Here is a 56,740-nt window from a genome sequence, read left to right as displayed (position 1 = left end):
CATGCCAGCGTGCGGTTGCGCGTCTCGACCAGCGCCTGCGCCAGGCCTTCGCGCGGCAGCCGCCGCGGATCGGACCAGGCCGCCTTGCCGCCGGTGAAATAGAGATCGGGAAGCATGGGAAAGCCGCTCATCGATAGGTCTGCGCAGGGGGATGGGGGTGGGAAGGCAATGGCCGCACTGGCGTGCAGCCTGCAGCGCACGCCAGTGCGGCCATTATGACACCACCTGCCGGCGGTGCCCGGCGGTGCCCGGACAGGGCCGGCCGGCCGGCAAGCTCAGCCGCGCGCGTGGAACACCGCGAACCAGCCTTGCGGATCGGTCCAGCAGACCGGGTCCTCAAACCCCGCAGCCTCGAGCAGCAGCGCGAAGTCGTCAAGCTTGTACTTGTACGAATCCTCGGTATGGATGCGCTCGCCCGCGCCGAATTCGCGCGCGCCGCCCTCCCACTGCACGCGCACCTCGCGGCATGCCTCCAGGTGCATCTGGATGCGCGACGCCTCACGGTCGAAGCTGGCCACATGGCGCCAGTCCGCCAGCACGAAGTCGGTGCCGACGATCCGGTTCACATTGCGCAGCATATTGCGGTTGAAGGCCGCCGTGACGCCCAACGCATCGTCGTAGGCCGACACCAGCGCGGCCTCGTCCTTGTGCAGGTCGACGCCGATCAGCACGCCATCGCCGCGCCCGGCCGCGCCGCGCAGCCGCTGCAACAGCGCCAGCGCTTCCATGGGGGAGAAATTGCCGATGCTCGAGCCCGGGTAGAAAAACAGCCGCCTGCCGCGCCTGACGTTGGGCGGCAGGTCGAACGGCGCGCACAGGTCGGCGCCCAGGCCCAGCATCGGGATTCCAGGATGTTGCTGCTGCAGCGACGACAGCGTGGTGCGCAGGAAATCGACCGAGATATCCAGGGCTACGTATTGCGCCGGCCGCAGGCTGCCGAACAGCCGCGCGGCCTTCTCGCAATTGCCGGCGCCCAGGTCCACCAGCACGCAGCCGCTGCCGGCGCGGGCCGCGATGGCGGGGGCGGCGCTGGCAAAGATAGCCGCCTCGGTGCGCGTCGGGTAGTACTCCGGCAAGTCGGTGATCGCCTCGAACAGGCGCGAGCCCAGCACGTCGTAGAAGAACTTGGGACTGATCGCTGCCGGCTCGGCGCACAGTCCCGCCAGCAGTTGCCGGCGCAGCGCGCCGCTGTCCTCGCAATACTGCTGCACGAACTCGGGCTGGGGAGGCGGGCGGTGCGCTTGGCCGTTGGCCAGTGCGACCAGCGCGGGCTGGGCGCCAGGCGCCGGCGCTATGGCATGGCCGTTGTGGTGGTGGTTGCGGAGAGTGGTCTGCGGGGTCTGCTGGGAAGAGGCGTTCGGCGGGTTCTGGACAGCCGGCATGACGTTTCCTTGTGTGGTCGCGAATGGTTACTGCTTCACTGCGTATTCCCCAAGGCCGCGCTGTGCATGTCGTGCGCGCCGGTCTCCGCAACCCGCCCCTGTGCGGTCCGGAGCGCATCGGGCGGAGCCGAACTTCAAGGATAGGTGCATCCGGCGGATTGCGCACCGTTGCATGCCGGAATGGGCGCGATGCGTCACTCTCCACAACTTGAGTCAGTATCTCCCCCAATGCGCCACACCAGCACCAGTTCGTTTATAATGCCGCCCAGCGCGGCCTCAGTGGCCCGCGACCCTCAAAGGGGAGTAGCTCCGGGGCCTGATGCCCTTAGCACAATCGTCATTCCGGGACCCAGTCCCCGGTTGTGCTGACCGCCGGTGCGCATACCGCGCCTGTGGTCGAGCAAGACCTTTGCAACCTGGACTTCATGGTTTGCAAAGGCGCCCCCATGCCCCCGTGCTCCGCGAATCCAGGCGAACCAACGTTAAGCGTGCGCATCTGCGCTGTTTTGTACCCTGAGGAGAGTTCATGGAGTGGTTTACCGATCTGTTCACGATGCAGTTCCTGACGGCCCTGCTGTCGATTGTCGTCATTGACCTGGTGCTGGCCGGCGACAATGCCATCGTGATCGCCCTGGCGGCGCGCAACCTGCCCCCGCACCTGCAAAAGAAGGCCATCATCTGGGGCACCATCGGTGCCGTGGTGGTGCGCTCGGCCATGACGATCGGCGTGGTCTGGCTGCTGAAGATCCCCGGGCTGCTGCTGGTCGGTGGCCTGGCGCTGGTGTGGATCGCCTACAAGCTGCTCTCCGACGAAAGCGGCGAAGAAGGGCACGGCTCAGGCGCCGCGACCCTGTGGGGCGCAATGAAGACCATCATCATCGCCGATGCGGTGATGGGCGTGGACAACGTGCTGGCCGTGGCCGGCGCCGCGCACGGCAGCTTCCTGCTGGTGGTGCTGGGCCTGCTGATCAGCATCCCCATCGTGGTGTGGGGCTCGAGCCTGGTGCTCAAGCTGATGGCGCGCTTCCCGGCCATCATCTACGTGGGTGCGGGCGTGCTGGCGTTCACGGCGGTGAAGATGATCGTGCACGAGCCGCTGGTCAAGGCCTTCTTCGAGGCCAACCCGGTGGTCAACTGGGGCCTGTACGTGCTGATCATCGGCGGCGTGCTGGGTGCCGGCTACCTGGTGCAGAAGCGCCGCGACCAGCAGGAACCGGCTGGGAGCCACTAAGGCTTGCCGCCGCGCCGGGGCAGCCGCCCCGGTCCGCTTAAGGAAGGGCCGCCCGGAAGGGTGGCCCTTCTTGCTTTAAAATGCCTGCTTTGCGGGTCCAGCGCCCGCGTCACATCCCCTGCCCCGCGCCGATGAAACAGTATCTCGACTTCATGCGCCATGTGTACGAGCATGGCACCGACAAGGCCGACCGCACCGGCACCGGCACGCGCTCGGTGTTCGGCTACCAGATGCGCTTCGACCTGCGCGAAGGTTTCCCGGTAGTGACCACCAAGAAGCTGCACCTGAAGTCCATTATCCTGGAACTGCTGTGGTTCCTGCAGGGCTCGACCAACGTGCGCTGGCTGCAGGAAAACGGCGTCAGCATCTGGGACGAGTGGGCCGACGAGAACGGCGAGCTGGGCCCGGTGTATGGCTCGCAGTGGCGCTCGTGGCCGGCGCCGGGCGGCCGCCATATCGACCAGATCACCGACCTGATGGCGCAGATCCGCGCCAACCCGGACTCGCGCCGGCTGATCGTGTCGGCCTGGAACGTGGCCGATATCCCCCGCATGAAGCTGCCGCCCTGCCACGCGTTCTTCCAGTTCTACGTGGCCGACGGCAAGCTGTCGTGCCAGCTGTACCAGCGCAGCGCCGACATCTTCCTCGGCGTGCCGTTCAATATCGCCAGCTATGCGCTGCTGACGCACATGATCGCGCAGCAGGCCGGGCTGGAAGTGGGCGACTTCATCTGGACCGGCGGCGACTGCCATATCTACAACAACCATTTCGAGCAGGTGCAGACCCAGCTGGCGCGCGAGCCGCTGCCGCTGCCGCGGCTGAAGATCCTGCGCAAGCCCGACAGCATCTTCGACTACCGCTACGAAGACTTCGAACTGGACGGCTACCAGTCGCATGCCGCCATCAAGGCACCGGTGGCCGTATGACGATCCTGACCCTGGTTGTCGCGAAGGCCCGCAACGGCACCATCGGCCGCGACAACACGCTGCCGTGGCGCCTGCCGGAAGACCTCGCGCATTTCAAGCGCACCACCATGGGCGCGCCCGTGATCATGGGCCGCAAGACCTGGGACTCGATCGGCCGCCCGCTGCCGGGCCGGCGCAATATCGTGGTCAGCCGCAACCCGGACCTGCGCATCGAAGGCGCCGAAGTGGCCACGTCACTCGAAGACGCGCAGCGCCTGTGCGTGGGCGTCGACCAGATCTTCCTGATCGGCGGCGCGCAGCTGTATGCCGAGGCGATGCCTTGCGCCGACCGGCTGGTCGTGACCGAAATCGATGCCGACGTGGAAGGCGACGCCTTCTTCCCGCCGATCGACCGCACGCAATGGCTGGAAACCGCGCGCGAGACGCACCATTCCGAGGCCAACGGCTTCGACTATGCGTTCGTCACCTACGATCGGCCGCCTTCGGAAGAGTCGTGAGCCGATACCGCCGGCATTGACAAATCCCGCCGCATCGCCCAAAGTCTGCCCCATGGACCGCCGTCACTTCCCCATCGCGCGAATTATTCGCACCATTCTCCGAATGGTGGGTTAGCGCGCGTCCAGAACCAGATTTCCGCAAAACACCCGCCCTGCAGGCGGGTGTTTTGTTTTCCGGCTCCAGGGCAATCGACAACGAACCCCGGAGCCTCCCCATGCACGCCACCACCGACGCCGCCACTGACGACGCCACCGAAGTCGCCACCCCCGCCGCGTCCGACGACCACACCTACCTCAAGCGCATCCTGACCGCGCGCGTCTACGATGTGGCGCGCGAGACCGAGCTGGACTTTGCCCGGCACCTGTCCGCCCGGCTGCACAACCAGGTCTACCTCAAGCGCGAAGACACCCAGCCGGTGTTCTCGTTCAAGCTGCGCGGCGCCTACAACAAGATGGCGCACCTGAGTCCCGAGGCCCTGCGGCGCGGCGTCATCACGGCCTCGGCGGGCAATCATGCGCAAGGCGTGGCGCTGTCCGCGGCGCGGCTCGGCGTGCGCGCGCTGATCGTGGTGCCGACCACGGCGCCGCAGGTCAAGGTGGACGCGGCGCGCGCGCACGGCGGGCCCACCGTCGAGGTGGTGCAGGCCGGCGACTCCTACACCGATGCGTACCGTCACGCGATGCGGCTGCAGGCCGAGCAGGGACTGACTTTCATCCCGGCATTCGATGACCCCGATGTCATCGCCGGCCAGGGAACGGTCGCGGCGGAAATCCTCAATGCGCACCGCGGCCCCATCCACGCGATCTTCGTGCCGATCGGCGGCGGCAGCCTCGCCGCGGGCGTGGCCACCTACGTCAAGGCGGTACGGCCGGAGATCAAGGTCATCGGCGTGCAGACCGAGGACTCGTGCGCGATGGCGCAGTCGGTCCGCGCGGGGCGGCGCGTCGAGCTGGAGGAAGTGGGACTGTTCTCGGACGGCACCGCGGTGAAGCTGGTCGGCGCAGAGACCTTCCGGCTGTGCCGCCGCTACCTGGACGAGATCGTCACCGTCGACACCGACGCGCTGTGCGCGGCGATCAAGGACGTGTTCGAGGACACCCGCAGTGTGCTGGAGCCAGCGGGGGCGCTGGCGGTGGCCGCGGCCAAGCAATATGCGGCGCGCGAGGGCCTGCGCAACCAGACGCTGGTGGCGGTCACCTCCGGCGCCAATATCAACTTCGAGCGCATGCGTTTCGTCGCCGACCGCGCCGAACTGGGCAACGCGCGCGAAGCCATGTTCGGCGTCACGCTGCCAGAGGCCTGCGGCGCGTTCCGCCGCCTGTGTGCCCGGGTGGGTGACCGGCAGATCAGCGAGTTCACTTACCGGATTGCCGATGCGCAGACCGCGCACGTTTTTGTCGGCATGCAGCTGCGCTCGCCCGGCGAGGCGGCAGAGATCCTCGACACGCTGCACGCCGACGGCTTCCCGGCGCTCGACCTGACCGCCGACGAGGTAGCCAAGGAGCACGTCCGCCATATGATCGGCGGCCGCTCGCCGCTGGCGCGCGGCGAGCGCCTGTTCCGCTTCGAATTTCCCGAAAAGCCGGGGGCATTGATGGCCTTCCTGTCGGCGCTGGCGCCTGACTGGAACATCAGCCTGTTCCACTACCGCAACCAGGGCGGCGATACGGGATCGGTGCTGGCCGGCATCCAGGTGAGCGACGGCCAGGTGCAGGCATTCCGCGAACGGCTGGCCACGCTGGGCTATCCCTGGCAGGAAGTCAGCGACAACCCGGCGTACCGCATGTTCCTCGCGTAAACGCGAGCGAGCCGCCCGCAGGCGGCTCGCCAGTCCATCCCGATCAGTCGCCGATCAGTTTCCGGCGATGGTCATCTGCTCGATCAGGATCGAGCCGGTTTCCTTGGTGCCGCGAATCAGCGAATCGGCGCCGATCGCGACGATCTGCTGGAACATCTCGGCCATATTGCCGGCAATGGTGATTTCCTCCACCGGATACTGGATCACGCCGTTCTCGACCCAGTAACCAGACGCACCGCGCGAATAGTCGCCGGTCACGTAGTTGACACCCTGCCCCATCAGCTCGGTCACCAGCAGGCCGGTACCGAGCTTGCGCAGCATCGCCGGGAAATCGTCGCCGGGCTCGGTCAGGTTGCTGTGCAGCGTCAGGTTATGCGAGCCGCCGGCGTTGCCGGTGGTCTTCATGCCGAGCTTGCGCGCCGAATAGGTCGACAGGAAATAGCCCTGCACCACGCCATCGAGGACCACGTCGCGCTCGCGCGTGCGCACGCCTTCTTCGTCGAACGGGGCGCTGCCCATCGCGCCCGGGGTGTGCGGCTGCTCGTGGATCTGCACGTGCGGCGCGAACACGGCCTTGCCCAGCGTATCGCACAGGAAGGTGGACTTGCGATACAACGCACCACCCGACACCGCCTGCACGAAGGCGCCCAGCAGGCCGGCGGCCAGCGGCGCCTCGAACAGCACCGGGCAGCGGCGCGTGGACAGCTTGCGCGCCTGCAGCCGCGCCAGCGCGCGTTCGGCGGCGTAGCGGCCGATGTCCTCCGGGTTGGCCAGTGCCAGCGGCGAGCGCTTGGACGAGTACCAGTCATCGCGCTGCATGCCGCCGCCGCTGCCGGCGATCGGCGCGCACGAGATGAAATGGCGCGAATACGGATAGCCGCCCGAGAAACCGCGCGTGGTCGCCAGCACGAACTGCGAGTGCTGCGCCGACACGCTGGCGCCGTCGCTGTTGCGGATGCGCGGCGACACGGCGAAGGCGGCGGCCTCGGCGCGGGTGGCGATGTCGATGGCGGCCTCGGCATCGATGGCCCAGGGATGGAACAGGTCCAGGTCCTGCGGCGCGCGCTCCAGCAGTTCTTCTTCGGCCAGGCCCGCGCACTCGTCTTCCGCGGTGAAGCGGGCGATGTTGTAGGCCGCCTCCGCGGTGGCGCGCAGCGCGGCCGGCGAGAAGTCCGAGGTGCTGGCATTGCCGCGGCGCTTGCCGATCATCACCGTGACGCCGACCACCTTGTCACGGTTCTGCTCGATCGTTTCCACCTGCCCCTTGCGCACCGATACGGACAGGCCGCTGCCTTCGGAGATCTCCGTGGCGGCGTCCGTCGCGCCCAGCTCGCGTGCCACACGCAGCACATCGGCGGCCATCTCGCTGAGCTGGGCCTGGGTGTAGGTGAAATGCGCGGTCTGTTCTGCGATCTGGTCCATGTGGGATCCGTGCCTGGGGTCATCAAAAGTCCAAGCGGCAATCATAGCAAGATAAAATGCCGGTCATGACGCGAAATTCCCGTAATTCCCAAGGCTCGCGCTTCCCCGGCGCATTCTCGCCGGAGCCCGAAGACGACGAACCGAAAAGCAAGTCGCAGCGCAAGCGCGACATGACCGCCCTGCAGGACCTTGGCGCCGAGCTCGAGGCGCTGCCCAAGGACCGGCTGGCGCGGGTGCCCATGCCCGAGTCGCTCGCCGACGCCATCCACGAGGCGCGCCGCACCACCAGCCATGAAGGCAAGCGCCGCCAGATGCAATTCGTGGGCAAGGTCATGCGCGGGCTGGACGACGATGAGGTCGAGGCGATCCGCGCCGCGCTGGAAGGCTTCAAGGGCACCAGCAAGGCCGAGACCGCCCGCATGCACCTGATCGAGCGCTGGCGCGAACTGCTGCTGGCCGACGACGCGGCGCTGACGCGGTTCCTCGGCGAGCACCCGGTCGCCGACGTGCAGTCGCTGCGCAACATCATCCGCAACGCACGCAAGGAGAAGGAGCAGGCCAAGCCGCCGCGCTACTTCCGCGAACTGTTCCAGGCCATCAAGGCAGCGCTCGACGCCAAGGACGGCGCTGCCTCCACCGACGCAGCCCCTTCCCCGGAGCCCGAGGCATGACCCAGACCACGCAGTCCACGCAGCCGGTATCCCGCAACCATCCCGACGAACTCGTCGTCGGCTTTGTCTCGGTCTCGGACCGTGCCTCGGCCGGCACCTACCAGGACGAAGGCATCCCGGCGCTGCGCGAGTGGTTCGGCCGCACGCTGACCTCGCCGTGGCAGGCGGTGGAGCGGCTGATTCCGGATGAGCAGGCGCAGATCTCGCGCACGCTGATCGAGCTGGTGGACGTGGCCGGCTGCGACCTGGTGCTGACCACCGGCGGCACCGGCCCGGCGCGGCGCGATGTCACGCCGGAGGCCACGCTGGCGGTGGCCACCAAGGAAATGCCGGGCTTCGGCGAGCAGATGCGGCAAGTGAGCCTGCACTTCGTGCCGACCGCCATCCTGTCGCGTCAGGTGGCGGTGATCCGCGAGACCGCCAGCCGCGCCGCGCTGATCATCAACCTGCCCGGCCAGCCGCGCGCCATCCGCGAGACGCTGGAAGGCCTGCGCGATGCCGACGGCAAGCCGGTGGTGCAAGGCATCTTCGCCGCGGTGCCGTACTGCATCGACCTGATCGGCGGGCCTTACATGGTAACCGACGAGGCCGTGGTCAAGGCCTGGCGGCCGAAGAATGCGGTGCGCGCCAAGCCTGCTGCGTAAGTCACGGAAGTCACGGAAGTCACGGAAGTCACGGAAGTCACGGAAGCCACGGAAACCTGGCCGCCGGCACTGTCGGCGGCAAACCCTCCCCACTCTCCCGCGCTCGTCAGCGCAATCCCAGGTACAACCCAACCGGCACGAACACCACCGCGGCAATATTGCCGAGCAGCACGATCGACGCGACCTGGTCTGGCTCTTGCCGGAAATGGTCGGCGATCAGGAAGTTCAGCACCGCCGGCGGTAGCGCCGCGAATACGAACAGCAGTCCGCGCTGCAGTTCCGTCAGCGGCACCCACTGCGCCAGCAGCAGCGCCACCGCGACGCCGGCCAGCGGGCACGCCACCGCGCCGACTACGCCCATGCCCCAGTTGCGCAGGCTCACGTCCTTCATGCGCACGCCCAGCGCGAACAGCATCAGCGGCACGGTGGCGTCGCCCAGCAGCTTGACCGACTGGTATACCGGGTCCGGCAACGTGAACCAGGGCCGCGCCAGCGACAGCCCGACGCCGGCCACCGTGGCCAGCACCATCGGGTTACGCACGATCTGCGCCATCGACGCATGCCGGTTGACGATCTTCAGGCCGAGGGTGAAGTGCATCAGGTTCGACGCCGCGAACAGCGCCACCGCCGGTGCCAGGCCGGCGTGGCCGAAGGCAAAGACCGACAGCGGCAAACCCATGTTGCCGCAGTTGTTGAACATCATCGGCGGCACGAAGGTGCGGGGATCGACCTTGAGCAGCCGCGCCACGGCCCACGCCAGCACGCCCGAACCCAGCACCACCGCCACCGCGCACACCAGCAACACCAGCTGGTCGGCCAGCACGAAGTCCTTGCCGACAAAGGCCGACACCACCAGCAGCGGCGCGATCACATCAAGCGTGGCGCGGTTGATCCCGGCCATGTCCGGATGGGCCTTGCGCCCGTACAGCCACCCGACCAGGATGATCAGGATGACCGGCGTGATGATGGATACGATGCGCTCGAACATGGCAGGCTCGACGGGAGGTGCCCGGGAGGGCTGCGCGCGCCCCGTCGGTGGTGGTTGGTTATTGTTGTCGTCGCAGGCCGGGAACCCGGCTTATTGCGCCGCGGTGTCGGCAGCAGGAGTGTCGGCAGGCGGAGTGGCCGCCGGCGCGCCCGGCGGCGTGTGACGGATAAAGTGTGTGCGGTAGTAGCGCAGTTCCTCCACCGACTCCAGGATGTCGGCCAGCGCCGTGTGCAGCTGGCGCTTGACGAAGCCCTTGTGGATAACCGGCTCCCAGCGCTTGCACAGCTCCTTGAGCGTGGACACGTCCAGGTTGCGGTAGTGGAAGAACGCCTCCAGCTTGGGCATATAGCGCGCCATGAAGCGGCGGTCCTGGCAGATCGAGTTGCCGCACATCGGCGACTTGCCGGCCGGCACCCAGCGCTTCAGGAAGGCCAGCAGCTCGGCCTCGGCCTGTTCCTCGGTCAGCGTGGAAGCCTTGACCTTGTCGATCAGGCCGGAGCGGCCGTGGGTGCCCTTGTTCCAGTTATCCATGCCGTCAAGCACGGCATCGCTCTGGTGGATCACCAGCACCGGCCCTTCAGCCAGGATATTGAGTTCGGAGTCGGTAATGACGACCGCCACCTCGATGATGCGGTCGGTATCCGGCTGCAAGCCGGTCATTTCCATGTCCAGCCAGATCAGGTTGTTTTCGCTTTTGACGGATTTGGCGGTGGCGTGGGTGGTCATCGGGACTGCTGAGAAAGGGATTTGGGGAAGCGGTCGCGGCGGAGCCGGACGCGAACAACTTATAATTCTCGCATATCCGTCCCAAGGCTCTTGCCTATGTTCACGATTGTCTTCCTCGCCGCGCTGGTGCTGATGGTGCTGACCAAGCTCTGGCTGGCCGCGCGCCAGGTGCGCCATGTGGCACAGCACCGCAACGCGGTGCCGGCGCGCTTTGCCGACACCATCACGCTCGCCTCGCACCAGAAGGCGGCCGACTACACCATCGCCCGCACCCGGCTGTCGATGCTTGAAGTGCTGGCCGGCGCCGCGGTGCTGATCGGCTTCACCATGCTGGGCGGGCTGCAGTTGCTCAACCAGTTCTGGCTGGAGACCTTCGGCCCGGGCTATGCGTATGGCGTAGCGCTGGTGGCCAGCGTGGCGGTGATCGGCGGGCTGGTGGACCTGCCCTTTTCGCTCTATGGCCAGTTCGGCATCGAGGAGCGCTTCGGCTTCAACAAGATGACCTTCGGCCTGTGGCTGGCCGACATGGTCAAGATGCTGGCGGTCGCCAGCGTGCTGGGCCTGCCGCTGCTGCTGGCGGTGCTGTGGCTGATGGAGGGCGCCGGCTCGCTGTGGTGGCTGTGGACGTGGCTGGTGTGGATGGGCTTCAACCTGTTCCTGCTGGTGGTGTTCCCGACCTTTATCGCGCCGCTGTTCAACAAGTTCGAGCCGCTGGCCGACGAATCGCTGCGCCAGCGCATCGAGGGCCTGATGCAGCGCTGCGGCTTTGCCAGCAAGGGCCTGTTCGTGATGGACGGCAGCAAGCGCAGCGCGCATGGCAACGCCTACTTCACCGGCTTCGGCGCGGCCAAGCGCATCGTCTTCTTCGATACGCTGCTGGCACGCCTGTCAGGCGACGAGATCGAGGCGGTGCTGGCTCACGAACTCGGCCACTTCAAGCGCCGCCATGTGGCCAAGCGCATCGCCGTCACCTTTGCACTGAGCCTGGTGTTCCTGGCGCTGCTGGGCTGGCTGGCGACGCGGACGTGGTTCTACACGGGCCTCGGCGTCGCGCCCAACCTGGGCGTGTCCAACCATGCTTTGGCACTGGTGCTGTTCTTCCTGACGCTGCCGGTGTTCACCTTCCTGCTCGGGCCGCTGTCGAGCCAGTCGTCGCGCCGCCATGAATTCGAGGCCGACGCCTTCGCCGCCGACCAGACCAATGCCGGCCACCTGGTGTCGGCACTGGTGAAGCTGTACAAGGACAACGCTTCGACCCTCACGCCCGATCCGCTCTACAGCGCCTTCTACTACTCGCATCCGCCCGCCGCGCAGCGGATCGACCGGTTGCTGGCGCACGCATGAGCCGCACCTCCCGACACCGCGGCGCCGGCGGCGCCAATGCCGGCACGAATGCAGGCAAGAGCGCCGAGCCCGCACTGATCATCGCCGCGCACGGGCGCCACTACGTGGTCGAGCTGGCCGACGGCACGCGCATGCATGCCTTCCCGCGCGGCAAGAAGAGCGACAGCGCCGTCGGCGACCATGTCAGCGTCGAGCGCGCCGCGGCCGACCAGTGCGTGATCACCAGGGTGCAGGCGCGCAAGAACTTGCTGCATCGCTCGGATCAGTTCAAGTCCAAGCTGCTGGCGGCCAATATCGACCAGGTCATCATCGTGCTGGCGACCGAGCCGGGCTTCTCCGAAGACCTGCTTGGGCGCGCGCTGGTATCGGCCGAGGCGCTGGAGATCCGCCCCCTGATCGTGCTCAACAAGACCGACCTGCCCGAGCGGCTGGACGAGGCGCGTCGGCGCCTGGCGCTGTATCGCGAGCTGGGCTACGACACGCTGGAACTGTCGGTGCGCGCCGACCCGGAACAGGCGCTGGCGGCGCTTCGGCCGCGGCTGGCGGGGGTGTCCAGCATCCTGATCGGCCAGTCGGGCATGGGCAAGTCATCGCTGCTGAACCTGCTGATCCCTGGGGTGGATGCGCAGACGCGCGAGATCTCGGCCAAGCTCGATTCCGGCAAGCACACCACCACGTTCACGCGGCTGTACCACCTGCCGGCGGACTGGGGCACGGTAGACGGACGCCAGGGTGCGCTGATCGATTCGCCCGGTTTCCAGGAATTCGGCCTGTACCACCTGAGCGAAGGCATGCTGGAACGTGCCTTCCCGGAGTTCCGGCCGCGGCTGACCGAGTGCCGCTTCTACAACTGCCACCACACCAACGAACCCGGCTGCGGTGTGCTGGCGGCGGTGGCGGCCGGCGCGATCGCCGAACGCCGCCACCAGCTCTACGCGCAGCTGCTGCACGAGTCCAGCCAGCAGAAGCCGTGGTAAGGTAAGCGCACCTGGGTAACCGGTGAGCTGCCATGAAACTGCTGCTGTACGCCACCTCGCTGGTCCACGCCGCCCATTGCCAGAACGTCCTGCAGGCCGCCGGCATCCGGGCGGAACTGCGCAACACCTGGCTGGGCGGCGCCACCGGCGAGATCCCGTTCCGGGAAAGCGCGCCGCAGGTCTGGCTGCTCGATGACGAGATGGAAGCGCAGGCGTGGGCAGCGCTCAATGCCGCCGCGAACCCGGTGCCAGGCCCAAGCTGGCAATGCCGTCACTGCCACGAATGGCATGAGGCGCAATTCGGCGCCTGCTGGCGCTGCGGGGCGGCGCGCGACTAGCGCCAGCGTTCGCATTCAGATACGCAGGATCAGCCCACCCACAGCGCCAGCGACAGCATGGCGAGCAGCAGCATCCACAATACCACTGCACGCCATACCAGCCCGACTGCCGACTGCAGCGTGCGCACGCCTGGCTCGGCGCCGAATTCCGGCGCCGACGGCTCGGGACCGTTGTCCTCTTCCATGCCGGGCGCATAGTCGACCGCCGGGCCGGCCACGCTGGTGCGCAGCACCACGGTGGAATCGTCCTCGGCCAGCGGCGTGCCCAGGCGTACGCCCAGCGCCCCGCCGCCGCTGGCGAGCAGGATGCCATTGACCGCATCGTTCCACTTGCGCGCGTGGTTACGCCACGCATACACCGCATCCTCGAAATTGCCGACGATGGCAAAGCCGATCGCGGTCAGGCGCGACGGGATCCAGTCAAGCAGGTAGAACGCGCGCGCGGCAAAGCGGCCCAGAGCGGGACTGCGTTCGGTCGACGGCTCGTTCCAGTGGCGCCCGAGGTATTCCGCGACGCGGTACAGCACCACGCCGCCGGGCCCGATCGGCACCAGGAACCAGAAGAACACGCCGAACACATGCCGGTGCACGGCAATGATGGCCGCCTCCAGCGTGTGCCGCACGATCTCGGTGACAGGCATGTCGACGGTGTCGATACCGGTCCACTCATGCAGCAGCGTGCGCGCGGTATGGACGTCGTCGCGGTTCAGCGCTTCATGGATATCGGTGAAGTAGTGGCTGAACTGGCGGAAGCCCAGCGTCATGTACAGCACCAGCACGTTCCAGGCGAGTGTCAGCGCCACGCTGATCGATGCGAGCAGGTAGTGCACCACGACCACTGCGAGCGTCAGCGGCAGCACTACGGTGAACCAGGCCAGCGCGGCATCGCGGGGGCGGCCGGTGTCAAAGGCGTGCTCGGCGCGGTCGCCCAGCGCGCGCACGATCTCGTAGATCGGGTTGTTGCGGCCCAGGGCGCGGAACTGCTCGGCGATCAGCGCCAGGAGTATGGAAACAAAGGTCATCTTGGTACGGGTGTTCCAAGGGGGCGCGCCCGCCCGATGTGCCGGTGCAGGCGCAATGCATAGCGAGAAGATAGCACAGCGGTACCTGCCCCTACCCGTTCGACACAAAAAGCAAAAGCCCGCCGGTGGGCGGGCAGGATTTCCTCGATGGAATCTACGCGTGGTGGTCAGGGCAGGTCAAACACCAGCACCTCGGCATCGTCACCGCCGGACAGCGCCACCTCGCCGCCCAACTCGAGCTTGGCCGCATCGCCCGCTTCCAGCGCCTTGTCGTTGACCAGCACACGGCCACGGGCCACATGGACATAGGCGCGTCGACCCGGCGCGAGAGCCAGCGTGGCGGCCTCTTCGCCGTCGAACAGCCCGGCGTACAGGCGCACATCCTGGTGCACCACCACCGAACCGTCGGCGCCATCCTGGCTGGCCACCAGGCGCAGCTTGCCACGCTTGTCGGCCGCCTCGAAGTGCTTTTCCTCGTAGCCCGGCTCGATGCCATTCTGCGCAGGCATGATCCAGATCTGCAGGAAATGGGTCGTATCGTGCGCCGCGTGGTTGTACTCCGAGTGACGCACGCCGGTGCCGGCGCTCATGCGCTGCACGTCACCCGGGCGGATCACGCTGCCGTTGCCCATGCTGTCCTTGTGCGCCAGCTCGCCTTCGAGCACGTAGCTGATGATCTCCATGTCCCGGTGGCCATGCGTGCCGAAGCCCATCCCCGGCGCGACGCGATCTTCGTTGATCACGCGCAGCGGCCCGAACTGCACATGCTGCGGATCGTAGTAGTCGGCAAACGAGAACGAATGATAGGACTTCAGCCAGCCGTGATCCGCATAACCGCGCTCTGCAGACTTTCTGATTTCAATCATTTTGATGGCCCTCCTTGGCCTGTTTCCGTGTCGCCACCAGCTTCGGAACCGCTTGCAACCGTTTGGCGGCATGTGTTGCGTTGTTGATGCTAGGAAGTTTAGGCCCCGCGGCGTATATTTACGGGGACCGCCTTAGAAGCACTCATTCAGTTTTTCTGAACATGCCACTCTCACTCGAATCCCTCGAAGTCCTCGACGCCATCGAGCGCAAAGGCAGCTTCGCCGCCGCCGCCCACGAAATGGGCAAGGTGCCCTCCGCGCTGACCTACGTGGTGCGCAAGCTGGAAGAAGACCTGGACGTGCTGCTGTTCGACCGGCGCCGCCACCGCGCCGAGCTGACTCCGGCCGGACGCGCACTACTCGACGAAGGCCGCCACCTGCTGCACGCCGCCGACGACCTCGCGCGCCGCGTCAAGCGGCTGGCCACCGGCTGGGAGGCCACGCTGACCATCGTGGTGGACGACCTGATCAATTTCCGCGCCCTGCTGCCGGTGATCCACGACTTCTATGCCGAGAACACCGCCACGCGGCTGCGCTTTGCCAAGGAAGTGCTGGGCGGCGCCTGGGACGCGCTGGTCAGCAACCGTGCCGACCTGGTGATCGGCGGCGCCTACGACGCACCGAGCACGCAGGGCTTTCAGATCCGCCCGCTGGGCACGGTGCCGTTCGTGTTCGCGGTGGCGGCGCACCACCCGCTGGCCACCGAGGAAGGCCCGCTGACCACCATCCAGATCGCCAGGCACCGCATCGTCGCGGTGGGCGACACCTCGCGCAACCTGCCGGCGCGAACCCACGGCGTGCTGGCCGGCCAGGACGTACTGGTGGTGCCGACCATGCGCGACAAGATGGAAGCGCAGATCCGCGGCCTTGGCTGCGGCTGGCTGCCGGCGCCGATGGCGCAGCCGCATATCGAAAGCGGCGTGCTGCAGGTGCGCGAGACGGTCGAGGTGCGCGCCCCGGGCAATTTCAAGGTGGCCTGGCGCACCAGCAACCGCGGCAAGGCGCTGCAGTGGTGGGCCGGCAAGCTGGAAGACCCGCGCCTGGCGCAGGCGCTGCTGCAGCAACCCGACTTCGCTGGCTGAGGGCTTGCGCATGGCAGTGACGGCTGCAATGGCTGCCTCGGCGACCGGCTACCGCGGCCGCTTTGCCCCCTCGCCGACCGGCCCGCTGCATATGGGCTCGCTGGTCACCGCGCTGGCCAGCTGGCTGGATGCGCGCGCGCATGGCGGCCAGTGGCTGGTGCGCATCGAGGACATCGACATGCCGCGCTGCGTGCGCGGCGCCGACCACGACATCCTGCAGACGCTGGCCCGCCTGGGCATGACGCCGGACGAGCCGCCGGTGTGGCAAAGCCGGCGCGAGGCGCACTACGCCGAGGCACTGCGCCAGCTTGACGCCGCCGGTCAACTCTACCCCTGCGGCTGCTCGCGCAAGGAAATCGCCGATTCGCTGGTGCACGTGCGGGAGCGGCACCAGACGCTGGGCTACCCCGGCACCTGCCGCCACGGCCTGAATGGCAAGCTGCCCCGCGCGTGGCGCGTGCGCGTGCCGGATGGCCCGTCTGCGACGATCTGCTTTGACGACCGCTGGCAAGGCCGCCAGTGCCAGGACCTCGAGACCGAGCTGGGCGACTTCGTGCTGCGCCGTGCCGACGGGCTATGGGCCTACCAGCTGGCGGTGGTGGTGGATGATGGCCTGCAGGGCATCACGCATATCGTGCGGGGCGCCGACCTGCTCGACTCGACGCCGCGGCAAATCCACCTGCAACATCTGCTGGGCCTGCCCACGCCGAGCTACCTGCACGTGCCAGTGGTGGTCAATGACATCGGGGAGAAGCTGAGCAAGCAGAGCGGCGCGCAGGCGATCGACACCGGCGCGCCGCTGGAGGCGCTGCGCCAGGCCGGCATGCACCTGGGACTGGCGAACAATGAAGGGAATGTGCGGGACTGGCTGGCGCGTGCCACGGGGTACTGGCGCCAGCGGATGGCGGCGGCCTGAGGCCCGGAGAGGCCCGGAGAGGCCTGGGGCGGCCTAAGCGGCAGGCCGCCTCAGGCCGGCAGCCGGATCAGGACTTGCGCGGCGCGCCGCCCAGCAGCGCCGCGACCGGCCGCTTGGGCGCCTGGCGGCCACGGCTCAGCGCGGCGGCGATTTCTTCCGACGGCTTGACTTGCGAGCTGGTGGCGCTGGGCTCGTACGGGCGCGAGAAGAACGGATCGTCGGACGGGCGGAACACCTGGCGGCTGCCGCTGTGCTCGTGGCGGCGCGGGCGCTCCTCGCCTTCGCCATTGCCACGCGCGCGGCGCAGGTCGCCGCGCTGGCGGCGGCGTTCGGCTTCTTCCTGACGCGACTTCTCGCCGGTCGGGTCGAAGCCTTCCAGCTTGCCGCGCGGGATGCTGCGCTTGATCAGCTTTTCAATATCCGACAGCAGGCGCTCGTCATTGCCCGGCACGTAGATCGACAGTGCATCGCCGCTGGCGCCCGCACGACCGGTACGGCCGATGCGGTGCACATAGTCCTCGGCGCTGTAAGGCACGTCAAAGTTGATCACGCACGGCATGTCGGGGATATCGAGCCCGCGCGCCGCCACATCGGTAGCAACCAGCGCGTCGATGGTGCCGCTCTTGAAGCCGTCCAGCGTCTGCATGCGCTCGGTCTGGGTCTTGTCGCCGTGGATCGCCGAGGCGTTGATGCCCTCGCGCTCCAGGTGCCGCGCCAGGCGCGAGCAGCCGATCTTGCTGTTGACGAAGACGATGCACTGGCGCGACAGGCCCTGCTCGGCACGCTGCTTGAGCAGGTGCACGACCGCCGCCTGCTTGTGACCATCTTCGACCTGGTACACGGTCTGGCGCACGTTCTCGTTGGTCGAGTTGCTGCGCGCTACTTCGATGGTGACCGGCTGCTTCAGGTAGCTGGCTGCCAGCCGCTTGATTTCCGGCGAGAACGTGGCCGAGAACAACAGCGTCTGGCGCTGCGCCGGCAGCAGGTTGATGATGCGCTGCAGGTCCGGCAGGAAGCCCATGTCGAGCATGCGGTCGGCTTCGTCCAGCACCAGCATCTGAACCTGAGACAGGTTGACCGCCTTCTGCTGCACGTGGTCGAGCAGGCGGCCCGGCGTGGCCACCAGGATCTCGACGCCGCGGCGCAGGGCGTCGGTCTGCGGATTCATGTCGACGCCGCCAAAAACCACCGTGCTGCGCAGGTCGGTGTGCTTGGCGTAGCGGGCGACGTTGTCGTAGACCTGATCGGCCAGTTCGCGCGTGGGCGTCAGCATCAGCGCGCGCACCGGGTGGCGCGCCGGCGAGGCGCTGGCGTTGGCAAGCGGCAGCAGGCGCTGGATGATCGGCAGCGCAAAGCCGGCGGTCTTGCCGGTGCCGGTCTGGGCGGCGCCCATCACGTCCTTGCCGAGCAGCACGACGGGAATGGCCTGCGCCTGGATCGGCGTGGGCGTGGTGTAGCCCTGGTCGGACAAGGCACGCAGGATGCGCGCGTCCAGGCCAAAGCTTTCGAAGGTCTGCACCGCGGTCTGCCCGGCGGTGGTGGGTTCTGGTGCGGTCGTAGTGGTCATGGGTATCGGTGTCTGGCGGGAGGCGAACCCGGCACAAACGGATACGCGTCTGGAACTCATCTCGCCCTGGCTCTCGGCTGGCACCGGGGAGGTGCCGGCGCGGCCATGCCGCTTGCACAGGGCTTGCAGCTTTTGACCAAGAGAATCAAAGACTTAAATTTTAGCATTTCTGCGCATACAGTGACCAGCATGGCCCGGCCGTGCGGGCGCCGCGACAGTGTGCGGCCACGCCGGGGCGTTTTAAAGAAACTGTCACATCGGCATTGGATGATGCCGGCGGCGCCGTAGACAAGGCCAGCCCCGACCGGCCGCGCGCGCCCCTCCGACCACCGAGACCATTATGGACTTCGAGCAATTCCGCCAGACCTGCCAGCAGTTCCTGCGCACTTCGAGCCAGTTCCTTGGCCTGGCCGCCGTTCTGCCCTTGCCGCCGCGGCCGGCGAGTCAGCCGGCCCAGCCTGCACAACAGGCGGCCTAGGGGAATCCGCCGGACCGCCAGCACGGCATCCAGGTGACTCAATCGCAGCGGATGCCGTTATTGTTACCTTGCCCCACTTCTTGTAGTGCCGCTCATGCGCGCCGCCAGCTGCTCCGGCGGCAAATAGGTGACAGTGCCGGCGCCCAGCATCTTCTGCTGCCCGGTTGGTGACCCACCATCACGAGGGACAGGTCGTAGGCCGCGGCACCAGCAGCGTGTAGACCGGGAATGTCCTGACCCTGCTGGCTCGCGATGAAAAAGCCCCGCGTACCGGGGAGGGCAGCGGGGCTCAAGTGGTAGCGGGGCAACCTTCCGATTACCCACGCAGTGATCTTGGCCGATCGCGTCGCGGCGCACATCACCCAAATGCGGGCTTTTGTGCGGCCGGGAACATGGCGCCAGCGGCGCGCCTGGCGCTGCCTGCAAAGCCTGTCAATCATCACTCGCGCCCGGCGGCTGTGGAATCGGGGTTTTCTCCGAGCGGGTTTCCGCCAGCTTCCCGCCCTGCCGCGCATGCGGTCTACTGATATCACATTGACAGGGCACAGCCAACGCGGCGTATCGCCGCAGTCGATGGAGCACCAAGACGATTCCAATGACAGGGGAGACAGACCATGGTGACGAAAAAAGAAGATGCATTCGTACTGAAGAACCTTCTTGCCCTCGCAGCAGTGGAAACCGTAGGCGGCGCGATCGCCCTCAGCATGGTCTTTCACCTAATCTGATCTGAGCTTGCCCGGGCACCGCGCCGCCACGCCGGCGCGGTGCTTGTCGCTGCTGCTCATTACGCGCCTTACTCGTCGACAATCACCTCGAAGCCGCCGTAGATCATCCTCTGGCCATCGAACGGCATCGGGTCCATCCCTTCCTTCAGGCGCGGGTCTGCCATCGCCGCCTTCATGCCTGTGTCGCGCTTCTCCTTTGAAGGCCAGACGATCCACGAGAACACCACCGCCTCATCGTCCTTGCGCTTGACCGCCATGGTGAAGGACGTCACCTTTCCTTCCGGCACGTCGTCACCCCAGCATTCCACTACCTTCAGCGCGCCGTGCTCCTTGAACACCGCTGCGGCCTTCTGCGCCACCTGGCGGTAGGTTTCGCGATTGGCCTGCGGCACGGCCAGCAAGAATCCGTCGATATAAGACATGGATCTGACTCCTCGTCGGGTTGATCGGTTGCGAACACGTTGCATCCGAATACCTTAGTCCATCGTTGCGAGGGCCAAAGTTCCTTTTTTTCAACAGCTTCCCGTACAACGCCTTCACGCGGAACACTGGACTGTTCACACTGTCCCGAGCCAGGAGTCTCTCACGCAGCTGTTTCAGCCAGTTCGGCAATTTCATTCAACTGACTTCCAACATCCTTTACTTCACTGCGATTCGGAAAGATCCGATGATTAGCGGAACCCGATTCTGGAAAGATGAGGCGCATTTGCAGCCTTCAAGGCGCTGATGAGTTCCAGATATTCCTGATAGGAGCGGTGATGTCGGATATGCGCTATGCACTGCGAAACGGAGATAAGACGAGTACAGGCGGAAAACTCATCGCCACCGGTCAAAGCCTGTTTCACCATGACAGGGCCGTAGGTATCGAGGGGGACCATGCAACTTGCCCGGCATGCAAGGCCGGCGGGCCTGTGATGAACGACTGCCACCCAGATTTTGACATAGGCGGAAAACAGATTTTGGTGAGCGGCGCTCGAGTCTATTGCAAATGCAGTATTCATCCGACCGTCATCCATAGCCAGAGCAGTTTCACGGTTCAGGTAAATCGAAAAATGGGGAAGCCCCGCTCACAATATCTTCGGCGTCGCCGAACATAGATGCAACATTGTCATTCGGTGGAAGATTGTCGATAAAAAAACGGGAAAAGTAGTAGAGGGCGGTGAGCGCGGCCGTTACGACTCGGTGTGGATATCGACCTCCGCGCACGGAAGCACCATTTTCTGGCAGCATAATCCCGACTATCTGAAGGCAACTGGCGGAAAGGCTTACCGATGAAATTTATAACGTTCGTGCCGGTATTGATTCCCGTCCTCGCTGGTACCGCGCAGGCTGCGGAAGTATATGATGATTATGATGCATTCTATGCAAGCCGGCCAGGTGCGATCTTTTACCAACCAATCGAAACAGATCACCACACCCTTTACTCCGACAGAAAGGGAATTCACGCAACAATAACAGGGTCTATTAATGGAAAGACTGCACGTATTTCCGTTTTTTCGAATCATATGACAATTAACGGAAAATCCTTTTCTTATTCGCGCGCGATAACGTTCCCGGATGAGCATGCTTCCCCGATTGACCCGGGTAGCGTCGTTGTATTCGTTACCTCTCGAACTCGGGCTCGCCCATCTGTTCTCTGCCTCGAAGGTGATAGCAATGGGTCTGGCGAAGCTGATCGTCACAAGCAAATCTACCTGCTGATAGACCCGCTAGCTCATCAGGGAAAGCCAAGCTTCTTACATCTGCCCAGCCTGCTCTCATCCTGCCGGGCGATCAGAAAAACGAAGAATACGCGACTTGCATTTCCGAAGAACAGCTATCTCTTTAATAGCGCAGAGGTGTCACGTGTCGGCTTGCTGATCTCCTATTACACGTTCACGAATCAGCGTTTTGTGCCGACCTCAGACGCGATTAGATTGCGATTCGCGCAGCCTGAGATTCCGTTCGAGTTTTCATTGAAAGCGGAAAAATAGTCCCTGGACACCCACATTGGCGCTGAAAATGGAACCAACGTCGGAGCATCGTTGACTCTACAAACAACAAGGGGTTACGTATCAACGTAACCCCTTGTGCTTTCAGGAATATGGTGGGCCTCCCGTGAGTCGAACACGGCACCAACGGATTATGAGTCCGCTGCTCTAACCAGGCATGAGCTAGAGGCCCTTGGAAGCGTTTAGTTGCCTTCCAGGAAACTCTTCAGCTTGTCGGAGCGGCTCGGGTGGCGCAGCTTGCGCAGTGCCTTGGCCTCGATCTGGCGGATCCGTTCACGCGTGACGTCGAACTGCTTGCCGACCTCTTCCAGCGTATGGTCGGTGCTCATTTCGATGCCGAAGCGCATGCGCAGCACCTTGGCTTCGCGCGGCGTCAGCGAGTCCAGCACGTCCTTGACGACGTCGCGCATGGAGCCGTGCAGCGCCGCTTCGGCCGGGGCCAGCGTGTTGGTGTCTTCGATGAAGTCGCCCAGATGGGAGTCGTCGTCGTCACCGATCGGCGTTTCCATGGAGATCGGCTCCTTGGCGATCTTCATGATCTTGCGGATCTTGTCTTCCGGCATCTCCATCTTCTCGGCCAGCGTTGCCGGATCCGGTTCATTACCGGTTTCCTGCAGGATCTGGCGCGAGATGCGGTTCATCTTGTTGATCGTCTCGATCATGTGCACCGGGATACGGATGGTGCGCGCCTGGTCGGCGATCGAGCGCGTGATGGCCTGGCGGATCCACCACGTGGCATACGTCGAGAACTTGTAGCCGCGGCGGTATTCGAACTTGTCCACCGCCTTCATCAGGCCGATGTTGCCTTCCTGGATCAGGTCGAGGAACTGCAGGCCGCGGTTGGTGTACTTCTTGGCGATCGAGATCACCAGGCGCAGGTTGGCCTCGGTCATCTCGCGCTTGGCTTCGCGGGCACGACGCTCGCCCTCGGCCATCTTGCGGTTGACGCCCTTCAGTTCCTTCAGTGGCAGCACCACGCGCGACTGCAGGTCGATCAGCTTCTGCTGCAGCTCGTGCACGGCCGGCACGTTGCGCTCGACAATGCCGCTGTAGCCCTTGCCGTCGGCCACGACAGTGCTGATCCACTCGAGGTTGGTCTCGTTGCCCGGAAAGCGGGCGACGAATTCCGAGCGCGGCATGCCGCACTTGTCGACCACGATATTCAGGATCGATCGCTCGAGCTTGCGCACTTCGTCCACCTGGCCGCGCAGCGTGTCGCACAGGCGCTCGACGTTGCGGGCGGTGAAGCGGATGCTCATCAGCTCGGCCTGGATGGCTTCCTGTGCCTTGACGTAAGGCTTGGACTTGTAGCCCTCCTTCTCGAAGGCACGGCGCATCTTGTCGAACTGCTCGGCGATCACGCGGAATTTTTCCAGCGCGTTCTGCTTCAGTTCTTCCAGCTGGCGCGCGGAGGCACCGGCGCCGGCATCGCCTTCGTCGTCTTCTTCCTCGTCGTCTTCCTCGTCGTCGTCGGACTCGATATCCTCGTCGTCGGACGCCGCGGCAGGGGCCGAGGGCGCTTCCGGGGCTTCCTCGGCGTTCGGGTCGATCAGGCCGTCGACGAATTCGTCGATCTTGATCTCGTCGTTGGCCACGCGCTCGGCGTGAGCCAGGATCTCGGAGATGGTGACCGGGCAAGCCGAGATCGCCATCACCATGTCCTTCAGGCCGGCTTCGATGCGCTTGGCGATCTCGATCTCGCCTTCGCGGGTCAGCAGCTCAACCGTGCCCATTTCACGCATGTACATGCGCACCGGGTCGGTGGTGCGGCCGAACTCGGAGTCAACCGTAGACAGGGCCGCTTCGGCCTCTTCCTCGGCTTCTTCCTCGCTGGTGGCAGACGGCGCGTTGTCGTTGAGCAGCAGCGTCTCGGCATCCGGCGCCTGTTCGTAGACGGCGATGCCGATGTCGTTCAGCGTTGCGACCAGCGTGTCGATCGTTTCCGAATCGACCATGTCGTCCGGCAGGTGATCGTTGATCTCCGCGTAGGTCAGGTAGCCCCGCGACTTGCCCAGCTTGATCAGCGCCTTGAGCTTCTGGCGACGCAGCTCGAGCTCCTCTTCGGTCCCCTGCTGGGTCGAGGCGAACTCCTTGAGCAGGGCCTTTTCCTTGGCCTTGCGGTCCTTGGCTTTCTGCTTTTCGGTCTTCGGCGCGGCCGCGGGCGTCGCAGCACGCATGTCGTTCTCGTAAAACTCTTCAGTCACGTCGTCTGTTGTGCTGTCGTCGTGCTGCATCTCGGCCTTGGGCTTGCGGCCGCGCTTTTTCGGCTCCGGCTTGATTGCCGGGGCAGCGGGACGCTCGGATGCAACGGATGCAGGGGTCGCGGTGCGCGCCTTGGATGCCGTGGCGGTACTATCCGCCTTGGCGGCTCCGCTCTTGGCGCCGGCTGCTGCCGCTCGCTTGCTCTCGACTTCGGTATTCTGCTGTTTCGCCACGGTGATACTCTTGCCTTTCACTGGTGCAGACACGGCAACCTTGCCGCTCGTACTGGCGCCCTCGCGTGCCGAAGTCGAGGCCTGTGTTTCCTTGGATGTGCGAGTCCTGGCAGGAGTCGTCACGGCGGGCGCTTGCGCGCTACGCACGGACTTGGATGGCGCAGACCGGGCTGGTGTCCTGACTGGCGCGGTCGATGTCTTCGCCGCCGTCGTTTTTGCAGACGCCTTGCCGCCCCCTGATTGGGGAGCCTTCGTTGTAACCTTTTCGGTTGCTTTGGCCTTTGCCATTGGCACGCTCACTTTCACCAGAACTGGGAAGAAAGATTTCGCAATCCAAACCGGCTATTGTAGCACGCCACGGATAGCCGGCTTCCTGTCAGGTGAGGTTTTCACCTGAAAAATCAAGGCTTAAGCTCGGCGGTGCCGGCCTAGTCCCTCATCCAACGCCTGATACTGCCTCCAGGTTGATAGCCGTTGCGCCGCGACGCTTCAGCCAAGTTGACGCCGCCGGTGGATCTCCCCCACCAGCCAGCGCATGCGCTGCTTGGCCGCCTCATCGGCGGTTCCTGCCACCACTTCAGCCTGAAGCATGTCGAGTTCGCGCCGCAATGGCTCGGCCAGAAGCTTGGTGATGGCCGCATCGAACTCCTGCGTGGCAGGTGCCTCTTCGATCTCCTCCTTCAGCACGGCGGTACGCGCGGCCGCGTACAGCTCGGCATATGGCGACTGGGCCAGCTGCTCGCTGAATGCCGCGAAATTCACCTCGCCCTCCAGGCCGTCGCACGTCGACACCAAGTGCGTCAGCACTTCGCTCTCCCCGCCCATGCCGCCTTCGCCGTCCAGCAGCAAGGCACGCGCGTCGTCGTCGAGCCGCGCGGACAGTGCCGGATAGCACATCAGCAACTGGATCACGCGCTGCTCGAGGCCGGTGGGCGCCTGCCGCCGTGCCCGCGGGCGCGGCTTCTCAAAGCGGCCCACCCGGGCCGGATCACTGCGCAGGCCGCAGATGGCTTCGATCTCGGCGGGTGTCGTACCCGTTGCATCGGCAAGTTCACGCACAATCTGTAGCCGCAGCCCGCCGGCCGGCATCGCCTGCAGCAGCGGCTTGGCCTCGTACTGGGCCCGGGCGCGGCCCTCGGGCTGGCGCAGGTCAAGCTCTTCGGTCACCGACTGCAGCAGGAAGCGCGACAGCGGCATGGCGTTGCGCACCTGCGTGGCAAAGGCCTCGGTGCCTTCTTCGCGCACGTAGCTGTCGGGATCGTGCTCGGCCGGCAGGAACAGGAAGCGGATGGTCTTGTTGTCCGCCACATGCGGCAGGCAGGCTTCGAGTGCTCTTCGCGCCGCACGGCGTCCGGCGGCATCGCCATCGAACGAGAACACCACCGCGTCGGTCTGCCGCAGGAGCTTCTGCACGTGCACTGGAGTACATGCCGTGCCGAGGGTGGCGACGGCATTGGCAAAACCGAGCTGGGCCAGCGCCACGACGTCCATATACCCTTCGACCACCAATACGTATCCGGTTTCCCGGATGGCATGGCGCGCCTCGAACAGGCCGTACAGTTCGGTCCCCTTGCTGAACAGCGGAGTTTCGGGCGAGTTCAGGTACTTGGGCTCGCCCTGCCCCATCACGCGGCCGCCGAAGCCGATCACTGCCCCCTTGGTGTTGCGGATGGGGAACATGATGCGGTCGCGGAAGCGGTCATAGCGCCGCGGCTTGCCGTCGGGATCGCGCTTGTCGCTTTCGATCAGCAGTCCTGATTCGACCAGCGGCGCCGCGATATTGTCGTCGCGATAGCTGCCGAACACCGCTTCCAGGCCCTGCCAGTCGTCTGGCGCATGGCCCAGGCTAAACTGCGCGGCGATCTCGCCGGTCAGCCCGCGCCCTTTCAGGTACTGGATCGCCTGCGGCGCGGTGCGCAGTTGCCGGCGGTAGAAGTCGGTCGCGCGGGTCATGGCGTCGGACAGCGCCACCGAGCGGGCCTGCTGTTCGGCGCGCTGGCCCGGCGGCAGCCGGTCGCGCTCTTCCGGCACGGTCATGCCGACCGACTGGGCCAGTTCGCGCACCGCTTCCGGGTACGACTGGCCAGAGTACTCCATCAGGAAACCAATGGCCGAGCCATGCGCGCCGCACCCGAAGCAGTGATAGAACTGCTTGGTCGGCGAGACCGTGAACGACGGCGATTTCTCATTGTGGAAGGGGCACAGCCCCATGAAATTCGCGCCGCCCTTCTTCAGCTGCACATACTTGCCCACCACATCGACAATGTCGACACGGTTGAGCAGGTCCTGAATAAAGGATTGCGGAATCACCCGACTGACCGTCCTGAGGCTTGGCCGTCCCGCGACGGGAGGCAATTTCTAGGAATGCGTGACCGGTGCGGCGCCCGGTTGCTATCGGAATATTGTAGTGCAGCGCGCCCAGGCCGCCCGCAATGTTATCAACGCCGCGCATCTACGCCGAATCCAATGGGTCCGGCATGCATCACGCCTATATCTGATTAAATCAGCACTTACTTCGGAGCCAGCGCCGCCTTGACCAGCGCCGACACGGCCGTCATGTCGGCTCGGCCGGCGAGCTTGCCCTTGAGCACGCCCATGACCTTGCCCATGTCCTGCGGCCCGGCCGCCCCGGTGGCGGCGACCGCTTGCTGGACTTCGGCGGCGACTTCTGCCTCGGACAGTGCGGCGGGCATATAGACCTTCAGTACCTCGACCTCGGCCAGTTCCTTGTCGGCCAGGTCGTGGCGGCCCGCCTGCTGGAACTGGGAAATCGAATCCTTGCGTTGCTTGATCAGCTTCTCGACCACGGCCAGCACCGCAGTATCGTCAAGCTCCGTGCGCTCGTCGACCTCGCGCTGCTTGATCGCGGCCAGCAGCAGGCGGATGGTGCCAAGGCGCTCCGCTTCGCGGGCGCGCATGGCGGTCTTCATGTCTTCGCTGATACGGGCTTTGAGGGACATCGTGATCTTCCAGAAAGTGGGCGGACACTCACAGGTGGCGACGAGAGCCGCCTGCTGCAAGGCCAATAACGCAAAAACCCGCCGAAGCGTGCGCCACAGCGGGTTGATGCAAGCGTGGGGCCCGGTTCAGTACAGCTTCTTCGGCAGCATCTGGCTGCGGATACGCTTGTAATGGCGCTTTTCAGCGGCGGCCTTCTTGCGCTTGCGCTCGGCGGTGGGCTTTTCGTAAAACTCGCGCGCCCGCAATTCAGGGATCAGTCCGTTCTTTTCGACGGTGCGCTTGAAACGGCGCAAGGCGACTTCAAAAGGCTCGTTTTCCTTGAGACGGATCGTAGTCATTTGGCCAGAAAATCAGGATTTTCGGGATAGCGGCTTTACGAAGTTCTGGATTGTAGCACCAAGCCCCGAGCACGGAAGTGGCGCGCAACGGACACTGAAAAGCGGCGTTCCGGGCCCAGGCAGGGCCGGTGATCAGGCCACGGATTGCCCCGCGACCGCGCTGCGGCTGGCCTCGGCCACCGCCTTGCCTGCCGCCACGCCGGACGCCCAGGCCCATTGAAAGTTGTAGCCACCCAGCCAGCCGGTCACATCGACGACCTCGCCGATGAAATAGAGCCCTGGCACCTCGCGCGCCATCATCGTCGTGGAGGACAGCGCGCGCGTATCGACGCCGCCGATTGTCACCTCAGCCTTGCGATAACCTTCGGTGCCCGACGGCACGATGCGCCAGCCGTTGAGCGATGCACCAAGCTTGCGCAATCCCTTGTCCGTGACATCGTGCAGGGGCATGGCGGCATCGACGCCGGCGGCCGCGCACCATGCGTCGGCCAGCCGCGCCGGCAGCCGCTGCGCCAGCAGGTTGCCGAGGTGCTTGCGGCTGCCGCCCTTCTGCTCCAGCAGCCAGGCCGCGGCGTCTTCGCCGTCGAACAAATCGATGGCGATCGGCGTGCCCGGCTTCCAGTAGCTCGAGATCTGCAGCACCGCCGGCCCGGACAGCCCGCGGTGCGTCCACAGCAGGTCTTCCCGGAACGCGCCGGCCATCTTGCCGTTGCCGGTGGCGACATCGACTTCCAGCGACACGCCGGCCAACGGCGCGAACGGGGCCCAGTCCTTGCCGTCGAAGGTCAGCGGCACCAGCGCCGGCCGGGTTTCGGCGAGGCCCAGACCGAACTGGCGCGCGATGCGGTAGCCGAAGTCGGTGGCGCCGATCTTGGGGATCGACAGGCCGCCGGTTGCCACCACCAGTGCGCCGGCGCGGATCGTGCCGGTGGAGGTCAGCAACACGAAGTCATCGCCGTCGCGGCGGACTTCCGTCACCGAACAACCGGTCTGCCAGCGTACGCGGCCGGTGTCGCATTCGGCGCGCAGCATGGCGATCACATCCTCGGCGCTGTCATTGCAGAACAGCTGGCCGCGATGCTTCTCATGCCAGGCGATGCCGTGGCGGCGCATCAGGTCGAGGAAGTCCTGCGGCGTGTAGCGCGCCAGTGCCGAACGGCAGAAGTGCGGATTGGACGACAGGTAATTGGCCGGCCCGGCCTGCAGGTTGGTGAAATTGCAGCGGCCGCCGCCTGAAATGCGGATCTTCTCGGCAAGCCTGGTGGCGTGATCGACCAGCACCACGCTGGCGCCGTTCTGGCCCGCGACGGCGGCGCACATCATGCCGGCCGCGCCCGCGCCCAGCACGGCCACGTCATACCGGCCCGTCCGGGTTCCCGTCGCCCCGCTCATTGCCCGCCTCGCCAATCCATCTGTTGCCACCACTAAAGAAAGGGCAGATTGTAGCGAAAAGCACGCCGCGCGCCGCTGTGCTACCCTGCCCGCTTTCCTGCAACCTGTTGTTTCGACGGCCGTTCCGCCTGTTGCGGCGGCCTTCGGATCCTTCCTCATGCTTGTCCTCGGCATCGAATCTTCCTGCGACGAAACCGGGCTGGCCCTCTATGACACCGAGGCCGGCCTGCTGGCGCATGCACTGCATTCGCAGATCGCCATGCACCGCGACTATGGTGGCGTGGTTCCCGAACTGGCCTCGCGCGACCATATCCGCCGTGTGCTGCCGTTGCTGGAGCAGGTGCTGGCCGATGCCGGCCGCACCCGCCAGGACATCGACGCCATCGCCTTTACCCAGGGGCCGGGCCTTGCCGGCGCGCTGCTGGTCGGCGCCTCGGTCGCCAATGCGCTCGGCTTCGCGCTGAACGTGCCGATGGTCGGTGTGCATCATCTCGAGGGCCACCTGCTGTCGCCGCTGCTGACGCGCGAGCCGCCGCCGTTCCCGTTCGTGGCGCTGCTGGTGTCCGGCGGGCATACCCAGCTGATGGACGTGCGCGGCGTCGGCGACTATGCGCTGCTGGGCGAGACGCTCGACGATGCCGCGGGCGAGGCCTTCGACAAGACCGCCAAGCTACTCGGGCTGGGGTATCCCGGCGGTCCGGAGGTGTCGCGGCTGGCCGAGTTCGGCACGCCGGATGCGTTCGCGCTGCCGCGGCCGATGCTGCATTCGGGCAATCTCGATTTCTCCTTCGCCGGGCTGAAGACCGCGGTGCTGACGCAAACCCGCAAGCTGTCCAATACCTGCGAGCAGGACCGGGCCAACCTGGCGCGGGCCTTTGTCGACGCGATCGTCGATGTGCTGGCGGCCAAATCGTTCGCGGCGCTCAAGCAGACCGGCCACAAGCGGCTGGTGGTGGCCGGCGGCGTCGGCGCCAACCGGCAGCTGCGCGAGCGGCTGGACCAGCTCGGCAAGCAGCGCAGGATCGACGTGTTTTATCCGGACCTGGCGTTCTGCACCGATAACGGCGCGATGATTGCGTTTGCCGGCGCAAAGCGGTTGCAGGCGGCGCCGGAACTGGCGCGGCGCGAGTATGGCTATGGCGTGACGCCGAGGTGGGACCTGGCGGATATCCGGCTGCCGTCCGCAGCCTGACGGTTTGCTCGCCAAATAGCCAAAGAAAAAGCCACCGCATGCGGTGGCTTTTTTTCATATCGGCGAGAACCGGATCAGTTCACCCGCTTGTCCCGCTCGATCACCGCATACGCGCTGTGGTTGTGGATCGACTCGAAGTTCTCCGCCTCCAGCACATAAGCCACGATGCGGTCATCCGCATTCAGCCGCATCGCGATATCGCGCACCAGGTCTTCGACGAACTTGGGGTTCTCGTAGGCACGCTCGGTAACGAACTTCTCGTCCGGGCGCTTGAGCAGGCCCCACAGTTCGCACGATGCCTCTTCCTCGGCCATCCGCACCAGCGCTTCCACCGGCAGCTCCGCGGCCAGTTCCACGTCCATCGTGATATGCGAGCGCTGATTATGCGCGCCGTACTGCGAGATCTTCTTCGAGCACGGGCACAGGCTGGTCACCGGCACCATTGCCTTCAGGAACACGCGCGTCTGGCCGTTGCGCACTTCGCCGGTCAGCGTGACCTCATAGTCCAGCAGCGACTCCACGCCCGACACCGGCGCGATCTTGCTGATGAAGTACGGGAAGGTGACCTCGATGCGGCCCGCCTCGGCTTCCAGCTTTTCCAGCATCTTGTCGAGCAGCAGGCGGAAGCTGGCCAGCTCCAGCGGCGCGCGCTCTTCTTCGAGCAGCGCGACGAAGCGCGACATGTGCGTGCCCTTCTGGTCCGCCGGCAGGTGCACGTCGAGGTTGAAGGTACCCACGCTCGGCACGGTGCCGGTCGGGGTCTTCAGGGTCACGGGATATCGCACGCCCTTGACACCGACGCGCTGGATGGGAATCTGGCGGGTGTCGAGGCTCGACTGGACGTCGGGCATCACGAAGGCGGGATTGATGTCATTCATCTACGGTTTCCTCCAGGGCTGCGCCAGCGGTTGGCACAGGACCTTACGGTCGCGGCATTTTCGCAGTCCATCCATGCCACGCAACGAGTGTGAAACCACGGGACCCGGCACAGGGTGCGCCGACCCGCAGCTGCGAACACAAAAAGGGGGAGTTTAAGGGAATTTGGACGCACTCGTTGCCGAGGGCCAAATCCCCTGGCCGGCGCGGGTGATCCCGGCCAGCCGCCGGTATCACATCGTGAAAACGCCGGCAGCGGTCAGGCCACGCGCGAAGCGACAGAGACCTTGGGCTGGTCCAGGCCGAAACGCTGCCGCACCGAGCGCTCGATGCCGGCCGCATCCAGCCCGCACTGCTGCAGCAGATAGGCCGGGTCGCCATGATCGACGAAGCGGTCGGGCAGGCCCAGAACCAGCACCGGGATATCGATGCCGGCTTCGGACAGCGCCTCGAGCACGGCGCTGCCCGCGCCGCCCATCACGCTGCCCTCTTCCACCGTGACCAGGAAGTCGTGCCCGGCGGCCAGGCGCTTGACCAGCTCCACGTCGAGTGGCTTGACAAAGCGCATGTCGGCGACGGTTGCATCCAGCGCCTCGGCGGCGCCCAGGGCCGGATGCAGCATCGAGCCGAAGGCCAGGAAGCCGACGCGCTGGCCGGCGCGCGCGGCGCCTTCGCGGCGCACCACGCCCTTGCCGACCGGCACGCCAGCCAGTTCGGCAACAATCGCCGCGCCCGGGCCGGAGCCGCGCGGGTAGCGCACCGCGGTCGGGCAATCCTGGTGGAACGCGGTGGTCAGCAGCTGGCGGCACTCGCTCTCGTCCGACGGCGTCATCACCATCATGTTGGGGATGCAGCGCAGGTAGGCGATATCGTAGGCACCCGCGTGGGTGGCGCCATCGGCGCCGACCAGGCCGGCGCGGTCCAGCGCGAACACCACCGGCAGGTCCTGCAGTGCCACGTCGTGGATCAATTGGTCATAGCCGCGCTGCAGGAAAGTGGAGTAGATCGCTACCACCGGCTTCAGGCCTTCGCACGCCAGGCCGCCGGCAAAGGTCACAGCGTGCTGCTCGGCGATGCCGACATCGTAGTAGCGCTCCGGAAAGCGCCGCTCGAACTCGACCATCCCCGAGCCTTCGCGCATCGCCGGGGTGATGCCGACCAGGCGCTTGTCGGCGGCGGCCATGTCGCACAGCCAATCGCCGAACACCTGCGTGTAGGTCTTGCGCGCCGGCTTGGCGGCCGGGCGGATGCCTTCGGCCGGGTTGAACTTGCCCGGGCCGTGGTACAGGATCGGGTCGGCCTCGGCCAGCTTGTAGCCCTGGCCCTTCTTGGTCACCACGTGCAGGAACTGCGGACCGGCGCCTTCCAGCGCGCGCTCGCGGATGTTCTGCAGTGTTGGCACCAGCGAGTTCAGGTCATGGCCATCGATCGGGCCGATGTAGTTGAAGCCGAATTCCTCGAACAGCGTCGCCGGCACCATCATGCCCTTGGCGTGCTCCTCGAAGCGCTTGGCGAATTCCAGCACCGGCGGCGCCACCGACAGCACCTTCTCGATGCCCTTCTTGGTTGCCGCGTAGAACTGGCCGCTCAGCAGCCGCGCCAGATGGCGGTTGAGCGCGCCCACCGGCGGCGAGATCGACATGTCGTTGTCGTTGAGCACCACCACCAGCGGCAGGTCCTTGTACACACCCGCGTTGTTCAGCGCCTCGAAGGCCATGCCCGCCGTCATGGCGCCGTCACCGATCACCGCCACCGAGACGCGCTTTTCGCCCAGCGTGCGTGCGCCCAGCGCCATGCCCAGCGCGGCCGAAATCGATGTCGACGAATGCGCGGTGCCGAAGGTGTCGTATTTGCTCTCGCTGCGGCGCGGGAAGCCCGAGATGCCGCCCCACTGGCGCAGCGTGCCCATGCGCTCGCGGCGCCCGGTCAGGATCTTGTGCGGGTAGCTCTGGTGGCCCACGTCCCACACCAGCCGGTCGTCGGGGGTGTTGAAGACGTAGTGAAGCGCAATGGTCAGCTCGACCGTGCCGAGGTTCGAAGACAGGTGGCCGCCGGTCTGCGAGACCGACTCCAGCACATAGGCGCGCAGTTCATCCGCGAGCGTCTGGAGCTCGCGCCGGTCGAGCTTGCGCAGGTCTGCGGGGGCGTCAATCTTCTTGAGGAGTGCGTAGGTCATGATTTCCGTTCGGCCGCCGGTTTCTTTCGTCCGGCTCGTCATTTCAGTGTGTGCGCAGCACGATCAGGTCCGCCAGGTCAGCCAGGCGGGCCGCGCGGCTGCCGAAGCCGGCCAGCGCCGCATGCGCCTCGGTGCGCAACGCCCCGGCCAGATCGCGCGCCGCTGCCAGGCCCATCAGCGACACGTAGGTCGGCTTGTCATGCGCGGCGTCCTTGCCGGCGGTCTTGCCCAGCGTGGCGGTATCCGCGGTGACGTCCAGAATATCGTCAACCACCTGGAACGCCAATCCCACCGCCGCCGCATACTTGTCCAGCTCGGCCAGCCCGCTGGCGTCGATTTCGCCACACAGCGCGCCCATGCGCACACTGGCGCGCAGCAGCGCACCGGTCTTCATCCGGTGCATGGCCTCGAGCGCGGCGCGCGTCATCGCGCGGCCCACGTTCTGCAGGTCGATCGCCTGGCCGCCGGCCATGCCGGTCGAACCCGATGCCTGCGCCAGCTCCGCCACGAGCTTCAGCCGTGCCGCCGGGGCGACCGCCTCGGCGCCGGCCAGCACGACGAAGGCCTGGGTCTGCAGCGCGTCGCCCACCAGCAGCGCGGTGGCCTCGTCGTAGGCCTTGTGTACGGTGGGCCGGCCGCGGCGCAGGTCATCGTCGTCCATGCACGGCATGTCGTCGTGGACCAGCGAGTAGGCGTGGATCATCTCCACCGCGCAGGCCGCGGCATCGCAGGCGGCGGGGTCGGCCCCGCTGACCTCGCCGGCAGCGTGCACCAGCAGCGGCCGCACGCGCTTGCCGCCGCTCAGTGCAGCATAGCGCATGGCTTCGTGCAGCGTATGCGGCACGGTGTTGGCGTCGGGCAACGCCGCTTGCAGCGCGGCTTCGGTGCGAGCGCCCTGCGCCTGCATCCACTGGGCGAAATCGGTCATGCCTCGTCCGCCTCCTGCGCGCCATGGATCCCGTTGCCGCCGTTGCCTTCGCCGGCGAGCGGCTTCAGCACCTCGCCTTCCAGCACCCTGACCTGCTGCTCGACGCGCTCCAGCTTCTGCTGGCAGTAGCGCACCAGCTCGGCGCCGCGGCGGTAGGCCGCCAGCGAAGCCTCGAGCGGCAGTTCGCCGCTCTCCATGCTGGCCACCAGGGTCTCGAGCTCGGCCATCGCCGCTTCATAGGAAGCGGGTGGCGCGGAGGCCGTGGTGGTGTCTTCGGTCTGGACCGCAGCGGTCGTCGTCTTTGGCATGTAGGGCCCTGAGAATATGGCGCCGGGGGAAAACCCGGATGGGGAAGCCCGGATTTTACGCCAAAGCAAGCGCTTGCCCCATCCTTGAGCATGCGTAAGTGGACAGCAATGGCGTGGCAACGGAGTGGCGTCGGGGCATATGTGACTTGTGCGCTCGGGTCGTCTTTCCGAATGCGCCCGGTACGGCACCCCGATGACGACCCGGGTCGACTTTTTCGCTAAAAAGGCAAAAAAATCAGTCCCTTAACTTTTTGGGTCGGGTACAATCCCCCGTTCGCCGCAGGGGTCCCGATGGAATGCTTCCAACCCGCGGCCGTGTTTCCCAAATCGATTCAATTTTCGATGGTTGGGTTGTTCACTGCTTTCACCTGTTCATCTGGGAGTGGGGATAATGTCCAATCTCAGCACCGCGCTCAAGCTGGCGCCGGCTGATACGCAACTGCCCGTCGGCGTCTACTTCGACGAAACGCTGCACCAACAAGAACTGGAACTGCTGTTCAGGCAAGGTCCGGGCTACGTCGGCCACGAACTGATGGTTCCCGAGGTCGGCGACTACCACACGCTCAAGGCCGAGGACGAGGGCCGCATGCTGGTGCGCAATGCCGCCGGCGTGGAACTGATGTCCAACGTGTGCCGCCACCGCCAGGCCATCATGCTCAATGGCCGCGGCAACAAGCAGAACATCGTCTGCCCCCTGCACCGCTGGACCTACGACCTCAAGGGCGAACTGCTCGGCGCGCCGCATTTCGACCAGCAGCCGTGCCTGCACCTGAAGCGCTCGCCGCTGCAGAACTGGAACGGGCTGCTGTTCGACGGCAAGCGCGATGTGCGTGCCGACCTCGCCAGACTGGGCGTGGCGCAGGACCTGAACTTCGACGGCTACATGCTTGACCACGTCGAAGTGCACGACTGTGACTACAACTGGAAGACCTTTATCGAGGTCTACCTGGAGGATTATCACGTCGTGCCGTTCCATCCGGGGCTCGGCAGCTTTGTCTCGTGCGACGACCTGAAATGGGAGTTCGGCGAATGGCACAGCGTGCAGACCGTGGGCCTGCATGCGGGCCTGAAGCGCCCGGGCAGCCCGACGTACCAGAAATGGCACGACGCGGTGCTGCGCTTCAACAACGGCGTGCTGCCCAAGCACGGCGCGATCTGGTTGACCTACTACCCCAACATCATGGTGGAGTGGTATCCGAACGTGCTGGTGATCTCGACGCTGCATCCGCTGGGGCCGCGCAAGACCCGCAACGTGGTGGAGTTCTACTATCCCGAGGAAATTGCGCTGTTCGAGCGCGAGTTTGTCGAGGCCGAGCGCGCCGCCTATATGGAAACCTGCATCGAGGACGACGAGATCGCCGAGCGCATGGACGCCGGCCGCCTGGCGCTGCTGAAGCGGGGCACCAGCGAGGTCGGGCCGTACCAGTCGCCGATGGAAGATGGCATGCAGCACTTCCACGAGTGGTATCGCCGCGCCATGTCTTACCAAGGCTAGTGCGATAACCGCACGGCTAGCGCCATCACGGACCGCCACGGCGGTCCGTTTTGCTTTGGGGCGCGATGTGCGCTGATAGAATCATTGCTCCGCAATGCCGGGCCGAGCCGTCGCCGCCCGCGCCTTTCGCAAGCCCCTCGCAACACCACGCCACACCTCGCCCTGCGCGCCCCCGCTCATGCAATCGCTCTGGATGCTTTTCGCCGCCTTCTCGTTCTCGTTGATGGGGGTGGGCGTCAAGCTGGCATCCGACCTGTACACCACCGGCGAGATCGTGTTCTACCGGGGCCTGATCAGCGTGGTCATCATGTGGGTGCTGCTGTCGTCGCGCGGCGTGCCGGTGCGCACGCCGTACATGCTGTCGCATATCAAGCGCAGCGTCTTCGGCGTTACCGCGCTGATGCTGTGGTTCACCTCGATCACGCTGCTGCCGCTGGCGACCGCGATGACGCTGAACTATATGTCGCCGGTATGGATCGCACTGATCCTCGGCGCCAGCGCCGCCCTGGCCGGCACTGCCGGCAATGCCGACCGGCGCCTGGTGCTGGCGATCCTGCTGTCCTTTGCAGGCGTGATCTGCCTGCTGCAGCCGTCGGTTGGCAAAGACCAGCTCACCGGCGGCCTGGTCGGCCTGATCTCCGGCGTTTTCACCGCGCTGGCCTATGTCGAGGTGCGCCAGCTCGGCCAACTGGGCGAGCCCGAGGGCCGCATCGTGTTCTATTTCTCGCTGGTCGGCATGATCGCCGGCCTGGCCTGGATGCTGATCTCCGGCGTCAGCCCGCATACCTGGTATGGCGTCGGCCTGTTGCTGGCCATCGGCATCCTGGCGACGTTGGGCCAGACCGCGATGACGCGCGCCTACAAGCGCGGCAACACCCTGCTGACCGCCAACCTGCAATATGCCGGCATCGTCTTTTCCAGTGTCTGGGGCATGCTGATCTGGTCCGACCAGCTGAACTGGCTGTCGTGGCTGGGCATGGGGCTGATCATCGCCAGCGGCATCGCCACCACGCTGATGCGCGCCCGCCAGGGCACCGACGCCAAGCCGACGCCGGCCACGCCGGTCAAGTCGCCCGAGGCGGAAGTGCACCCCGAGGTGTAGCATCCCGAGGTGCAGTATCCATTAAGCTGTCGTTCCCTTCGCTCGCTACAGGATTCCCATGCAGAAACCGCTGATTTCCGTCACCGCACTGCAGGCGCTGCTGGCCGGCAACGGCCGCTGCGTCGTGATCGACTGCAGCTTCGACCTGGCCAACCCTGCCGCCGGCCGCGAGGCGTACCACGCCGGCCACCTGCCGGGCGCGTTCTACCTGCACCTGGACAACGAACTCTCGGGCCGCAAGACCGGCAGCAACGGCCGCCATCCCCTGCCCGACGCCGACGACTTCGTCGCGCGGCTGCAGGCGCTGGGCGTGGAAGATGACACCCCTGTGGTGGCGTACGACGCGCAGGGCGGCATGTTCGCCGCGCGCCTGTGGTGGCTGGTGCGCTGGATCGGCCATGATGCGGTCGCGGTGCTGGACGGCGGCAAGGACGCCTGGATCAAGGCGGGCATGCCGCTGGAGCATGAGGCCACCCCGGAGCCTGAGTTTCCCGGCACGATCTCGCGCCGCGAGCCGCTGGTGCCGACGGTGGACGCCGCCGCCCTGCTCGACAACCTCGACCGCGCCGCGCTGCTGGTGGTCGACGCACGCGCGCCCGACCGTTTCCGCGGCGAGAACGAAACGCTGGATCCGGTCGGCGGCCATATTCCCGGGGCGGTCAACCGCTTCTTCAAGGACAACCTCGACGCCGAAGGCCGTTTCAAGTCGCCGGCAACGCTGCGCGCCGAGTTCGGCGCCGTGCTGGGCCAGCGCGCGCCCGCGCAGGCGGTGATGCAGTGCGGTTCGGGCGTCACGGCGTGCCACAACCTGCTGGCACTGGAAGCGGCCGGACTGGGTGGCGCGGCGCTCTATCCGGGCTCGTGGAGCGAATGGTGCGCCGACCCGGCGCGCCCGGTGGCGACCGCCACCTGACGATCCGGGCGTGACGATCCGGCCTAGTGCGAAGTTGCCACCGGCGCGGCGCTGCCGTGCCCGTGGCCGTGCTGCTCGTGCACGCCGTTGGTGATAAAGACGATCGCCGAAATCCCCGCCGCCACCAGCACCACCTGGATCGCCGACTCGCGCCAGCGCGGCTTGCGCTGCATCTGCGGCATCAGGTCGCTGACGGCGATATAGAGGAAGCTGCTGGCTGCAATCACCAGCACGTACGGGATCCAGCCGCTCATCTCGTCGAGCAGGAAGTACCCGACCAGGCCGCCGGCAATGGCCGCCACGCTCGACAGCAGGTTAAAGGCGAAGGCGCGCGCCTTGGAGAACCCCGCGTTGAGCAGCACGATGAAGTCGCCCACTTCCTGCGGAATTTCGTGCGCGGCAATGGCCAGTGCGGTGACCACGCCGATATGCGGGTCGGCCAGGAAGGCCGCCGCGATCACGATGCCGTCGGCAAAGTTGTGGAAGGTATCGCCCACCAGGATGGTCAGGCCGCTGCGTCCAGCTTCTTCGCGGTCATGGCCGTGGTGGTGGTGGTGCCCGTCGCCCTCGTGGTGGTGCGAGTGGCGCAGCAGCGAGATCTTCTCTAGCAGGAAGAAGCCCAGCAGCCCCGCCAGCAGGGTGCCGAACAGCGCGCGCGGGTCTGCGCCGGACTCGAACGCCTCCGGCAGCGAATGCAGCAGCGCGGTGGCGAGCAGCACACCCACCGAAAAGCTCACCATGCGCTCGACCACGCGGGACGCCACCGTCAGCGACAGCAGCGCCGCCCCGAAGATGCTGCCCACGCCCGAGATCGTGGCGGCGAGCAGGATGTACAAAAGCGTCGAATGGATGATGGGCTCCCAGGTGGCGACGCTGCCGGCCTTTCAGCCATCGTTCAGCAGCCCCGCCGTTCCGCCCGCATTGCGCCGGACGGCTAACGCAACAATGTTGCAATAACTCAAAGGCCGCATTGTACGTATCCGCCGGGACTTTGCAATCCTGCTGTCGGCCGGGCCACGCGGAAAGGATCACGCCACGCCGTGCTGCTTGAACCAGGCCAGGCACTTTTGCCAGCCGTCCTTCGCGTCCGCCTCGCGGTAGCTGGGCCGGTAGTCGGCATGGAAGGCGTGACCGGACTCCGGATAGACAACGAAGCGCGAGGCCTTGGCGGCCGGGTCGGACGAAGCCGCCAGCGCCGCCTTCATCTTCTCCACCTGCTCCAGCGGGATGCCGGTGTCCTTGCCGCCGTAGAGGCCAAGCACCGGGGCATGCAGCTGGCCGACCAGGTCGATCGGGTTCTTCGGCTTCAGCGGCGTGGTCTCGGGCGACAGCTGGCCGTACCAGGCCACGGCGGCCTTGAGCTGGCGGCTGTGGGCCGCGAACAGCCAGGCGATGCGGCCACCCCAGCAAAAGCCGGTGATGCCGAGCCGCGACACGTCGCCGCCATTGGCGCGGGCCCACGCCACCGCGGCGTCGAGGTCGCCCATGACCTGGGCGTCCGAGACCTTGGCGATCACCTCGCGCTGCAGTTCCTGGATGGAACCGAAGCTCTGCGGATCGCCCTGGCGCGCGAACAGTTCGGGCGCGATCGCCAGGTAGCCGAGCTTGGCGAAGCGCCGGCAGACATCGGCGATGTATTCATGTACGCCGAAGATTTCGCTGATGACCAGCACCACCGGCAGGTTCTTCTTGCCTTCCGGCTGGGCCCGGTAGACGGGCATGCTGAAGCCGCCGGACGGAATCGTGACTTCACCGGCGCTCAGGCCGGCGAAATCGGTCTTGATGGCTTGCTGGGCCATCACCGGCAAGGCAGCCGCGGCAAAGGCGGAACCTAGCGCCGTCTTGACGAAGCCGCGGCGGTCGAAGGCCTGGCCGGGAACGAGGCTTTCCACTTCAGGTTTGAGCATGCGTGTCTCCAGGAACATGGGTGGCTGGCGCGCCGAAAATCGCCAGCCACCGATTCTAAGCAGACATGACGCTTCGTGCTCATGCTGGCACGACGTTCTCCTCAGTGCAGCCTCGGCGCAGCCTCAGTGCAATTTCACCCGCGGGCTGGTCTTGCTGCGCAGCCAGTGCGACACGGTGTCCAGCGCCATGCCGACCGCGCCATGCAGCGCCATCACGTGCATCCGGTACAGCGAGGTGTACATGACGCGCGCCATCAGCCCCTCGATAAACATCGAGCCGCCGATCAGCCCGCCCATCAGGCTGCCCACCGCGCTGAAGTGCCCCAGCGACACCAGCGAACCGAAATCCTTGAAAGCGAACGACGGCAGCGGCTTGCCTTCGAGCCGCGCGCACAGCGCCTGGTAGAGAAAGGTAGCCTGCTGGTGCGCCGCCTGCGCGCGCGGCGGCACCGAGGTCTGCTTCTCCGGCCACGGGCAGCTGGCGCAGTCGCCGAAGGCGAAGATGTCGGGATCGCCCTCGCTCTGCAGCGTCGGACCGACCACGACCTGGCCCTGGCGGCTGGCCGGCAGGCCCAGCGTGGCCAGCACCTGCGGCGCGGTGATGCCCGCGGCCCATACTGTCAGGTCGGCATCGATGGTCTTGCCGCTTGCGGTCAGCACGGCCTGCGGCGTGACCTCGGTGACGCGCTCGCTGGTAAAGACATCGACATCGAGCTTCTTCAGCAGCTTGGCGGTCTCTGCGGAGACGCGCTCCGACAGCGCCGGCAGGATACGCGGGCCGGCCTCGATCACATGGATGCGCACGTCGCGGCGCGGATCGAGGCGGTGCAGGCCATAGGCGCTGAGCACATGCGCGGTGTTGCGCAGCTCGGCCGACAGTTCGACGCCGGTGGCGCCGGCACCGATGATGGCAACGTCCACGCGCGGGCGGCCGTCCTCGCCCATGCGCCCGCGTCCGTTCTGCGCGCGCACGCAGGCGGCGATCAGCCGCTTGCGGAAGCGTTCCGCCTGCGCCACGGTATCGAGCGCGATGGCGTGTTCGGCGGCGCCCGGCACGCCGAAGAAATGGGTGACGCAGCCGATCGCCAGCACCAGCGTGTCGTACGGCAGCTCGCGCGCGGGCAGCAGCTCGGCGCCGTCCTGGTCGTAGCAGGCAGACACCGCGATGGTCTTGCGCGCGCGGTCGATGCCGGTCAGCTCGCCCTGCTGGAACTCGAAATGGTGCCAGCGCGCCTGCGCCGCGTATTCCAGCTGGTGCGTGTTGGGGTCCATGCTGCCGGCGGCAACTTCATGCAGCAGCGGTTTCCAGATGTGGGTAGGCAAGCGGTCCACCAGGACCACCTGCGCCGTTCCCTTCTTGCCAAGCTTGTCGCCCAGCCTGGTTACCAGTTCCAGCCCTCCTGCCCCGCCGCCGACGACAACGATGCGGTGCGCCTTTGCTTCTGTCATGGTCTACCCGTGCGTATTGTGAAATCCGTGCCTGAGGCATGGACCACAGTCTGCTGCATTGCAGCATGCATGGCAAGCCGCATAAACCGATTCAGCAGTCGCTTCAATCGATACCACCATGCAGCGCGGGCGGAGGGTTGTCAGGTCAACTTCAGTGCGGCTTCAGTGCGCTTCTTCCCAGTTGGCGCCGCTGCCCACCTCGGCCACCAGTGGCACGCGCAACTGCGCCACCGCGCACATCAGCTCCGGCAGGCGCGCTTTCACCAGTTCCACCTCATGTTCGGGCACTTCCAGCACCAGTTCATCGTGTACTTGCATGATCTGGCGCGTCTGCAACCCGTCGCGCTCCAGCCAGCCCTGCACCGCGATCATCGACAGCTTGATCAGGTCGGCGGCCGTGCCCTGCATCGGCGCGTTGATGGCCGCGCGCTCGGCGGCCTGGCGGCGCGGGCCGCTGCCGCCATTGATGTCGGGCAGCCACAGCCGGCGGCCGAACACGGTCTCGACATAGCCCTGCTCGCGCGCGGTCTGCCGGGTTTCTTCCATGTAGTGCGCCACGCCGGGATAGCGCATGAAGTAGCGGTCGATGTAGTGCTTGGCCGCATCGCGCTCGATGCCCAGGTTGCTGGCCAGCCCGAATGCGCTCATGCCGTAGATCAGGCCAAAGTTGATGACCTTGGCATAGCGGCGCTGCTCGCTGCTGACCGCGTCGCGCTCCACGCCGAAGATCTCGGCAGCGGTGGCGCGGTGGATGTCCTCGCCGTTGGCGAAGGCGCGCAGCAGGTTCTCGTCGCCCGAGATATGGGCCATGATGCGCAGCTCGATCTGCGAGTAGTCGGCCGACACGATCACGCTGCCCGGCTCGGCGATAAAGGCTTCGCGGATGCGGCGGCCTTCCTCGGTGCGCACCGGGATGTTCTGCAGGTTGGGTTCGGTCGATGCCAGCCGGCCCGTCACCGCGGTCGCCTGTCCGTAGCTGGTGTGCACGCGGCCGGTGCGCGTGTTGACCATCTTGGGCAGCTTGTCGGTGTAGGTGGACTTGAGCTTGGCCAGGCCGCGGTAGTCGAGCAGCAGCTTGGGCAGCGGGTAGTCCTCGGCCAGCTTCTGCAGCACCTCTTCGTCGGTCGACGGTGCGCCGCTGGCAGTCTTCTTCACCACCGGCAGCTTCATCTGGTTGAACAGGATCTCGCCGATCTGCTTGGGCGAGCCCAGGTTGAACGGCTGGCCCGCGGCCTCGTAAGCGGACTGCTCCAGCGCCAGCATGCGCTGCCCCAGCTCGGCGCTCTGCGCGGCCAGGCGTTCGGCATCGATCAGCACGCCGTTGCGCTCGATCTTCTGCAGCACGACCGAGACCGGCATCTCGATCTCTTCGTACACACGGCGCAGCCCTGCGGCGGCTTCCACCTGCGGGATCATCTTGCGATGCAGGCGCAGCGTCACGTCGGCGTCTTCGGCGGCGTACTCGGTGGCGCGCGCCAGGTCGATCTGATCGAAGCAGATCTGGCCTGCGCCCTTGCCGCACACTTCTTCGTAGGTGATGGTCTTCAGGCTGAGCAGCCGCTCGGCCAGGCTGTCCATGCCGTGGTTGCGGTGCGAGGCCAGCACGTAGCTCTGCAGCATGGTGTCGTGCGCCACGCCGCGCAGCGTCACGCCGTGGTTGGCGAAGACGTGGATGTCGTATTTCAGGTTCTGGCCGAGCTTGGGGCGGCAGGCGTCTTCGAGCCAGGCGCGCATGCGCTCCAGCACGAAATCACGCGAGAGCTGCCCATGCTCGGGCAGGCCGGCCACGTCCGGGCCGCGGTGCGCCACGGGGATGTAGCAGGCTTCGCCCGGCGTCGCCGACAACGAGATGCCGACCAGCTGCGCCTGCATGGGATCGAGCGAATCGGTCTCGGTATCGATCGCCACCAGCGGCGCGGTCTCGATGCGCCGCATCCAGTCTTCCAGCATGCCCTGGGTGGTGACCGTCTCGTAGCGGATCTCGGTGGGCGCGCTCTCTTCCGTTGCCTGGACCACATTGTCGGCGGATGCGGCCGGCGCATCGAACAGGCCGCCCTGCGCCGGCGCCGCGGCCGCGTGGGCGCGGGCCTGCGCGCGCGCCTGGGTACGCGAATCCGGCAGGCGTTCGCCGGTGGCCTCGCGCAGCCAGGTCTTGAAGCCGTAGCGCTGGAAGAATTCGACCAGCTTGTCCTTGTCCTCGCCGGTCTCGCGCAGGGCGTGGAAATCCGCCACCGCCTTGCTCAGGTCGCAGTCGGTCTTGACCGTGACCAGCTGGCGCGCCATCGGCAGCCAGTCAAGCGTATTGCGCAGGTTTTCGCCGACCACGCCCTTCATGCCCGGCGCGGCGGCCATCACGCCGTCGAGCGAGCCATGCTCGGCCAGCCATTTGACCGCGGTCTTGGGGCCCACCTTGGGCACGCCAGGGACGTTGTCGACCGCATCGCCGATCAGCGACAGGTAGTCGATGATGCGCTCGGGCGGCACGCCGAACTTGGCCGCCACGCCGGGGGGATCGAGCACTTCGCCGCTCATGGTGTTGACCAGCGTGACCCGGTCGTTGACCAGCTGCGCCAGGTCCTTGTCGCCGGTGGATACAACCGTACGCACGCCCTGCTCCGTGGCCTGGCGGGACAGCGTGCCGATCACGTCGTCGGCCTCGACGCCGTCGACCACCACGATCGGCCAGCCCAGCGCGCGCACGGCTTCGTGGATCGGCTCGATCTGGCGGGCCAGGTCTTCCGGCATGGAGGGGCGGTGTTCCTTGTAGGCCGGATACATGTCGTCGCGGAAGGTCTTGCCCTTCGCGTCGAACACGCAGGCGCTATACTCTGCCGGGTAATCGTTGCGCAGCTTGCGCAGCATGTTGATCATGCCGTAGATTGCCCCTGTGGGCAGGCCCTCTCCATTCCTCAGGTCCGGCAGAGCGTGATAAGCGCGATACAAATAGCTCGATCCGTCGACGAGCAAGAGTGTTTTTGGACTATCCGACATTCCCATGGACTCAAAATTGACTGGTGCCGCTGCGGGCGGTGCCTCGACCGCCCCCCTTGCTGATCCGGATGTTTCCGATATCTCCGGCGATACCGTACAACCTCCGCCGGAGGCAGCGTCCGCACACGCCGCAGCCGTAGCCGCCGCGGCCGATGCCGCCGCCGCAGGCCATCCGCCCGAGGTGGCAGCTCAGAAATCGGCAGAAGCAGCCGCCGCAGCGGCCGCACGCGCCAATCCGCGCAAGATGATCCCCAGCCTGCGTGCGCTGGCCGACGAAGACCGCGCTACCGCAAAGAAGGCGCGCGCATCGTGGCAAATGTTCACGATTATGGCAGAGTTCATCGAGGCGACCGAGTACCTCTCGGAGATCCGCCCGGCCGTGTCGATCTACGGCAGCGCACGCCTGCGCGAGGATTCGCCCTACTACCAGCGCACCATCGAGATCGCGCGGCTGTTCTCCGATGCCGGCTTCGCCGTCATCTCGGGCGGCGGCCCCGGCATCATGGAAGCGGCCAACAAGGGCGCGCACGCCGGCAAGTCGGCCAGCGTGGGCCTGAACATCGAACTGCCGCACGAGCAGCAGGGCAATCCGTACCAGGACATTGCCATGCGCTTCCGCCACTTCTTCACGCGCAAGGTCACCTTCGTCAAGAACTCCGACGCGTTTATCGTGATGCCGGGCGGCTTCGGCACGCTGGACGAGCTGGCCGAGGTGCTGACGCTGGTGCAGACGGGCAAGTCGCGCTCGGTGCCGGTGGTCATGTTCGGCAGCCGCTTCTGGAAAGGCCTGCTGGACTGGTTCCGCTTCACGCTGCTGCCGATGGGCCTGATCGCCGAACACGACCTCGACCTGATGAAGATCGTCGACGAGCCGCATGAAGTACTCGAAGCGGTCTACGACTACTACGAGCGCCGTGGCGGCGACAAGCCGATCCCGCCCAAGGAAGAGATGTTCTACCTGTAAGCGCACCGTCGGGCCCGCCCACGGCGGGCTTGCGCCGCAAGTCACGCGTCAGGCACACCGGACGTTGCGCGGGTGCGCCGCGGGGCACGGCCCGGCCTCCGGGCACGGCAGAATTGCTAGAATGGAACCTGTCCGTTCTGCCAAGCCCGGCGCCGCCGGGTTGCAGCCAACCGCCGCATGCCGCGGCGCCGCCCGCCGCCCCTAATTGCCTCTATGGGCCTTTATGAGCCTTTATGGCGCCGCGACGCCGCACAGGAGCCCCTGATGACCTCCCGTTCCACCCGGTCGTGCCGTTCTGCCCGGTCCGACGACCCTCTGCCCGCAGGCCTGCGCCTGATGGCCGCGGCTACCGCCACATTTGCGCTGGCCGCGCCCGTGCTGGCCCAGGGCAACCAGGAAAGCAGCGCACTGTCCCAGCAGGAACTGAACCAGATCAACAACCAGCCGATCGCGCCGGCAGCCAAGACGCAGCTGAATCAGCCGCGCCAGCCGAGCTTCCAGCTCAACGAGCGCGACGGCACGCAGGTGCGCGAGTACCGCGACAAGGGCCGGGCCACCGATATCCAGGTCAAGTCCGGCTTCGGCACCAAGTACGAGATGAGCAAGCCGGAAGACAGCTCGCCGCGGATCCGCGAGCACGATGTCAACCGCGTACCCTCGGTCAATTTGAAATTCTGACCACGCAAGCGCCCTGCCGCAGCCGTGGCGGGACGCTGACCCACGGCCCGGCATGACCGGGCCGCGCCGGCCCTCCGGCAGTCATGCCGCGGCGGCGGCCATTGTTTTGCCGCCGCTTTCCGATTCGCTTCACACAACGAGTATGGCCGTATTCACCACGGTCTCGCAGGACGAGATCGCCAGCTGGCTGCTTGATTTCGACCTTGGCGAAGTGCGCGAACTGCGCGGCATCGCCTCGGGCATCGAGAACAGCAATTTCTTCCTTACCATGGATCAGGATGGCCAGACACGCCAGTACGTGCTGACCATTTTCGAGCGGCTGTCGTTCGCGCAGCTGCCTTATTACCTGCACCTGATGGCGCACCTGGCAGAGCGCGGCATCCGCGTGCCGGCGCCGATCCCGGCGCGCGACGGCGAGATCCTGCGCCCCCTCAAGGGCAAGCCCGCCACCATCGTCACGCGCCTGCCCGGCGCCTCGCAACTGGCGCCGGACGCGCAGCACTGCGCCGAAGTCGGCGACATGCTGGCGCGCATGCACCTGGCCGGCCAGGACTATCCGCGCCGCCAGCCCAACCTGCGCAGCCTGGCCTGGTGGCAGCAGACCGAACCCGAAATCCTGCCGTTCCTCGACGCCGGCCAGCGCAGCCTGCTGCAACAGGAAATCGCGCACCAGGCGGCGTTCTTCGGCAGCGCCGACTACGCCAGCCTGGGCGAAGGCCCGTGCCACTGCGACCTGTTCCGCGACAACGTGCTGTTCGAGGAAGACGGCAGCGGCCGCCACCGTCTCGGCGGTTTCTTCGATTTCTACTTTGCCGGCAACGACAAGTGGCTGTTTGACCTGGCGGTCACCGTCAACGACTGGTGCATCGACCTGGCCAGCGGCGAACTCGACCACGCGCGGGCGCAGGCGATGCTGCGGGCTTATCATGCGGTCAGGCCGCTGACCGGCACCGAGGCCGCGCACTGGCAGGACATGCTGCGCGCGGGCGCGCTGCGTTTCTGGGTGTCGCGGCTGTGGGACTTCTACCTGCCGCGCGAGGCCGACATGCTGCAGCCGCACGATCCCACTCATTTCGAACGCATCCTGCGCCGGCGCCTGGACGCCAGTCCCGCGCGCCCGCTCCCCTGGATCTGATCCGTATGCAACTACTGGAAGTCTCTGCCAAGGAAGGCTACGTCTGGTTCCGCCAGGGCATCTGGCTGTTCCGCAAGAACCCGCTGACCTTCCTGATGCTGCTGTTCGTCTACCTGATCGCCGCGCAGCTGGCCATCGTGGTGCCGCTGATCGGCATCATCGCGCTGCTGGTGGTCACGCCGGGCCTGTCGGTCGGCGTGATGACTGCTTGTCGCGACGTGATCCAGAACAAGCGCGTGCTGCCCACCGTACTGCTGGCGGGCTTTCGCGCCAACGGCAAGGAAGCCACGCGCAACCTGCTGGTGCTGGGCGGCATCTATGCCGGGCTGGTGTTCATGCTGGGACTGATCGCCGGCGCCGTGGTCGACATGAGCGCGCTGGTGCCGATCGTGCTGAAGGAAGAAGCGCCCTCGGCCGAAGCGGTGCGGCAGCTCTACTACGCGATGATGATCGGCGCGCTGCTGTACACGCCGATCGCGATGATGTTCTGGTTCGCACCGCTGCTGGCGGCCTGGCATGGCGTGCCGCCGGTGAAGGCGCTGTTCTTCAGCTGGACCGCGTGCTGGCGTAACCGTGGCGCGTTCTTTACCTACATCGTGCTGTTCGCGATGCTGCTGGTGGCGATCCCGTTCTTCCTGGAGGCGGTGTTCAGCGCGTTCGGGGCGGAGACGGTGCTGTCGTTCCTGGTGACGCCGTATTCGCTGCTGATGCTGGCGATCCTGTACTGCTCGTTCTATGCCACGTACCGCGGTTGCTTCAACGTGACGCCGCCGGGCGTCGAGCCGACTGCGCCGGCAGTTTAAGCGCCCCTGCCCTGCTATCCCTCTCCCGCAAGCGGGAGAGGGTAGCACCCCCCCCTACTCCCCGAACGTCTTCACCATCGCGTCCGCCGCCATGCGCAGGTCGGGCACGAATCCCATCAGCCGGTCCATCGTCATCCGCGCCAGCGGCGCCTGTACCGCGATTGCCGCGCAGGCGCGGCTGCGGTTGCGCATCACCGGCACCGCCACCGCAATCATCCCCTCAAGGTTTTCCTGGTTGTTGATGCCCAGACGCCGCCGCCGCGTCTCTGCCAGCTCCGCGTGCAGTGCGGCAGCGTCGGTGATGGTACGCGCCGAATGCGCGCGCAGCGGCAGGTTGGCCACCAAACGCTCGCGCTGCGCGCATGGCAGGAACGCCAGCAACAGCTTGCCGCTCGCAGTGCAATGCAGCGGCACGCGCGAGCCCGGCTGCAGGTGCATGCGCAGCGGCCATTGCGTTTCCACGCGATCCAGGTAGACCACGTCGTCGCCCGACAGCATGGTCAGGTTGCAGGTCTCGCCGACCTTGTCGACCAGCTGCTGCAGGATCGCGTGCCGCGCCGCGGCCGGCCCCGCCTGCATCAGCACGTTGACCGCGAGCTGGCGCACGCGTGACGAACATTCATAGCCTGGGCTGCCCGCTGTCCGCGATACCAGCCACGTGCTTTCCAGCTGCTTGAGGATGCGGTGCACGGTCTGCTTGGGCAGCCCGATCTCCTGCACGATGGCCGACAGCGGCATGGGCCCGTCGGCCGCGGACAGGATCTCCAGGATCCGGAAGGCGCGCACCGCGGCGGCGTTGGAGTGATTGCTCATGGATGCAATTTAGCGGATTCCGGGACGCCCTGGCGTCCCGAAAACTGCATTACCGGTTGCAGCCCGCAGCCGTGCTCGCGAAAGCGCACAAATTGGGACGGCATGCCTGTCCGGGTTCACTAAATTCGATCCGGGGCCGCCGCGGCGGACCTACCCGACCCAACCCCGGAGCCGATCCATGAGTGTGCAGATACTGCAGCGCCAGCAGTCCCATTCCACCGATGTGCCCGTGCAGGAAGACCAGGTCGATGCGATCGTGGCGCGCGCCCGGCAGGCGCAGCGCGCGTTCGCGCGTGCCGGCCAGGCCACCGTCGACACCGCCGCGGCTGCCGCCGCGTGGGCCATCATGGAGCCCGCGCGCAACCGCCAGCTGGCCGAGCGGGCCGTGGCCGACACCGGCCTTGGCAACGTCGACGACAAGATCCGCAAGAACCATCGCAAGACACTGGGCCTGCTGCGCGACCTGCACGGACGCAAGACCGTCGGCGTGATCGCGCGTGACACGGCCACCGGCATCACCGAGATCGCGCGGCCAGTCGGCGTGGTCGCCGCGATCACGCCGTCGACCAACCCCGGGGCGACGCCGGCCAACAAGATCATCAACGCGCTCAAGTGCGGCAACAGCGTGGTGGTGGCGCCCTCGCCCAAGGGACAGGGCACGTGCGAGCTGCTGCTGTCGTTCATCCACGCCGAATTCGCGCGCGCCGGCCTGCCCGCGGACCTGGTGCAGATGCTGCCCGCGCCGGTGTCGAAGGCATCGACTGCCGAGCTGATGCGCCAGGCCGACCTGGTGGTGGCCACCGGCTCGCAGGCAAACGTGCGCATGGCCTACACTTGCGGCACGCCCGCCTTCGGCGTCGGGGCCGGCAACGTTGCCGCCATCGTCGATCGCAGCGCGGCGCTGGCCGATGCGGCGGCAAAGATCGTTCGCTCCAAGACCTTCGACAACGCCACCAGCTGCTCGTCGGAGAACAGCCTGGTGATCCTCGACGCGGTCTACCAGCCCATGCTGGAAGCACTCGCCTCCGTCGGCGGGGTGCTGCTCACGGCGGAGGAAAAAGCCCGGCTGCAGGCGCTGATGTGGCGGCATGGCAAGCTCGCCGGCGACATGAGCGGCCAGAGCGCGCCGCGCATTGCCGAGCTGGCGGGCCTGGCACGCGTGCGTGCGTTGCAGCCGACCATGCTGCTGGTGCCGGAGACCGGCGTCGGCAGCGACTATCCCTTCTCCGGCGAAAAGCTCTCGCCGGTGCTCACGCTCTATCGCGCGGCGGACTTCACGGCCGCCGTGGCGCGCGTGGCGAGCCTCTACGACTACATGGGCGCGGGCCACTCGGTCGGGCTGCATACGGCCGATCCACAGCAGGCGCTGCAACTCGGGCAGGAACTCCCGGTGGCACGCGTGATCGTGAACCAGGCGCACTGCTTCGCCACCGGCGGCAATTTCGACAACGGCCTGCCGTTCTCGCTGTCGATGGGCTGCGGCACCTGGGGCAGCAACAACTTCTCGGACAACCTCGGCTGGCGGCAGTACCTCAACATCACCCGCATCGCCGAACCGATCGCCGAGCGCGTGCCCGACGAGCGCGAGCTGCTGGGCGACTACTTCGCGAGGGTCGGCCAATGAACGCCCGCATCCGCCCCGAAGTGCTCGACACCGTGGCCACGCTGCTGGCCGCCCGTGCCGCGCAGGCCCCCGACAAACCCTACCTGCTGTCTCCCGACAGCGGCCGCGCGCTCAGCTTCGGCGCCCTGGCTGCCGACGCCGATGCGCTCGGCAGCCGCTACGCCGAGGCCGGTCTCGCCAGCGGCCAGACGGTGTCGGTGTACCTGCCCAACGGCGAGCAAACCGCGCGGCTGCTGCTTGGCACCATGGCGTGCGGTCTGGTGGCAAATCCGATCAACCTGCTGTGCCAGCCCGCGCAACTGCGCTACATCCTCGGGCACTCCGACACGCAGCTCGTTTTCACCTCGCCCGAAGGTGAAGCCGCGATCCGCACGGCGCTGGCCGAAGCCGGCGTCGAGGTGCCAGTGGTGGTCACCGCGCCGGACGGCAGCATGTTGCCCGCGCTGCCGGAAATGCAGCCCGGCGCAGCTACCCTTCCGCCACCGCAGCCCCACCACCCGGCGCTGCTGATGTACACCTCCGGCACCACCGGCACGCCCAAGGGCGTGCTGCTGACCCACCGCAACCTCTCCGCCAACGGCGCCAGCGTCAGCCGCGAGCATGCGCTCGGCGCGGGGGATCGCGTGCTGGCCACGCTGCCGCTGTACCACATCAACGGACTGGTGGTGACCGCGATCGCGCCGCTGGTGCATGGCGGTTCGGTGGTGATGCCGATGCGCTTCTCGGCCAGCGCGTTCTGGCACGACATCGCCCGCCATGGCTGCACCTGGCTCAACGTGGTGCCGACCATCATCGCCTACCTGCTCAACGATCCCGACGGCCGTGCGCCGGCCGGCGTGCGCTTCTGCCGTTCCGCATCCGCCGCATTGCCGCCCGAGCACCATCGCGCGTTCGAGCAGCGCTTCGGCATCGGCGTGATCGAGACCATGGGCATGACCGAGACCGCGGCGCCGGCGTTCAGCAATCCGCTTGATCCCCAGCAGCGGCGCATCGGCAGCATCGGCCGCCCGTCCGGCACGCAAGCCCGCGTGCTGGGGCGCGACGGGCAACCGCTGCCCGATGGCGAGATCGGCGAGATCGTGCTGCAAGGCCAGAGCGTGATGGCGGGCTACTACAAGGCGCCCGAGGTCACGCGCGAAGCCTTTACACCCGACGGCTGGCTGCGCACCGGCGACCTCGGCTACCGCGATGCGGAGGGCTATTTCTTCATCACCGGCCGCGCCAAGGAACTGATCATCAAGGGCGGCGAGAACATCGCGCCGCGCGAGATCGACGAAGCGCTGCTGCGCCATCCGGGCGTGCTGGAAGCGGCGGCGGTGGGCGTGCCCGACCCGGCCTACGGGCAGGAGATCGTCGCCTTCATCGTCAGGCGCGAGGCCGTGCCCTGCGACGTCGCGGCGCTGCGCGCGCACTGCCTGCGCGAGCTGGGCCGCTACAAGACGCCGAGGGAATTCCGCTTCATCGCGGAATTGCCGCGCGGGCCCTCCGGCAAGGTGCAGCGACTCAAGCTGCTGGATCCTGCCTGACCTGACGCCCCTTCCCTTCCCACAACCCTCGCCAAGGAGCCCAATCACCCGCCACCACGATTTCCGGAGACACACACGGAGACACACAGCTGTTTGCTCAAGGACGGGGCAGCGCGGCCAGGACTTACCACTGGCGCGCGTCTGACGAGCCGCAAGCGCATGGCAATGGACCATGCGCCGGCCGCCGCCCCGCTCACGCCACGCGCGCCCGCCGCGCATAGGAGGTGGTTATGAAGCAACGCATCAAGACCCGGCATATGATCCTCGGCGTCATGTGCCTGATGTATTTCATCGCCTATATCGACCGCGTCAACATCTCGGTCGCCGCCCCGCTGATCCGCGAAGAGATGGGGCTGACGTCATCGCAACTCGGGCTGGTGTTCTCGGCCTTTGCCTATCCCTATGCCGCCATGCAGATCCTGGGCGGCTGGATGTCCGACAAATTCGGGCCCAAGAAGGTGCTGATCGTGCTGTCGCTGATCTGGGGCGTGGCGACGGTGCTGACCGGCTTTGCCGGCAGCGTGATGATGCTGGTGGTGCTGCGCTTCGTGCTCGGCATCGGCGAAGGCGGCGCGTTCCCGACCGCCACGCGTGCCTTCACCTACTGGATGCCGGTGGCGGAACGCGGCTTCGCGCAGGGCATTACGCACAGCTTCGCGCGGCTGGGGGGCGCGATCACGCCGCCGATCGTGCTGGCCATCGTCGCCACGGCGGGATGGCGCGAGGCCTTCGTCGTGCTGGGTGCGGTGAGCCTGGGCTGGACCGTGCTGTACGCAATGATGTTCAAGGACTCGCCCGACCAGCACAAGCGCGTCACGCCGGAAGAACTGCAGGAGATCGGCTACCGGCGCGGCGATTCCCAGCAGGCGGCCAAGGCGCCCACGCCGTGGCGGCGCCTGTTCCGGCGCATGTGGCTGGTGACCTTCGTCGACTTCTGCTACGGCTGGTCGCTGTGGGTCTACCTGACGTGGCTGCCGTCGTACCTGAAGGAAGCGCGCGGTTTCGACCTGAAGCAGCTGGCGCTGTTCACCGCGCTGCCGCTGATGGCTGGGGTTGTAGGCGATACCCTCGGCGGCGTGCTGTCGGACCGCATCTACCGGCGCACCGGCAACCTGCGCCTGGCGCGCGGCGCGATCCTGTTCGTCGGGCTGGCCGGCTCGCTGATGTTTATCGCGCCGATGACCTTCACGGCCGATGCCGTCAACGCGGTGATCCTGCTGTCGCTGTCGTTCTTCTTCCTGGAGTTGACCAATGCCGTGCTGTGGAGCCTGCCGCTGGACATCGCCGGCAAGTACGCCGGCACCGCGGGCGGCATGATGAACACCGGCTTCGGCCTGGCCGGCATGGTGTCGCCGGTGGTGTTCGGCTACCTGATCGAGCGGACCGGGAGCTATGACCTGCCGTTCATGATCTCGGGGGCGTTGCTGGGCGTCGGTGCGGTGGCATCGCTGTTCATCAACCCGCTGCTGACCGTGGACAGCCCCGAGTCCAAGGCCGGCGAAGTGCGGCACGCCCTGTCCTGAGCCCGCAAGCGGCGCCGGCCCGGCCGGCGCCGTTCAGTCGATCGCGTCCAGCTTCGCCACCGACAGCGCCAGCCACTTGGCGCCGTGGCGCTTGAACTTGATATTGGCGCGGGCGTCGTTGCCCTCGCCCTCCAGCGCGGTGATCACGCCTTCGCCGAACTTGTTGTGGAACACCGACTGGCCCACGCGCAAGCCGGTGCCGGCCTCGCGCTTGGCGTCGGCGTAGCCGTTGCCCTTGTCCATGCCGCCGGTCGGGCGCGTGCCGGTGTAGGGAACATCCTCCGGCTTGCGGAACCAGTCGCGGCCCCAGGCGTTGTCGCGTTCCTGGCGGCGTACGCCGCCGTAGCCCTGCACCGCGGGCGTCAGCCACTTCAGCGCTTCTTCGGGCAGTTCCTCGAAGAAGCGCGAGCGCACGTGGTACTTGGTCTGGCCGTGCAGCACGCGGCTTTGCGCGAACGACAGGAACAGGCGCTCGCGCGCACGCGTGATCGCCACGTACATCAGGCGGCGTTCTTCTTCCAGCCCGTCGGGGTCCATCATGCTGTTCTCGTGCGGGAACAGCCCTTCTTCCAGCCCGGTGATAAAGACCACGTCGAACTCCAGCCCCTTGGCCGCGTGCACCGTCATCATCTGCACCGCGTCCTGCCCGGCCTGGGCCTGGTTGTCGCCGGCCTCCAGCGAGGCATGCGTCAGGAACGCGACCAGCGGCGTCATCACCACCGGCAGCGCCTCGGGGTCGAGCACCTGCAGGGACTGGTCACCATCGGCCAGCACCGGCGTGGCGGGTGCACGGTCCGCGGGGATCACCGCGGCGAGCGCGTCCAGCCCATAGCCTTCTTCCACCACGAAGGCCTGCGCGGCAGTCACCAGTTCCTGCAAGTTCTCGATGCGGTCCTGGCCTTCCTTCTCGCCCTGGTAGTGGGTGATCAGGCCGCTGGTGTTGATCATGTACTCGACGGTCTCGGCCAGCGTCATGCGGCGGGTGTCGTCGCGCATCTTGTCGATCAGGCGCGTGAAGGCGGCAAGCTTGCTGCCAGCCGCGCCGGGCACGTAGGCCACGGCCTCGGACAGCGCGCAGCCATACTGGCGCGCCATGTCCTGCAGCACCTCCAGCGAACGCGCGCCGATGCCGCGCGCCGGGAAGTTGACCACGCGGCCGAAGGCCGCATCGTTGCGCGGGTTCTCCAGCAGCTGCATATACGCCAGCGCGTGCTTGATTTCGGCGCGTTCGAAGAAGCGCAGGCCGCCATAAACGCGGTACGGGATGCCGGCGGAGAACAGCGCGTGTTCGATCACGCGCGACTGCGCGTTGCTGCGGTACAGGATGGCGATCTCGGCACGGCTGGCGCCCTGCGCGATCTGGTCGCGGATCTCCTCGATGATCCAGCCCGCTTCCTGGCCGTCGGAGCCGGCCTGGTACACGCGCACCGGCTCGCCGTGGCCGGCGTCGGTGCGCAGGTTCTTGCCCAGGCGGCGCGCGTTGTGCGAGATCAGGTGGTTGGCCGAATCCAGGATATGCCCGTGCGAGCGGTAGTTCTGCTCCAGCTTGATCAGCCGGCGCACGCGAAACTCATGCTCGAAGTCGCGCATGTTGCCGACGTTGGCGCCGCGGAAGGCGTAGATGCTCTGGTCGTCGTCGCCCACGGCAAAGACGGCGGCCGGGTTCTGCGTGCCGTAGCCGGCCAGCAGCTTGAGCCACTGGTACTGCAGCACGTTGGTGTCCTGGAACTCGTCGACCAGCACGTGGCGGAAGCGGTGCTGGTAATGCTGGCGGATCGCGTCGTTGTAGCGCAGCAGCTCGTAGCAGCGCAGCAGCAGTTCGGCAAAATCGACCACGCCCTCGCGCTGGCACTGTATGTCGTAGGCGGCGTAGAGGTCGACGAAGCGCTTGTTGAAGTCGTCGTTGGCCTCGACATCGGCCGGGCGCAGCCCCTGCTCCTTGGCGTTGTTGATGAAGTACTGCAGGTTCTTGGCCGGGTACTTCTCGTCGTCGACGTTGAGCGACTTGAGCAGCCGCTTCAGTGCCGAAAGCTGGTCCTGGCTGTCCAGGATGGCGAAGGTCTGCGGCAGCCCGGCGTCGCGGAAATGCGCGCGCAGCATGCGGTTGCACAGGCCGTGGAAGGTGCCGATCCACATGCCGCGCGTGTTGATCGGCAGCATCGACTGCAGCCGCGTCTGCATTTCCTTGGAGGCCTTGTTGGTGAAGGTTACCGCCAGGATGCCCGCCGGCGAGACCCGGCCGTTCTGCAGCAGCCAGGCGATGCGCGTGGTCAGCACGCGGGTCTTGCCGCTGCCCGCGCCAGCCAGGATCAGCGCCGGCTCGTCAGGCAGGGTGACGGCGGCAAGTTGTTCGGCATTGAGGTTGGCGAGCAGGTCGGACATCGGAGGGGCCTTGTGGAATGGCGCCAATTATACCGATGGGCCCTGTCCGATCCGTCACATCCGAGGGGCGAAAACTGCCCGGCATGCGGGCGTTCGCCGGCCCCGGCCAGCCTTTCCCGGCCGGGGCCGCTGTCCGCAAAATAGGCAGCGACCGGCCCGCCCCCGTATAATTTGAGGTTTCACTGGCGCAAGGCCGCCAGGCGCAGGCTGCCGCACCCCGCTCCAGCCCTGCGACGCATCCAGACGCCAACCTCGACATCCCAGCATGACCGCCCAAGACCAATCGCTTGCCAAGAGCTTCGAACCCGCCGCCATCGAGGCGAAATGGGGACCCGAGTGGGAGAGCCGCGGCATCGCCAAGCCGACCTTCGACCCTGCCCGCCCGGACTTCGCGATCCAGCTGCCGCCGCCGAATGTGACCGGCACGCTGCACATGGGCCATGCCTTTAACCAGACCATCATGGACGGCCTGGCGCGCCATGCGCGCATGCTGGGCGCCAATACGCTGTGGGTGCCGGGCACCGACCACGCCGGCATCGCCACCCAGATCGTGGTGGAACGCCAGCTCGAGGGCCAGGGCGTGTCGCGCCATGACCTCGGCCGCGAGAAGTTCACCGAGAAGGTGTGGGCCTGGAAGGAAGAATCGGGCTCGACCATCACCCGCCAGGTGCGGCGCATGGGCGCGTCGATCGACTGGAGCCGCGAGTACTTCACCATGTCGCCGGAGATGTCGAAGGCGGTGACCGAAGTGTTCGTGCGCCTGTACGAGCAGGGCCTGATCTACCGCGGCAAGCGCCTGGTCAACTGGGACCCGGTGCTGGGCACTGCCGTGTCGGACCTGGAAGTCGACAGCGTCGAGGAAGAAGGCTCGCTGTGGCATATCCGCTATCCGCTGGTCGAGGCTGACGCCAAGGGCGGCCTGACCCACCTGACCGTCGCCACCACGCGCCCGGAAACCATGCTGGGCGACGTGGCCGTGATGGTCCACCCCGAAGACGACCGCTACGCGCACCTGATCGGCAAGTCGGTGCACCTGCCGCTGACCGGCCGCCAGATCCCGGTCATCGCCGACGAATACGTCGACCGCGAGTTCGGCACCGGCGTGGTCAAGGTGACCCCGGGCCACGACTTCAACGACTATGCCGTCGGCCAGCGCCACAACCTGCCGCAGCTGTCGATCCTGACGCTCGACGCGAAGATCGTCGCCGATGCGCCGGCCGCGTACGCCGGCATGGAC

50 protein-coding genes and 1 tRNA gene (2 of these 51 only partly in view) are annotated in these 56,740 nt (G+C 66.4%); 26 read left to right on the top strand and 25 right to left on the bottom strand.

The genetic code is table 11. The features are described 5' to 3' along the window. Together J8I82_RS18145 and egtD are read right to left on the bottom strand one after the other, a co-directional pair. Positions 1–131, bottom strand: partial view of an SUMF1/EgtB/PvdO family nonheme iron enzyme gene (locus J8I82_RS18145; RefSeq protein ID WP_209759920.1) — the start only. 1,129 nt of this gene lie to the left of the window's left edge; 131 of the gene's 1,260 nt are visible here — the first part of the coding sequence; the start codon lies at positions 129–131; its stop codon lies beyond the left edge, outside the window. Between the two features lie 144 nt (positions 132–275). Then, the gene (egtD, locus tag J8I82_RS18140) at positions 276–1,382 is read right to left on the bottom strand and encodes an L-histidine N(alpha)-methyltransferase (protein ID WP_209759917.1); all 1,107 of its coding nucleotides are present in this window, start codon (positions 1,380–1,382) and stop codon (positions 276–278) included. Between the two features lie 526 nt (positions 1,383–1,908). Here egtD and J8I82_RS18135 point away from each other — a divergent pair. From J8I82_RS18135 to ilvA, 4 genes are all read left to right on the top strand, one after another. Then, entirely contained in the window at positions 1,909–2,613 is a 705-nt protein-coding gene (locus J8I82_RS18135) for a TerC family protein (RefSeq protein WP_209759915.1), read from the top strand. A 131-nt stretch (positions 2,614–2,744) separates the two neighbouring features. Next, positions 2,745–3,539 carry a thymidylate synthase gene (locus J8I82_RS18130; RefSeq protein WP_209759913.1) on the top strand — a complete coding sequence of 265 codons (795 nt, stop codon included), beginning with the start codon at positions 2,745–2,747 and terminating at the stop codon, positions 3,537–3,539. After that, complete coding sequence (locus J8I82_RS18125; protein ID WP_116320889.1) at positions 3,536–4,036, top strand: dihydrofolate reductase; 501 nt, start codon at positions 3,536–3,538, stop codon at positions 4,034–4,036. Before J8I82_RS18130 ends, J8I82_RS18125 begins: the two co-directional genes overlap by 4 nt. 215 nt (positions 4,037–4,251) lie before the next feature. Then, positions 4,252–5,835, top strand: coding sequence for a threonine ammonia-lyase, biosynthetic (gene ilvA / locus J8I82_RS18120; protein ID WP_209759910.1), 1,584 nt, complete (start codon positions 4,252–4,254; stop codon positions 5,833–5,835). Between the two features lie 54 nt (positions 5,836–5,889). Here the strand turns inward: ilvA and pmbA are convergent, their stop codons facing one another. Beyond that, positions 5,890–7,257, bottom strand: coding sequence for a metalloprotease PmbA (gene pmbA / locus J8I82_RS18115; protein ID WP_209759908.1), 1,368 nt, complete (start codon positions 7,255–7,257; stop codon positions 5,890–5,892). A gap of 65 nt (positions 7,258–7,322) precedes the next feature. Between pmbA and yjgA the strand changes: the two genes are divergently transcribed. Both yjgA and mog read left to right on the top strand, forming a co-directional pair. Continuing rightward, on the top strand, positions 7,323–7,928 hold the full coding sequence (gene yjgA / locus J8I82_RS18110; protein WP_280907396.1) for a ribosome biogenesis factor YjgA: 606 nt from the start codon (positions 7,323–7,325) through the stop codon (positions 7,926–7,928). Further along, positions 7,925–8,572 carry a molybdopterin adenylyltransferase gene (gene mog / locus J8I82_RS18105; protein ID WP_209759904.1) on the top strand — a complete coding sequence of 216 codons (648 nt, stop codon included), beginning with the start codon at positions 7,925–7,927 and terminating at the stop codon, positions 8,570–8,572. Before yjgA ends, mog begins: the two co-directional genes overlap by 4 nt. A gap of 106 nt (positions 8,573–8,678) precedes the next feature. On the opposite strand, the gene J8I82_RS18100 is transcribed toward mog, so the two are convergent. Beyond that, positions 8,679–9,560, bottom strand: coding sequence for an AEC family transporter (locus tag J8I82_RS18100; protein ID WP_209759902.1), 882 nt, complete (start codon positions 9,558–9,560; stop codon positions 8,679–8,681). 90 nt (positions 9,561–9,650) lie between these two features. Further along, positions 9,651–10,286 (bottom strand): oligoribonuclease, encoded by a 636-nt coding sequence (gene orn / locus J8I82_RS18095; RefSeq protein WP_209759900.1) that lies wholly within the window; start codon positions 10,284–10,286, stop codon positions 9,651–9,653. Positions 10,287–10,382: 96 nt separating this feature from the next. Between orn and J8I82_RS18090 the strand changes: the two genes are divergently transcribed. Genes J8I82_RS18090 through J8I82_RS18080 form a run of 3 tightly spaced genes read left to right on the top strand, consistent with a single transcriptional unit; the run spans position 10,383 to position 12,945 of the window. Further along, the gene (locus J8I82_RS18090; RefSeq protein WP_209759899.1) at positions 10,383–11,630 is read left to right on the top strand and encodes a M48 family metallopeptidase; all 1,248 of its coding nucleotides are present in this window, start codon (positions 10,383–10,385) and stop codon (positions 11,628–11,630) included. Beyond that, on the top strand, positions 11,627–12,607 hold the full coding sequence (gene rsgA, locus J8I82_RS18085; protein ID WP_209759897.1) for a ribosome small subunit-dependent GTPase A: 981 nt from the start codon (positions 11,627–11,629) through the stop codon (positions 12,605–12,607). The genes J8I82_RS18090 and rsgA overlap by 4 nt, the downstream gene beginning before the upstream one ends. A gap of 32 nt (positions 12,608–12,639) precedes the next feature. Then, positions 12,640–12,945, top strand: coding sequence for a putative signal transducing protein (locus tag J8I82_RS18080; RefSeq protein ID WP_209759895.1), 306 nt, complete (start codon positions 12,640–12,642; stop codon positions 12,943–12,945). Positions 12,946–12,974: 29 nt separating this feature from the next. Here J8I82_RS18080 and J8I82_RS18075 read toward each other — a convergent pair whose 3' ends face one another. Then, positions 12,975–13,967: a CobD/CbiB family protein gene (locus J8I82_RS18075; RefSeq protein WP_209759893.1), complete on the bottom strand. Its 993-nt coding sequence runs from the start codon at positions 13,965–13,967 to the stop codon at positions 12,975–12,977. A 167-nt stretch (positions 13,968–14,134) separates the two neighbouring features. Next, entirely contained in the window at positions 14,135–14,833 is a 699-nt protein-coding gene (locus J8I82_RS18070) for a pirin family protein (RefSeq protein ID WP_209759891.1), read from the bottom strand. 161 nt (positions 14,834–14,994) lie between these two features. Here J8I82_RS18070 and J8I82_RS18065 point away from each other — a divergent pair, with 161 nt between their 5' ends. Both J8I82_RS18065 and gluQRS read left to right on the top strand, forming a co-directional pair. Beyond that, on the top strand, positions 14,995–15,915 hold the full coding sequence (locus J8I82_RS18065) for a LysR family transcriptional regulator (protein ID WP_116320877.1): 921 nt from the start codon (positions 14,995–14,997) through the stop codon (positions 15,913–15,915). Positions 15,916–15,925: 10 nt separating this feature from the next. Continuing rightward, positions 15,926–16,831, top strand: a complete 906-nt coding sequence (gene gluQRS, locus J8I82_RS18060; protein WP_245179871.1) for a tRNA glutamyl-Q(34) synthetase GluQRS — start codon at positions 15,926–15,928, stop codon at positions 16,829–16,831. A gap of 67 nt (positions 16,832–16,898) precedes the next feature. Here gluQRS and J8I82_RS18055 read toward each other — a convergent pair whose 3' ends face one another. Both J8I82_RS18055 and J8I82_RS18050 read right to left on the bottom strand, forming a co-directional pair. Further along, the gene (locus J8I82_RS18055) at positions 16,899–18,398 is read right to left on the bottom strand and encodes a DEAD/DEAH box helicase (RefSeq protein WP_209759889.1); all 1,500 of its coding nucleotides are present in this window, start codon (positions 18,396–18,398) and stop codon (positions 16,899–16,901) included. A gap of 1,271 nt (positions 18,399–19,669) precedes the next feature. Continuing rightward, positions 19,670–20,023: a DUF1428 domain-containing protein gene (locus J8I82_RS18050; RefSeq protein WP_209759888.1), complete on the bottom strand. Its 354-nt coding sequence runs from the start codon at positions 20,021–20,023 to the stop codon at positions 19,670–19,672. A 273-nt stretch (positions 20,024–20,296) separates the two neighbouring features. Here J8I82_RS18050 and J8I82_RS39625 point away from each other — a divergent pair, with 273 nt between their 5' ends. Together J8I82_RS39625 and J8I82_RS18040 are read left to right on the top strand one after the other, a co-directional pair. Next, positions 20,297–20,698 carry a PAAR domain-containing protein gene (locus J8I82_RS39625; protein ID WP_431831556.1) on the top strand — a complete coding sequence of 134 codons (402 nt, stop codon included), beginning with the start codon at positions 20,297–20,299 and terminating at the stop codon, positions 20,696–20,698. 174 nt (positions 20,699–20,872) lie between these two features. Then, complete coding sequence (locus J8I82_RS18040; protein WP_209759884.1) at positions 20,873–21,574, top strand: hypothetical protein; 702 nt, start codon at positions 20,873–20,875, stop codon at positions 21,572–21,574. 111 nt (positions 21,575–21,685) lie between these two features. On the opposite strand, the gene J8I82_RS18035 is transcribed toward J8I82_RS18040, so the two are convergent. Together J8I82_RS18035 and rpoD are read right to left on the bottom strand one after the other, a co-directional pair. Further along, positions 21,686–21,764, bottom strand: a tRNA-Ile gene (locus tag J8I82_RS18035). A gap of 10 nt (positions 21,765–21,774) precedes the next feature. Further along, positions 21,775–24,048: an RNA polymerase sigma factor RpoD gene (rpoD, locus tag J8I82_RS18030; RefSeq protein WP_209759882.1), complete on the bottom strand. Its 2,274-nt coding sequence runs from the start codon at positions 24,046–24,048 to the stop codon at positions 21,775–21,777. Here rpoD and J8I82_RS18025 point away from each other — a divergent pair. Then, complete coding sequence (locus J8I82_RS18025; protein WP_245179868.1) at positions 24,038–24,424, top strand: hypothetical protein; 387 nt, start codon at positions 24,038–24,040, stop codon at positions 24,422–24,424. The genes rpoD and J8I82_RS18025 overlap by 11 nt on opposite strands. 92 nt (positions 24,425–24,516) lie before the next feature. Here the strand turns inward: J8I82_RS18025 and dnaG are convergent, their stop codons facing one another. The 4 genes from dnaG to J8I82_RS18005 all read right to left on the bottom strand — a co-directional run bounded on the left by dnaG (position 24,517) and on the right by J8I82_RS18005 (position 28,718). Then, positions 24,517–26,337 carry a DNA primase gene (dnaG, locus tag J8I82_RS18020; protein WP_209759880.1) on the bottom strand — a complete coding sequence of 607 codons (1,821 nt, stop codon included), beginning with the start codon at positions 26,335–26,337 and terminating at the stop codon, positions 24,517–24,519. A 200-nt stretch (positions 26,338–26,537) separates the two neighbouring features. After that, complete coding sequence (locus J8I82_RS18015) at positions 26,538–26,987, bottom strand: GatB/YqeY domain-containing protein (protein WP_209759879.1); 450 nt, start codon at positions 26,985–26,987, stop codon at positions 26,538–26,540. Between the two features lie 126 nt (positions 26,988–27,113). After that, the gene (rpsU, locus tag J8I82_RS18010; RefSeq protein WP_209759877.1) at positions 27,114–27,326 is read right to left on the bottom strand and encodes a 30S ribosomal protein S21; all 213 of its coding nucleotides are present in this window, start codon (positions 27,324–27,326) and stop codon (positions 27,114–27,116) included. Positions 27,327–27,458: 132 nt separating this feature from the next. Further along, a complete protein-coding gene (locus tag J8I82_RS18005) occupies positions 27,459–28,718 on the bottom strand; it encodes a BaiN/RdsA family NAD(P)/FAD-dependent oxidoreductase (RefSeq protein ID WP_209759875.1) in 1,260 nt (419 codons plus the stop codon). A gap of 157 nt (positions 28,719–28,875) precedes the next feature. Between J8I82_RS18005 and tsaD the strand changes: the two genes are divergently transcribed. Further along, complete coding sequence (tsaD, locus tag J8I82_RS18000; protein ID WP_209759873.1) at positions 28,876–29,910, top strand: tRNA (adenosine(37)-N6)-threonylcarbamoyltransferase complex transferase subunit TsaD; 1,035 nt, start codon at positions 28,876–28,878, stop codon at positions 29,908–29,910. Between the two features lie 74 nt (positions 29,911–29,984). On the opposite strand, the gene folE2 is transcribed toward tsaD, so the two are convergent. From folE2 to J8I82_RS17980, 4 genes are all read right to left on the bottom strand, one after another. Next, complete coding sequence (gene folE2 / locus J8I82_RS17995; RefSeq protein ID WP_209759871.1) at positions 29,985–30,788, bottom strand: GTP cyclohydrolase FolE2; 804 nt, start codon at positions 30,786–30,788, stop codon at positions 29,985–29,987. Positions 30,789–31,045: 257 nt separating this feature from the next. Next, the gene (gene dxs / locus J8I82_RS17990) at positions 31,046–32,962 is read right to left on the bottom strand and encodes a 1-deoxy-D-xylulose-5-phosphate synthase (RefSeq protein WP_209759869.1); all 1,917 of its coding nucleotides are present in this window, start codon (positions 32,960–32,962) and stop codon (positions 31,046–31,048) included. Positions 32,963–33,005: 43 nt separating this feature from the next. After that, positions 33,006–33,890: a polyprenyl synthetase family protein gene (locus J8I82_RS17985; RefSeq protein WP_209759867.1), complete on the bottom strand. Its 885-nt coding sequence runs from the start codon at positions 33,888–33,890 to the stop codon at positions 33,006–33,008. After that, positions 33,887–34,198, bottom strand: coding sequence for an exodeoxyribonuclease VII small subunit (locus J8I82_RS17980; protein ID WP_209759865.1), 312 nt, complete (start codon positions 34,196–34,198; stop codon positions 33,887–33,889). The genes J8I82_RS17985 and J8I82_RS17980 overlap by 4 nt, the downstream gene beginning before the upstream one ends. Positions 34,199–34,589: 391 nt before the next feature. On the opposite strand from J8I82_RS17980, the gene J8I82_RS17975 reads away from it, so the two are divergent. The 3 genes from J8I82_RS17975 to J8I82_RS17965 all read left to right on the top strand — a co-directional run bounded on the left by J8I82_RS17975 (position 34,590) and on the right by J8I82_RS17965 (position 37,708). Then, the gene (locus J8I82_RS17975) at positions 34,590–35,693 is read left to right on the top strand and encodes an aromatic ring-hydroxylating oxygenase subunit alpha (RefSeq protein ID WP_209759863.1); all 1,104 of its coding nucleotides are present in this window, start codon (positions 34,590–34,592) and stop codon (positions 35,691–35,693) included. Positions 35,694–35,871: 178 nt separating this feature from the next. Further along, complete coding sequence (locus J8I82_RS17970) at positions 35,872–36,795, top strand: DMT family transporter (protein ID WP_029045545.1); 924 nt, start codon at positions 35,872–35,874, stop codon at positions 36,793–36,795. Between the two features lie 58 nt (positions 36,796–36,853). Further along, a complete protein-coding gene (locus tag J8I82_RS17965) occupies positions 36,854–37,708 on the top strand; it encodes a sulfurtransferase (protein WP_209759861.1) in 855 nt (284 codons plus the stop codon). Positions 37,709–37,731: 23 nt separating this feature from the next. On the opposite strand, the gene J8I82_RS17960 is transcribed toward J8I82_RS17965, so the two are convergent. From J8I82_RS17960 to polA, 4 genes are all read right to left on the bottom strand, one after another. Then, positions 37,732–38,544 (bottom strand): ZIP family metal transporter, encoded by an 813-nt coding sequence (locus J8I82_RS17960; protein WP_245179864.1) that lies wholly within the window; start codon positions 38,542–38,544, stop codon positions 37,732–37,734. A gap of 192 nt (positions 38,545–38,736) precedes the next feature. After that, positions 38,737–39,615 (bottom strand): dienelactone hydrolase family protein, encoded by an 879-nt coding sequence (locus J8I82_RS17955; RefSeq protein WP_209759859.1) that lies wholly within the window; start codon positions 39,613–39,615, stop codon positions 38,737–38,739. Positions 39,616–39,738: 123 nt separating this feature from the next. Continuing rightward, positions 39,739–41,064 carry an NAD(P)/FAD-dependent oxidoreductase gene (locus J8I82_RS17950; RefSeq protein WP_209759857.1) on the bottom strand — a complete coding sequence of 442 codons (1,326 nt, stop codon included), beginning with the start codon at positions 41,062–41,064 and terminating at the stop codon, positions 39,739–39,741. 162 nt (positions 41,065–41,226) lie between these two features. Then, positions 41,227–44,055, bottom strand: a complete 2,829-nt coding sequence (polA, locus tag J8I82_RS17945; protein ID WP_209759855.1) for a DNA polymerase I — start codon at positions 44,053–44,055, stop codon at positions 41,227–41,229. A gap of 4 nt (positions 44,056–44,059) precedes the next feature. Between polA and J8I82_RS17940 the strand changes: the two genes are divergently transcribed. The 4 genes from J8I82_RS17940 to J8I82_RS17925 all read left to right on the top strand — a co-directional run bounded on the left by J8I82_RS17940 (position 44,060) and on the right by J8I82_RS17925 (position 47,635). Then, positions 44,060–45,019: an LOG family protein gene (locus J8I82_RS17940; RefSeq protein ID WP_245179862.1), complete on the top strand. Its 960-nt coding sequence runs from the start codon at positions 44,060–44,062 to the stop codon at positions 45,017–45,019. 264 nt (positions 45,020–45,283) lie between these two features. Next, entirely contained in the window at positions 45,284–45,697 is a 414-nt protein-coding gene (locus J8I82_RS17935; protein WP_209759853.1) for a hypothetical protein, read from the top strand. A 142-nt stretch (positions 45,698–45,839) separates the two neighbouring features. Further along, positions 45,840–46,832 (top strand): homoserine kinase, encoded by a 993-nt coding sequence (locus J8I82_RS17930; RefSeq protein WP_209759851.1) that lies wholly within the window; start codon positions 45,840–45,842, stop codon positions 46,830–46,832. Between the two features lie 5 nt (positions 46,833–46,837). Further along, entirely contained in the window at positions 46,838–47,635 is a 798-nt protein-coding gene (locus J8I82_RS17925) for a BPSS1780 family membrane protein (RefSeq protein WP_209759850.1), read from the top strand. 54 nt (positions 47,636–47,689) lie between these two features. Here the strand turns inward: J8I82_RS17925 and J8I82_RS17920 are convergent, their stop codons facing one another. After that, a complete protein-coding gene (locus tag J8I82_RS17920; RefSeq protein WP_115661522.1) occupies positions 47,690–48,448 on the bottom strand; it encodes an IclR family transcriptional regulator in 759 nt (252 codons plus the stop codon). Positions 48,449–48,626: 178 nt separating this feature from the next. On the opposite strand from J8I82_RS17920, the gene sauS reads away from it, so the two are divergent. From sauS to J8I82_RS17905, 3 genes are all read left to right on the top strand, one after another. Further along, positions 48,627–50,072, top strand: a complete 1,446-nt coding sequence (gene sauS / locus J8I82_RS17915; RefSeq protein ID WP_209759848.1) for an acylating sulfoacetaldehyde dehydrogenase — start codon at positions 48,627–48,629, stop codon at positions 50,070–50,072. Beyond that, positions 50,069–51,598, top strand: coding sequence for an acyl--CoA ligase (locus J8I82_RS17910; protein WP_209759846.1), 1,530 nt, complete (start codon positions 50,069–50,071; stop codon positions 51,596–51,598). Before sauS ends, J8I82_RS17910 begins: the two co-directional genes overlap by 4 nt. 230 nt (positions 51,599–51,828) lie before the next feature. Further along, complete coding sequence (locus J8I82_RS17905) at positions 51,829–53,121, top strand: MFS transporter (protein ID WP_209759844.1); 1,293 nt, start codon at positions 51,829–51,831, stop codon at positions 53,119–53,121. Positions 53,122–53,154: 33 nt separating this feature from the next. Here J8I82_RS17905 and J8I82_RS17900 read toward each other — a convergent pair whose 3' ends face one another. Beyond that, positions 53,155–55,503: a UvrD-helicase domain-containing protein gene (locus tag J8I82_RS17900; RefSeq protein ID WP_209759842.1), complete on the bottom strand. Its 2,349-nt coding sequence runs from the start codon at positions 55,501–55,503 to the stop codon at positions 53,155–53,157. A 265-nt stretch (positions 55,504–55,768) separates the two neighbouring features. Between J8I82_RS17900 and J8I82_RS17895 the strand changes: the two genes are divergently transcribed. Beyond that, a protein-coding gene (locus J8I82_RS17895) for a valine--tRNA ligase (protein ID WP_209759840.1) crosses the window boundary here: on the top strand, positions 55,769–56,740 show its beginning. 1,896 nt of this gene lie beyond the right edge of the window; 972 of the gene's 2,868 nt are visible here — the first part of the coding sequence; the start codon lies at positions 55,769–55,771; the stop codon falls past the right edge of the window.

Source organism: Cupriavidus consociatus, from assembly GCF_017814975.1.
GTDB classification, from domain to species: domain Bacteria; phylum Pseudomonadota; class Gammaproteobacteria; order Burkholderiales; family Burkholderiaceae; genus Cupriavidus; species Cupriavidus consociatus.
The sequence above is the reverse complement of the archived record's forward strand: the minus strand, read 5'-3'. Positions and strand labels throughout refer to the sequence as shown.

Coding starts and splice junctions, on each gene's coding strand:
- egtD (WP_209759917.1), bottom strand. CDS start 1,382: ATGCCGGCTGTCCAGAACCCGCCGAACGCCTCTTCCCAGCAGACCCCG.
- J8I82_RS18135 (WP_209759915.1), top strand. CDS start 1,909: ATGGAGTGGTTTACCGATCTGTTCACGATGCAGTTCCTGACGGCCCTG.
- J8I82_RS18130 (WP_209759913.1), top strand. CDS start 2,745: ATGAAACAGTATCTCGACTTCATGCGCCATGTGTACGAGCATGGCACC.
- J8I82_RS18125 (WP_116320889.1), top strand. CDS start 3,536: ATGACGATCCTGACCCTGGTTGTCGCGAAGGCCCGCAACGGCACCATC.
- ilvA (WP_209759910.1), top strand. CDS start 4,252: ATGCACGCCACCACCGACGCCGCCACTGACGACGCCACCGAAGTCGCC.
- pmbA (WP_209759908.1), bottom strand. CDS start 7,257: ATGGACCAGATCGCAGAACAGACCGCGCATTTCACCTACACCCAGGCC.
- yjgA (WP_280907396.1), top strand. CDS start 7,323: ATGACGCGAAATTCCCGTAATTCCCAAGGCTCGCGCTTCCCCGGCGCA.
- mog (WP_209759904.1), top strand. CDS start 7,925: ATGACCCAGACCACGCAGTCCACGCAGCCGGTATCCCGCAACCATCCC.
- J8I82_RS18100 (WP_209759902.1), bottom strand. CDS start 9,560: ATGTTCGAGCGCATCGTATCCATCATCACGCCGGTCATCCTGATCATC.
- orn (WP_209759900.1), bottom strand. CDS start 10,286: ATGACCACCCACGCCACCGCCAAATCCGTCAAAAGCGAAAACAACCTG.
- J8I82_RS18090 (WP_209759899.1), top strand. CDS start 10,383: ATGTTCACGATTGTCTTCCTCGCCGCGCTGGTGCTGATGGTGCTGACC.
- rsgA (WP_209759897.1), top strand. CDS start 11,627: ATGAGCCGCACCTCCCGACACCGCGGCGCCGGCGGCGCCAATGCCGGC.
- J8I82_RS18080 (WP_209759895.1), top strand. CDS start 12,640: ATGAAACTGCTGCTGTACGCCACCTCGCTGGTCCACGCCGCCCATTGC.
- J8I82_RS18075 (WP_209759893.1), bottom strand. CDS start 13,967: ATGACCTTTGTTTCCATACTCCTGGCGCTGATCGCCGAGCAGTTCCGC.
- J8I82_RS18070 (WP_209759891.1), bottom strand. CDS start 14,833: ATGATTGAAATCAGAAAGTCTGCAGAGCGCGGTTATGCGGATCACGGC.
- J8I82_RS18065 (WP_116320877.1), top strand. CDS start 14,995: ATGCCACTCTCACTCGAATCCCTCGAAGTCCTCGACGCCATCGAGCGC.
- gluQRS (WP_245179871.1), top strand. CDS start 15,926: ATGGCAGTGACGGCTGCAATGGCTGCCTCGGCGACCGGCTACCGCGGC.
- J8I82_RS18055 (WP_209759889.1), bottom strand. CDS start 18,398: ATGACCACTACGACCGCACCAGAACCCACCACCGCCGGGCAGACCGCG.
- J8I82_RS18050 (WP_209759888.1), bottom strand. CDS start 20,023: ATGTCTTATATCGACGGATTCTTGCTGGCCGTGCCGCAGGCCAATCGC.
- J8I82_RS39625 (WP_431831556.1), top strand. CDS start 20,297: ATGAGGCGCATTTGCAGCCTTCAAGGCGCTGATGAGTTCCAGATATTC.
- J8I82_RS18040 (WP_209759884.1), top strand. CDS start 20,873: ATGAAATTTATAACGTTCGTGCCGGTATTGATTCCCGTCCTCGCTGGT.
- J8I82_RS18015 (WP_209759879.1), bottom strand. CDS start 26,987: ATGTCCCTCAAAGCCCGTATCAGCGAAGACATGAAGACCGCCATGCGC.
- rpsU (WP_209759877.1), bottom strand. CDS start 27,326: ATGACTACGATCCGTCTCAAGGAAAACGAGCCTTTTGAAGTCGCCTTG.
- J8I82_RS18005 (WP_209759875.1), bottom strand. CDS start 28,718: ATGAGCGGGGCGACGGGAACCCGGACGGGCCGGTATGACGTGGCCGTG.
- tsaD (WP_209759873.1), top strand. CDS start 28,876: ATGCTTGTCCTCGGCATCGAATCTTCCTGCGACGAAACCGGGCTGGCC.
- folE2 (WP_209759871.1), bottom strand. CDS start 30,788: ATGAATGACATCAATCCCGCCTTCGTGATGCCCGACGTCCAGTCGAGC.
- dxs (WP_209759869.1), bottom strand. CDS start 32,962: ATGACCTACGCACTCCTCAAGAAGATTGACGCCCCCGCAGACCTGCGC.
- J8I82_RS17985 (WP_209759867.1), bottom strand. CDS start 33,890: ATGACCGATTTCGCCCAGTGGATGCAGGCGCAGGGCGCTCGCACCGAA.
- J8I82_RS17980 (WP_209759865.1), bottom strand. CDS start 34,198: ATGCCAAAGACGACGACCGCTGCGGTCCAGACCGAAGACACCACCACG.
- J8I82_RS17975 (WP_209759863.1), top strand. CDS start 34,590: ATGTCCAATCTCAGCACCGCGCTCAAGCTGGCGCCGGCTGATACGCAA.
- J8I82_RS17970 (WP_029045545.1), top strand. CDS start 35,872: ATGCAATCGCTCTGGATGCTTTTCGCCGCCTTCTCGTTCTCGTTGATG.
- J8I82_RS17965 (WP_209759861.1), top strand. CDS start 36,854: ATGCAGAAACCGCTGATTTCCGTCACCGCACTGCAGGCGCTGCTGGCC.
- J8I82_RS17955 (WP_209759859.1), bottom strand. CDS start 39,615: ATGCTCAAACCTGAAGTGGAAAGCCTCGTTCCCGGCCAGGCCTTCGAC.
- J8I82_RS17950 (WP_209759857.1), bottom strand. CDS start 41,064: ATGACAGAAGCAAAGGCGCACCGCATCGTTGTCGTCGGCGGCGGGGCA.
- polA (WP_209759855.1), bottom strand. CDS start 44,055: ATGTCGGATAGTCCAAAAACACTCTTGCTCGTCGACGGATCGAGCTAT.
- J8I82_RS17940 (WP_245179862.1), top strand. CDS start 44,060: ATGGACTCAAAATTGACTGGTGCCGCTGCGGGCGGTGCCTCGACCGCC.
- J8I82_RS17935 (WP_209759853.1), top strand. CDS start 45,284: ATGACCTCCCGTTCCACCCGGTCGTGCCGTTCTGCCCGGTCCGACGAC.
- J8I82_RS17930 (WP_209759851.1), top strand. CDS start 45,840: ATGGCCGTATTCACCACGGTCTCGCAGGACGAGATCGCCAGCTGGCTG.
- J8I82_RS17925 (WP_209759850.1), top strand. CDS start 46,838: ATGCAACTACTGGAAGTCTCTGCCAAGGAAGGCTACGTCTGGTTCCGC.
- J8I82_RS17920 (WP_115661522.1), bottom strand. CDS start 48,448: ATGAGCAATCACTCCAACGCCGCCGCGGTGCGCGCCTTCCGGATCCTG.
- sauS (WP_209759848.1), top strand. CDS start 48,627: ATGAGTGTGCAGATACTGCAGCGCCAGCAGTCCCATTCCACCGATGTG.
- J8I82_RS17910 (WP_209759846.1), top strand. CDS start 50,069: ATGAACGCCCGCATCCGCCCCGAAGTGCTCGACACCGTGGCCACGCTG.
- J8I82_RS17905 (WP_209759844.1), top strand. CDS start 51,829: ATGAAGCAACGCATCAAGACCCGGCATATGATCCTCGGCGTCATGTGC.
- J8I82_RS17900 (WP_209759842.1), bottom strand. CDS start 55,503: ATGTCCGACCTGCTCGCCAACCTCAATGCCGAACAACTTGCCGCCGTC.